The following is a 57671-nucleotide window of genomic DNA, read 5'->3' on the forward strand; positions in this document are numbered from 1 at the left end:
CGCCCAGAAGCGGCGGCATGGCCGGCGGGTCAAGCGGCGCGCGCACGGAATCGGCGACATGGGGCAGGGGCACCCGCCTTGGGCAGTGTTCCAACTCGGGCTCCCATTTGCGGCAGCGCGGGTCGAGCAGCCGTTGCCGCCTGGGCAGGCCCGGATCAAGGTCGCACACGACCATGTCCTCGGCAAACTGCCGCCCCCGGGCCACCAGAGACCCGTCCGGGCCGAAAATGACGCTGTGGCCGTCGAAAACCAGCTCGTCCTGGCCGCCCACCATGTTGGCATAGGCCACATAGGCGCTGTTGTCCGAGGCCCGGGTGGAAAGCATCCGCTCCCGGCCGGCCCCCTTGCCCCGATGGTACGGCGAAGCGGAAATATTGACCAAAAGCTTTGCCCCGCCGCCATGGGCCTGCTCGGCCGGCGGCCCGCCGGGGTACCAGATGTCTTCGCAGACGCTGACCCCGAAAATGAACCCGTCCCGGTCGTAGACCGCGCTGCCCCGGCCCGTGGCGAAATAGCGGTTCTCGTCGAACACGCCGTAATTGGGCAGATAGCGCTTGGCCGTGATGCCGGCGACCGCCCCGTCATGGGCGACGATGGCGGCGTTTATGAGGTCGTCCTCGAACCACGGACAGCCGAAAACCGCCGTCAGTCCCCGGGCCTTGCCGGCGATGCGCCGCGCGCCCGCCATGCAGGCATCCAGAAAATCGGATTTGAGCAACAAATCCTCCGGCGGATAGCCGGAGACGACCATTTCAGGAAAAACCACGAGATCGGCCCCGATCCGGCGGGCCTGGTCAAGCCCGGCCAAAACCTTGGCCACATTGCCCCCGACGTCCCCGACCGTGGGGTTGATCTGGCACAACGCCAGGCGAAACGCGGCCATGCGGACCTCCTGCGACAAGTTGCGGCCATACGTAGCCCTTCTCGCCCCGGCCGGCAACCCGAGGCCGTAGCGGACCCGATACGACGCGACGCCTTGGCGCCCTCAAACGTCGCGGACTATAATTGACTTTGAAATTCATTATCGATACAGACTACTTCCAATACGCCGGCCTGGGGCCGGTCGCCCCCAAAAAAGGAGGAAATCCATGCAGTCCCAAGCATCCATCTCGTCGCGTCGCCAGGCCGGCACCTGGGCCAAACGCTTCTTCGGCCCGTCCCGGCTGCACCCCGACACCCCGGACGGCCGCGAAACTTCCGATTTTGCGGCCCCCAAAACCACTGCGGAAAGACGGTCTGGGGAAATCAAATGAATCGCATCCCGCCGGTCGCCGTGCGGCGACAACGGACAGCCGGACAGTGTGACGGAAAGGAGGACAGCCCATGACCGGCATGGGGTTTTCATGCGACGAAGGAGCCCGCCTCATAAACGCCCTGCTCGCCGAGTACCGTTTCGAGGCCAGAGTCAACCACCGGGGGCAGTACTTCTATCAGGCCCGCGCCTGGTGGCGCGGCCGGCCGGTCTTGTGCCGGCTCGCCGTACCGGACCTGTCGCGCCTGCCGGACAGTCTGTTTACGGAAATCTGGTGCGGCTACTACGACGCCAACGAACCCGAGAGCATGCTCGACGACGCGGTGTATCCCCATCTTTTCGCCTGCCTGGACGAGGCCGGATTCGAGCCAGGGGACAGGTCCCGGGAACAAGCCACGGGAGGCGGAATCAGGATCAGGCCCCGAGCGGCAGTTCCACGGTAAAGGTCGTGCCCGTGGCGGCGGTCGTGAACCCGATCTCGCCGTGATGGTCCTCGATGATGCGCTGACACACGGCCAGTCCCAGGCCCGTGCCCGATTCCTTGGTGGTGCAGAAGGGGTCGAACACCCGCTGCCGCACATCGTCGGGGATGCCGGTGCCGGTGTCGGTCACGGTGAGCCGGGCCTTGCGGCCGACGGCCATGGTGGCGACCGTGAGCGTGCCGCCCGCTTCCATGGCCTCGGCGGCATTTTTAAAAAGATTGATGCAGACCTGCTTGAGCCGGGCCGCGTCATGGGGCACGGGGGGCAGGTCCCCGTCAAGGTGGGCCGTGACCGTGATGGAGCGCGAGGACAGGGCCTCGGCCATGATGGCCAGGGACTCCTTGACCGTGGCGTTGAAATCCCGGGGCTCGATCTGGGGCGGAGCGGGCCGGGTGAAATCGCGCACTTCCGTCAGGAGCGATTCCAGGCGCTTGGCCTCCTCCTCGATGATGCCGAGCTTTTCGGCGTCGGACGTCTTTTCGGGCAGGTGCCGGCGCACCTGGTTGGCGAAGCCCCCCATGAGCATGAGCGGATTTTTGATCTCATGGGTCAGCCGCGCCGCCGCCTCGCCGATAGCCGCGAACCGCTCGGCCCGGATGAGCTTTTCCTGGGCCCCGAGCAGTTCCCGCGAGGTCTTGTCCACCTCGCGTTCCAGGGTCTTGGACCAGCGCAGGGCCAGGTGCATGGTCATGGCGAATCCGGCGAAGACCACCAGCTCGAACAGCCCGACGATGAGCCATTGACGCACCACCAGCCGGCCGATGATACCCTGCACTTCCTGCTCGGGCGCGGCCAGGGCCACGGCCCAGCGGTTGGCCGGGTGTTCGCCGGCGTCCAGGCGCACCGGGCAGTAGGCCACGAATTTGCGGATCACGCCGGTGCGGCCCCGGTGCCAGCCCGAGATGTACCAGTCCGTGCCCTGCTCGCCTTTGAGGACACGGGTGTTGATGAGCCAGGTCAGGCGCGACCAGTCGATGCCCGGATCGCGCTGCCGGCGCACCAGCAGGGAATCGTGGCCGATGAAGGCCTTGTCATAGTGGTCGAGAAAAACGCCCTTGTCGTCGATGACCCAGGCGTAGCCGGTCTCGCCGGAGCGTACGTCGTGGGCGTAGCGGGCGGCCACGGCGGCGGCGTCGACCACGAGGACCAACCCGCCCACGCCGCCAGACTCATCCGCCAGGGGCATGGTCATGTTCACCAGCATACGCCCGGCAAGGGGGCCCTTGGCCGGGGAATACACGCGACTGAGCCCAATGCGGCCGATGTTGGGGGAACCGGTGAAAAGGTCGTGGCACCAGCCGGGGCAAAGTCCCGGAGCGGACAGGGGCGTTCCCGAGGCGTCGTAGAACACGGGCGCGTCGTGGCCCGGGCGCAGCACCCCGAGCGCCGTCACGTTCCACTGGGCGAAGATGTCGTAAAACGCCGGCATGGCCAGCCACGGTTTGGCGTCGGCCGCGGTTTCCTCGCGCCACATAAGCGACAGCCCCTGCAGGCAGGTGTGCAGGAAGGCGAAATGATCGGTGATGTCGCCGGCAATCTTCTGGGCCAGAAGAAGCTGCTGGTTATTAAACTGGTCGGTGACCACGGCCTCGATGTCGTTTTTGGCCCGATACCCCATGCCGGCCACGGCGAGGGTCAGGAAAAGGCACACCAGGCTGGCGATGAGGATATGCTTGCGTGTCATCGACCTCCTCCGGCTTTTCACCACCTAGCTGAAATTTCCCGCCGAGGCAATTGGTTAGACCGATGGTCGAAAATGCGGCAGCGTCCGTGCCGGCAAGGCTGCCCTTGCGTCCGGGGCCGGGCTCGCGCATAAGGCCGGGCATGGACATGCGAGAAGACACGGAACTGACGCTGGTCGTGGACCGACTGGCGTTTGGCGGCAAGGGTGTGGCCCGGGTGGACGGGCTGGTGGTTTTCGTGGACGGCGGACTGCCCGGCGCGACGGTGCGGGCCAAGGTCACAAAGGTCAAAAAAGGGTTTGTCGAGGCCCTGGTGGTGGAGACGCTGACTCCCGCGCCCCAGGCGGTGGCCGCGCCCTGCCCCCATTTCGGCGTTTGCGGCGGCTGCCTGCACCAGGACCTGGACTATGCGGCCCAGCTTTTCTGGAAACGCCAGCAAGTGGCGGAAACCCTCTCCCGCCTGGGCGGGCTTCGGGACGTGGATGTCGCCCCGGTCGTGGCCTCGCCGGACATTTACGGCTACCGCAACAAAATGGAATTCGCCTTTGCCGGCCGGCTGCATCTGGGACTGCACGAACGCCAGCGCCCGGGCCGGGTGCTCGACATCGAGAAATGCCTGCTCATGGACGACCGGGTCGGCGACATCCTGGCCTTTGTCCGCGAGACCTGCGCGGACACGGGACTTGCCGCCTACGATCCGCGCACGGGCAAGGGTGTGTGGCGGCATCTGGTGCTGCGCCGTTCCCTGGCCACCGGCGGCCGGCTCGTCCACCTGATCACCGCCCCCTCGCGCCGGGCCGGAGACGCCTCCCAACATCTCGGCCAAAGCCTGCTGGAACGATTTCCCGATGTCTCGGGTTTCGTCCATTCCGTGCGCCGCAACCCCACGGCCGTGGCCATCGGCGAGCGGCAGATCTCCGCCCTCGGGGCCGACCACCTGGAGGAACGCATCGGGGACGTGCGGCTTCGCATCTCGGCCGACGCCTTCGCCCAGACCAACACCAAGGCGGCGGAAAAACTCTATGCCGTGGTTGCCCGGGCGGCCGGCTCGGCCCCGGACCGGGCGCTCTGGGACGTGTATTGCGGCTGCGGCGGCATCGCCCTGGCCCTGGCCCCGGGCTTCGAAACCGTCTACGGCGTGGAGGCGGACAAGCGGGCCGTGGCCGACGCCCAAAAATCGGCCAAGCTTTCCGAACGCAAAAACTGCGTGTTCAAGGCCGGGGACGCGGCAACGGTGCTGGCCGATCTGGCCGCGACCAAGCCGGCGGTCGTGACCATCGACCCGCCGCGCGCCGGCGTGGACGGGCAAACCCTGGCCGCCGTCATGGACGCCGCGCCGGACAAGCTCGTCTACGTCTCCTGCAACCCGGCCACCCTGGCCCGGGACCTCAAAATCCTAAGCGACCTCTACACACTCAACCAGGTCACACCCGTGGACCTCTTCCCCCACACCGCCCACATCGAAGTGGTGGCGGAGCTGCGGCTACGGTAAGAGCGTGCAGAACGTGCGAGAGGGGAACCCTTCTTGAAAAAAGGGTTCCCCTCTCGCGCTCTCCCCTCCCCAAAACTTTTAACGGTTATGGGTGGAACAATGGCAACATGCCGTAACCGGTAAAAGTTTTTTGAAAGGGGGTCCGGGGGGAAACTTTTTTGCAAAAAAGTTTCCCCCCGGCTCGTTTTTCAAGGAATCTTCAGCAACGAAACCAGCCACGCCAGGCGTCCCATGCCCCGACGCGCGTGGCCATGGCCGCGTAGCCGGCGGCTTCGGGGTGGTAGCCGTCGCCGCCCGCAATCAGGCTGTTGCGGTAGGTCGCATCGTGGCCGAGCGCCCGGTACATTTCCAGATAGGCTACGCCCATATCGTCACAGGCCCTGGCAAAGGCGTCGGAAATCTCCTCCACCCGTGCGCAGTGAGCGGCATCGAGCACCGGCGGCGGCCCGACCACCAGCAGCGGACACAGATTGGACACGTAGGTGGCGCAGGCAAAAAGGTTGTCCACCGACTCGGCCAGCTCCACCTTGCGCCGCCCGTCCTCCACCTTGGCGTCGTTGACGCCGAAGGACAGCACCACTCTGGCCTCGTCGCGGGGAAGAAGACGCGACGGCAGCTCGCGCCCGACCCGATTCTTGACGTGCCGGCTCGTTTCGGAGCGCACGCCGAGGTTGTACATGGTGAGTTCCAGGCCGGCCACGGGTGCGGCCGCGCAAAGCCTCCCCACCCAGCCGAGATAGCAGGGATCACCCACGCCGACGGTCAGCGAGTCTCCCACAAAAGCCACTCGCATGGTTCCCTCCTTCCCTATCGCACACGCTGTTTCACGCGGTTCCGTCCTAAAATGCCCGACGTCCCGCAGGGGAGTAACCGGCCCACCGTGACGTCGAGACCCAAACCCGATACGGTCTTTCTTTTCATATTACTGGAGACGCCCCCGGACGCCAAGGGCTTTTGACGGGCACACCGCCCGGTCGCCGTCCGCCCCCCGGACGGTTGCCTTCCGAGGAACGCGCCCCCCGCCCGATCCGTCTCCTCGGCGAAGACACCTCGTCAGGCCCATGCCGCTGTTACGCGCACCGGATTTCCTGGCACACAGAAATGCGTATATGGCGGAAGCGATATTGTAGTCTCCCCTTCCCGGGATCGATCCCCGCACGCATGTTTGTCCCCGTGTCCACTGCACGAATTATTTTTAGTAAAAGCGTGTCACTTGACGATATCCAACCACTCCCTCATATTAAGATAGAATGTTTACCCGTCAAACCAGGCGAAAATAAACGACTGGTGCATGGCCTTTTTTGCGCCGTACGCAACGCCGCGCCAATACCGCATCACACATTTTCCAGGGAGAAACCTATGAACGGATTGACGCCGCATGCCGGTATGCTGGGCATGTTGTCCAACGCCACGCCGACGGTCCTTTTTGTCCTGAGCGTCCTGGCGGCCATGTCCGTCGGCTGCTGGAGTATCATCCTGGTCAAAATCTTCACCCTGACCAGGGCCAAGCGGGAGGCGGCCCGGGATTACATCCGCTTCCAGAAGGCCGATAGCCTGCGCACGGCCATGCAGGAACTCGGCGAGTCCCGCGCGTCACCATCCTTTCACGTGGGCCGCCTCGCCTTCGCCGAACTCGTGCGCATGGAAGAAGCCCCCATGCCCCCGGTCGAAAAAAGCCGCGTGACCATGGACAACATCCGCCGCGTGCTGCGTCAGGGCGTGACCGAGGAACTCGGCAACCTGTCGAAAACCCTGCCCTTCCTGGCCACCTGCGCCAACGCCACGCCCTTTATCGGCCTTTTCGGCACGGTCTGGGGCATCATGAACTCGTTTCATTCCATAGGCCTCATGCAGTCCGCCGCCCTGGCCGCCGTGGCCCCGGGCATCTCCGAGGCGCTGATCGCCACGGCCATCGGCCTGGCCGTCGCCATCCCGGCCGTCATCGCCTACAATTTCTTTCTCGGCTACATGCAGACCATCGAACGCGAACTGGTCAATTTCGCCGGCGCATTCCTCAATCGCATCCAGCGCGAGGTGCGCTGGGCGCCTATCCCCGCGTCGCAAGAGGAAGTCGCGCAAAACGCCGTCGGAGGGGCCTAGCCATGATGGCGGGCGGCTCGGGAAAATTCCTCGGCGACGTCAACGTCACGCCCTTCGTGGACGTGATGCTGGTGCTGCTCATCATCTTCATGGTCACCGCGCCCATGATGACCCAGGGACTACAGGTCGACCTGCCGCAAACCCGCGCGGTTTCCGTGCTACCCAAGGAAAACGAAAGCGTGGTCCTGACCATCAAGGCCGACGGAAGCCTCTACCTCGACAAATACCAGGTGGAACTCGGCGACCTGGAAGGTCAGGTGCGACAGCTCGTGACCGCCCAGCAAAAGCAACTCTTTCTCCGGGCCGACAAGACCGTGCCCTACGGCACCGTGGTTGCGGTCATGGGCGTGGTCAAAGCCGCCGGCGTGGACAAGCTCGGCGTGGTCGCCGAGGAAGAAAAGAAGAGTTAGGATGGGGAGGGAAAGAACGAGGAAAAGTGCGAGAGAGGAAACCCTTTAAAAAGGGTTCTCCCCTCTCGCGCTCTCCCCTTCCTAAATTTTATAGCTGAATCAGTTTGATATACTTAGCTTTATCTTGTTAAAAGTCTTTGGGAGGGGGGTCCGGGGGGAACCCTTTCTACAGAAAGGGTTCCCCCCGGCTCTTTCACTCTTCCGTCCCTACTTACCGAAGCTGAGCCAGTGGCCGGTGTCGTCGGGCTCGATGACGTAGTCGTCGATGCCGGCGGCGCGCAGCATCCGGGCGTGGGTGTCCGGGTCGGTGCCGGGCCTCTTGGGTGGCACGCCGTTGGCCCAGGCCGGATGGCGTCCGGCCATTTGCTTGCAGATGGCCTCGCGCATGGCCGGGGAACCGAGCCCGCCGCCGAGATAGGCCCGCCCTTTCGGCGTGAGCACCCGCCGCACCTCCCGGAACGCCCGGGGCAGGTCGTCCCAAAACATGACCGAGCCCCGGCTGACGACCAGGTCCACGCACCCATCGGCCAGCGGCAGCGCGGCCACATCGCCGAGCAGCACCCGCACCCGATCAGCCATGCCGCGCCCGGCCGCGTTGTCCCGGGCCGCGACCAACATGGCCGGCAACTTGTCGTACAAAATTACCTCGAACGCCCCCATTCCGAGCACGGCCAGTCCCAGGTCTCCGCCGCCACAGCCGAGGTCGAGGCACCCCCCCCCGGTCAGGCCTGATTCCCGCACGAAGCGCTCGGCATAATAGGGATAGACCGGCGCGAACACCTCCCGGCTAATGGCCAGAAACCCCGCTACATCGTCATCACGCATGCGAAATCCTTATGAAGGGGAAAGAGGATGCGAGAGGGGAAACCCTTTAAAAAGGGTTCTCCCCTCTCGCGCTCTCCCCTTCCTAAAGTTTATAATGGGTGAATTTATAACTGGATAAATGTTAAGCAGTTAACTTTTAGTAAAAGTCTTTTGGGAAGGGGGTCCGGGGGGAACCCTTTTCTTCAGAAAAGGGTTCCCCCCGGCACGTTTCCAATAGTCTTATTCCATCTTATCCTGACGATGGATAACAGCCATGAGGCCTTGGTTGTAGAGGTTTCGGGCGAAGCATTCGCAGGTCACGTCGCAGCCGGTGCACACGTGCATGAACATGCTGCGGTTACCCACGGCGATACTGCGGCCGCTGTAGGCCTCACCGATGGTGTCGGGAGGGAGTTCTGTGAAGTAGCCGGAAAACGGGTAGGGTTTGTGTTCATCGTCGTCGAGGTAATAGCGGTAGCCGCCGTTGTGCTGGAAGATGGGGTGTTGGCCGGTGGAGATGGCCAGGAACTGGGCGTCGCCGGGTTCGTAGCGAAACCAGTCCAGGCCGTTGGCGCAGCTCGTCGCCGGCACGCCGAATTCCGCGCAACCCACGCCCTCGACAAGGGCCAGGGCCATGCGTTCCCCGGCGGCGAGCCTGGAGAGGATCTGCGCCCGGATGTCGGTGAGGGAGGCGACGGGGCCGAGGTTGGCCGAGACCGGAATCACGGTGCTCGGCTCCGGGATCATGAGCAGGCGGCGCAGCGACGTGCCCTTAAAATAGCCGCCGGTCGCGGCCACGGCCATGTACTCGGGCAATCTGGCCCCGTCGGCCGGGCCGCCGCCGAAGAGGTCGAGGATATCCTGTTTCGAGACGATGCGCGAAAGGCTCGGATGATGGCGGAGCGCGTCGTAGTCGCGGGCCGACAGGTCGTAGAGCCCGGCATAGTGGGCGCACCAGTTGCTGGTCACGGCCAGGCCGTCCAGGTTTTCCAGGTCGATGGGCGTCTTGGCCGGCACAAGTTCGCCCGTGCCGACCAGCACGGTGGTCATGCCGGACGCCGCGGCGAAGCGGGCCGCCTCGGCGAACGCGCCAGCCACGTGTTCCCGGCGTTCCTCCGGGGAAAGCGGGCTGTAGCGGCAGGAATAGTACTGCTGGGAATAGGACAGGAAGGCGAACCCCGGGGCGTAGCGGTCGATCAGGTCCAGGGCCGTGTCCGTGACCCAGGCGTTGCTGCCCCGGTCGCGGTCGCCGGGAAAGGGATGGCGGTCGAGGAGCCCTTTGACCATTTCGGTCGCGGGCGCGTCCGACTCGGTCGGCCGGCCGCTTTGCAGGTCCACCACCTGCTGCCATTGCCGCGCGTCGAGAATGGCCAGACTCATGCCGTCGCCTCCTTGATGTTCCAGGCCATATGGGAGCCGCACAGGGCGATGCGCGCGCCGCAGGACGGACAGAGGTCGCCATGGCAGTGGAAGGTGTCGAGCTTGTCCCCGCCGCAGCCCAGGCTATGACGTTCGATGACCACCGTGCCGCAGGAGGGGCAATGGGTGTTGACCCAGCGCGAACCGATGAAATTGTGGAAGTAGACGTAGTCGAGCCGGCGGCCGCAGTCCTCGATCCTGGCGCTTATGGCCTCGATGCTGGGGTAGTCCTCGCGTTGCATCTTGTATTCCGGCAGCAGGCGGAACACGTGCCAGGGGATGTCGCGGCGGATATCGGCCAGAAAGGCGGCCATGGCGTCGAGTTCGTGATCGTTTGTGCCCTCGATGACGGGCGTGGTCACCTCCACGTGGACCTTTCGCGCCAGGGCCGCGATGTTGCGCAGGATCGGCCCGGCGTCGGGCACGCCCAGGAATTCCTGACAGAACTCCGGCGACAGCCCTTTGAGGCTCACGTTGACGAAGGAAAAGACCTTGGCCAGCCGCTCGGTGGCCTCCACGGTGGCATAGCCGTTGGTCAGGCAGCCCATGGGCATACCCACGGCCCTGGCCTCCCGGGCCACCTGTTCGAGGCTTGGCAGCGAAACCGTGGGCTCGTTGACGGAAAAGACGATGGCGTGGCAGCCGTGCTTGCGGGCCTTGTCCACCAACGCCTTGGGGGACAGTTCGAGCATGATGTCGGTCAGGCCGGCCGGATCGACCTTGACCACTTCGGCGTTGGAGCAATAGCGGCACTCGAAGTTGCAGCCGGCCGTGCCGATAATGAGGCAGCGCGCCCCGGGCCAGGCATGGTAAAAGGGCACGGTTTCCACCCGGGAGACGGCCGTGGCGCACCACCTGTCCGGGAACCGCTCCTCCACGCCCGTTTCCCCGGCCCGGTACATTCGGCAGTAGCCGTACCCTTCCGGTCCGAGCCGGCAGCGTCGCTCGCAAAAGCCGCATTCCATGACGTCACTCCTTGCCGCGCCTGCTGCGCGGCCGGGTTATTATCGCAGCACCAAGGGCAGGTGGCGTCAAGCCCAGCCACGGCCCAGAAACCAGATAAGAATCGCCGCAACGCCCAACAACGCGTCGCCGGGCGTGAGCCGGACCCTGGCCCCGCGCGCCAGGGCATCGCCGGAAATGCCCCGCATCTCGAGGGACAGGGCCAGGTCCGTGGAACGCTTCACCTGGGCCAGGAAGACCGGCACGAAAAGCGGCAGAAAGTTTTTGGGGTTGACCAGACGCTTCGGCGTAAAGCCCCGGCAGCGCTGCACGGTGATGACGTGCATGGCCAGGGAAAAGACGTTCGGGACCATGGTGGCCAGGGTGGAGACGAAAAGCACGGCCTTGCCCGGCAGACGCAGGCCGCGCAGGGACAGGAGCAGGTCGGAAAAGGTCGTCCATTTGACCACCAGGATGTCCGCCAAAACGAGCAGAAAAAGGCGCAGGGAAAAAACGGACAGCCAGGACAGGCCGAGGAGCACGCCCTCGCGCCAGGTGGGGGCCTTTTCCACGCCGCCGAGAAGGAAAATGAACAGCAGCGTGGGCAGCGAGGCGGCAAAGACCACGAACATCACCCACACGCTTTTGTCCCAGTCCCCCGAGACGGCAAGGGCCCCGGCCAGAAGGACGATCAGGCCGAGCAGCACCCGCCAGTCCTGGCAATAAAAGGCATAGGCGGAAAGGGACAGGGCGAAGAAGCACTTGCCCAGGGCCGAGGAGCGTTTGAGCGTGGCGATCATGGCGTTGCGAGATGGGGGTTTGGGCCGTCGGAGACGACGTGACCGTTTTCGAGGCGCACCCAGCGCGTGGCGGCCATGGCCGCGAAGGCGTCCTCGTGGGTGGCGAACAGGATGGCCCTGCCCTCCCCGGCCAGACGCCGGACGATCCCGGCCATATGGGCCATGTTGGCGTCGTCGAGGCCTGTGGTGGGCTCGTCCAGGCACAACACGGCCGGCCCGGCCACGAGGATGGCGGCCAGACACAGCCGGCGCTTCTCGCCGAAGCTCAGGGAAAACGGCGCCCGCTCGGCCATGCCGGCAAGGCCGAGATTCGCCAGGATATCCCCGCAGCGCCGGGACAGCTCCTCGCGGGGCACCCCCAGGTTGGCCAGCCAGTAGCCGCACTCGGCCTCCACGGTGTGGGCGAAAATCTGGTCCTCGGGATTCTGGAACATGAGCCCCACGTCGCGCGCCGGGGTGAGCCCGGGTCCGAGACGGACCGCGCCGGAGCCTGGCCTGGCAAGCCCCTTGGCCAGATGCAGCAGAGTCGATTTGCCGACGCCGTTGGCGCCGAGCAGGGCCACGGATTCGCCCGGCCGCACGACCAGATCGACGTCCCGCAGCACCGGCTCCTCTTTGGCGTAGCCGAAGGAAAGATTGGAAAAGACCACGGCCGGCTCCCTGGCGGCATCGATCGGCGCAAAGGGCGGCAGGACAACTGCCTCGGCCGGATTGTCCCGGGCGGCGCGGGCCATGAACGGACCGTCGTCGACGAGCCTGCCGTCGGCCACGGACAGCACGCGCTCGGCAAAGCCGGACAGCCGGGCCAGGTCGTGCTCGATGACAAGGACGATCCAGCCGTGGCAGCGGCACAAACGGCCCAGATGGGCGAAGAGCCGGTCCGCGGCGGCGGCGTCCAGGTAGCTCGTGGGTTCGTCGAGAAGCAGCACCTTGGGCTCCATGGCCAGCATGGACATGACGGCGGTCAGCTGCTTTTGGCCAAGGGACAGCCGGGACACGGGCGCATCGCGGCGCGCGCCGAAGGCGTAGCGGTCAAGGAGCGCATCGGCCACGGCGGCGCAAGACGCCTCGTCCCGGCCGCGCACCCGAAGGGCCAGGGCCAGCTCCTCGTAGACCGTGCGGCAAAAAAGCTGGGCCTCGGGGTTCTGGCCGACCAATCCGGCAAAGCCGCACGGCGCGCCGTCCGCGCCATCCGCGCCGTCGAAACGCAGCATCCCCGTGGTCTCGCCGGCCAGGGCCAGCCGGTGCGCCCCGCACAGATGATAGCCCAGGGTGGATTTGCCCGCGCCGGAGGGTCCCACGATGCCCACCCGCTCGCCCGGCGCGATGCGCAGGCTCACGTCGGCAAGGATGGGCCTGTCCGCGCCGGCCGGCACGAAAGAGACGCCCCCCAGTTCGATCATGGCGCCAATCGCAGCATGGCCACGGCCTGAAGGCCGCCGACCCGTTTCCAGACCGTAAGCGCCAGCCACACGCCAAGGGCGTTGATGCCAAGCGAGGTGACCAGGGAGATGCCGAAAAGGACTTGCGAGGCCGTGGCCCAGGGCATGCCCATGGCCACGCGCGCGACCATGGCGGCGCTCGGGCCGATGAGCCCGCCGACGAGCATGGCCACGTAGGTCCGCCCCCGCGGCATGACGCTCCGAAGCCAGGTGAAAAGCGCGTCGTACACCACGCCCTGGACGAGCGCGGGCACGAGCTTCATGAAACCGGGGTCGCCCCCGGCCGCCGGCATGAAGGCGGCGGCCAGGAGTCCCCAGGCCAGCTCATAGGCGATAAGCGTGCCGAAGCGGTCGAGCATCAGCCGCGTTATCACCATGAGCATGACCGAGACGACCATTTCCAGCCGCGCCACGGCGTGGATGGTCGTCAGTTGCAGCGCGGTCTTGAACACCATGCCCCAGCCGAAATCCAGCGCCACCATGGAGGCGAAGAAAACGACCTGGGCCGTGGTCAGACCGCGCTTTTTCAGAACTTGCATGACAGTTCCATGAAGAGCATCCGTCCGGGATTGAGCGTGTTGGGGTTGTGCGCGTCGACATACTGGTGATTCAGCAGGTTCTCGCCGGAAAGCGACACGGTGAAGTTCTTGCCGTAGCCGCCCAGAAAATCCAGGTTACGCCAGAGCTTGGCGTTGACCAGGGCGTGGGGCGGAATGATGTTGGCGTCGGAGTTGAGGTCGTCGCCGTACATGAGCCCCACGTACTGCACGGCAAACTTGGCGTTGACGTACTTGTTGAGCCAATTGAAACCGCCATTGAACGAATTCTGCGGCACATAGGGCAACAGCTTGCCCACGAGATCGGGACGACCCGGGAAGTCGGCCACCCGGGAATCGTTGAAGGTGTAGTTGGCGAAGAGCGTGAACCGCTTGAGCACGTCGATCCCCTGGAACTTGAACGGATCCCATTCGCCGTTGAGTTCCATGCCCCAGATCTGCACCTCGCCGATGTTCTGCTTCTGGAAGATGCCGGGGAGGACCGTCACATAGGACTGGAAATCACGCCCCACGGAAAAGTAGCCCGATCCCGACAGGCGCACGTTCTCCAGCGGTTGCCAGTCCGAACCGACCTCGTAGGTGTCGAGTTTTTCCGGCCCGAGCGACGGATTGGAGATCTTGGAGCCGCCCTTCATCTTGCCCGTACGGTACATGTCGTCGAGCAGGGGGGCGCGGAAGGCGTGGCCGTAGGATAGGTAGGCGCTGAGGTTGTCCAGGAAGAAGTATTTGACCGAAGCGCGGGGGCTCCAGTCGTCCCAGGTATGATCGGGATAATACTCGGTGTACTTGCTCAGCTTGGCGATGTTCGTGTCGTAGTGGCCGTCGAAGGTGGTGGCGTTGTCGTAGCGCAGGCCGGCCAGGAAAATGAGTTTGTCGTCCAGGAACTTGAGCTGGTCCTGGGCAAAGAGGCCGTAACTGCGAATCTTGCCGTAGTCCGTGGCGAAGAGGGGATCGGTGCGGTAATAATCCGTGCCGTCCATGATGCCGAGGCTGTAGTCGAAGCCCACGGTGAAGGTGTTGAAACCCACGACCTTGGACAGGTTGGTGAGCAGGCCGTAGTTCTTGCGATCAACCTTGGAATCGGTGCGGCTGTAGCTGTCGAGGTTCGTGTAGTCCGACCAGGATTCATTGGTGCGGTCGTAATGCACATCCTGGAAATAGGCGTTTATCACCGTGGACCAGCCGCCCCAGGAGCCGGTGAATTTGCCCTGCCAGGCGTCGGTGTCGTAGCCGCGGTGCTTGCCGTCGTAGGCGAAGTATTCCGTACCCTCGCCGGCCTTCTGGTTATCCTTGGTATATTGGAACTCGAGGTTGTTGCTTTCGTTGATGTCCCAGCCGGCCTTGATGTTGAGCGTCTTTTCCCGAATGAAGGAATTGACCGAAAAGGGCGTCTGCTCGTCGCTCGGCGTGGCCATGTAGCCGGGCGAGTTGTGGTACCGGGCGGAGGCCCGCAGATAGAGGGCCTTGGGCTCCTCGGAGGTGCGCAAGGCGGCCACGCCCCGCACCTGCCAGTCGTCGTAGGTGCCGTAGGTGGTGGAGGCCGAGGCCGAGGCGACCTTGGTCGGCTTCTCGGTGATGATGTTGATGACGCCACCCATGGCGTTGTTGCCGTAGATCGCGGCGGCCGGGCCCTTGAGGATCTCGATGCGCTTGATGTCCTCGAGGTTGATGCGGTTCCAGTTCACGTCGCCCATGTCGGAACTGTTCTGGGGCACGCCGTCGATGAGCACCAATGTGCGGCCCTGCTCGTTGCCGAGCCCGCGCAGCGACACCACCGATTTAAAGCTGAACACCCCGCTCGGCCGGTACACGTTGGCCCCCGAGATGTAGGAAAGGGCCTCGTCCACGGTCTGGACCGGCATTTCCTTGAGCTCCCGCCTAGTAATGACGGTGACGCTGCCGGGCACGTCCTTCATCGGCTGCTCGGTGCGCGTGGCCGTGACCACCATGTCGTTCATCCGGGTGTCCGCCTCCCCCGACTGCTGCCCGGCGGACAACGACGGTGCCAAGCACACGCCCGCAAACAGTACCATGACCATGAAACGCTTCATGTTCCCCCCGTGATCGGCCCGCATCCGCAAGCCCGTTGAATCCCTGCCATCACCGAACGACGCGACGCGCCATCCGGCCCCTCGCTCCTCCGCGCGGCCCCGCCCGACCGGCCCTGTATGCCGGCGGCCGACCGCTTTTGTTTGCCGCCGATTAAGACCCACGCCGCGGGATGCACCGCACCCGCCGCGCTCCATCCACGGCTACGAAACCCTGAAAACAAACGCCTGACGCACTGACGACTGCTGTGCCTACTATCACGATTATTCTTATATGCATGACAGTAAGGTATGTCCAAAAAAGCAGACGTTATAATTCAAATACCCTCTCGGCAAAAAGAGGAACAAAACAGCACTACAGGAGCATATCTTGACATCGGCAGTCCATTAGGGGAAGGTTTCAAAAATAGCAATAGTACACGATTTTTAAATAATCGTGATACTTCAACGTGTTTTCCATTCAACTGGACGGATCATCGTCTTTCCCCGCGCAGTACGCTATGGAACACTATACCGAGCACATCCTCCAAGACATGGAACAAGACGCGGCCTTCCTGGATGCGGGGCCGGTCATCTGCGAGCAGTGCAGCCTGGAGGAACTGGAAATCATAAGGTGCACGCTGTTCGATGCGGCCACGGACAAACCGCGCCGCAACGAAGCGCCCTGGCTATGGCTCGCCCTGTCGCTTGGACTGCATGCCGTGCTGCTGGTGTCCCTGGCCGCCGCCGGGGTGTTCACCCTCACCCACGAAGAGCGGCCGCTTGAAACCGTGGTCGAGCTCACCCTCGGCGACCTGGCCGGCCCGGGCGGGAGCGGCGGAGACGGGAAACTGCCCGGCGGCGGCGATGGCCGACCGGCCGGAGCGGTCACTTCCCCCCCGGACGCCGCCAAACCGCAGGCCATGGCGCAGGAGGAGAAAACGAGCCCCCCGCCGCAGCAGGCCACGCCCGTGCCCTCTCCGGAAAAAGCGCCGACTCCTCCCACGCCACAACCGGCACCGGCAGTCGCGCCCAAACCCAGGCCGGAACCGACGCCCAAGGCGCGGCCTGAAACCAAGCCGGCCGCCAGACGCCCCCCCCGCCACAGCGCGCGCCAGGTGCGGCCGGAACCAGCGCCGGCGGCCGCGCCGGTCGTGGCCGCTTCAGGCGGGCATGGTCAGGGAACGGGTCTGGGAAGCGGAGAAGGCGCGCCGGGCATCGGCGGCCAGGAAGGGGGCAAGGGACCGGGACATGGTCCGGGAACGGGAGGCTCCGGCGGCGCGGGCCCCGGCGGCGGGGGCGGCGGCGAATATGTGGGCGCGTTCGGCACGGGCGACGGCCCGATGTTTCGGCATCGCACCCTGCCCCGTTATCCCGGCAACGCCAGGATCGACGGCGAGGAAGGCTCGGTGGTGCTGCGGCTTTTCATCAACGCGGCCGGGGAACTGCAAAATGCCGAGGTGGTCCGGCAGACCAGCCTGGATTTCGCCCGTTCGGCGCTCGTGGCGGTCAGGGCCTCGACCTTTTTCCCGGCCAAACGAGGCGGCCACCCCGTGCCCTGCCGCGCCTTGCTGACCATCCGGTTCAAGCTGGACTGACCCGCCCCCGGCAATGTCGCCCTGCGGGCAAGGCCACACGCGCCCGCGCGCCAGACCGACACGTCCCCACCGGTCACGGCGACACGAAGGGGGGCATGGGCCTGCGCAGCGCGGCGCACCCGGCCCCCGAACCGCCGCTGCGGCGGCGACCATGTTCAGGATTTTATACCCGCCCCCTGGCAGGCCGCGAGCGCCCCGAGGCCCGGTCCGGCCGGAAAGCCGGTCGCGTCAAACGCGGCGCTCCCCCCCGGGAAGGCCCGGAAACGCACGTTCGGCGGCGGCAGGCCCACGACCAAAATGAAAAAGGCTTTTCGGGAGCCACCCGAAAAGCCTTTTTCCAAAAAGTGTTGTTGAGAGGAAGGATATTTTCTCTCTAGCAGGCTCCGTGCCAGGATGCCGCATCCGGCATTTTAAACATTTTTACGTCTCTTTTACGGCAGGTTAGAATCGGAACTAGACAATAGGCCAGCGAAGGCGGCCCCCAGGCGCGTACAGAATTCTGTACCTCGCCCAAAATGTCTCTGAAACCGGGCCAAGGATTTGTACCCGGCGCGATCGCCGCCGCCAGACGCCTCCCGCATCACGCACGCGCCGTGCCGCATCGCCCCGCCGCAACGCCCGCCCCGGCAAGGAAGACCCACGTTGCCCCTTGCCCCCGAAGCCCTGGCCGCCTATATCTCTGCGTCACGAAATCGTCATAACGTCGCGATGGTTTCGCCACACAAGGATCACGTATGGCCAACCGTTCCATCCGCTTGCACTTTCTCCTCTGGACCTGGGGATTTTTCCTGCTGGTCCTGTGCGGGGTCTTCATCTTCGTCACGAACCGGGCCGAAAGGGCCCTGGTGGAGGAGGCGGAGCAACGGGCCAAGGCCTCCCTGGACATGGTCACCTTCCTGCTGGCCCGGGAACCGGCCCTGGAGACCGAGTCCGGACTGGCCCAGTTCGCCGATACCCTCGGCGCGCATCTGGGGCTTCGCTTCACCTACATCGTCTCCGGCCGGGTCGTGGCCGATTCGGCCGTGCACGCCGCGGGCGTTCCCGCCATGGAGGACCACGCCGGACGGCCCGAGGTGCTCCAGGCCGCAGCCGGCGGCGTCGGCCAGGACGTGCGCAAAAGCAAAACGCTCGGCCGCGACATGGTCTACGTGGCCAAGGCCTATGCCGGCGGCAACGGCGTGCCGGCGGGCATTTTGCGACTGGCTTTGCCAGTGTCGGCCCTTGGCGGGGAGCTGTCGCGGTTTCGCGACGGGCTGCTGGCCGTGCTGGCCCTGGTGTTCCTGGCCGGGGGCGTGGCCGCTTTCGGCCTGGCCCGGAGCATGTCCCGCTCCATCGGCGAAATCGCCAACGTGGTCGCGGCCGTGGGCCGGGGCCACTACGACCGGCGCATCCACATCGTCCCGGCCCGGGATTTCGCGCCCCTGGCCGGAGCCATCAACGTGCTGGCCGAGCGCATCGGCGACCATGTCCGGGAAATCGAGGAACACCGCCAGCGCCAGGAAGCGGTGTTCGAGAGCATGGCCGAAGGGGTGACCATCCTGGATGCCGACGAGCGCATCGTGGCCGCCAACCGCGCCCTGCGGGAGATGTTTCCCAAGAAGGCCGACCTCGTCGGCCGCTCGCCCCTCGAGGCCGGCATGCCGCTGTGCGTGGAGCGCGCCCTGGCCGCCTTCGACCCGGAGGGCGGCACGGCGCAGCGCGTGGGCCGCTTCGAGCTGCAAAACGGCAGGGTGACCGAGGTGACCGTGGCGGCCCTGCCCGGCGAAGCGCATACGTCCGGACGCGTGGTCACCTTTCACGACGTGACCGAAGCCGCGACCATGGACCGCATTTTCCGCGACTTCGTCATCGACGCCTCCCACAACCTGCGCACCCCCCTGACCAAGGTGCGCGGCTTCGCCGAGACGGCGCTCACCATGCTCACCGACCAGACGCCCGGCCAGTCACCCGACGCGCCGGACGGGGCGCAGGGAACGGACGCGGCGACGCAAGCGGCTCCGGCCAAGGCGCTCGACGCGGTGGTTCGCGCCGCCGACGACATGAAGACCATCATCGACGATCTCCTGGCCGCCGCCCGCGACCGCTATGCCGCCGCCAGGGCCGCCGCGGCCAGCGACGTGCTGTCCGCCCTCAAGCAGGCCATGGCGACCCATGCGCCGCTGTTTCGGGCCAAGAAGGTGACGGCGTGGCTGGAAAACGCGCCGACCGGGGCCTTCCCCGTGCTGGCCGGACACGAGGCCATGGTGCGGGCTTTCGGCTCGCTGCTGTCCCAGACGCCGGACGCGGTGGAAGTGGCCGTCAGCGTGACGCGGGAGCAGGACTGTGTGGAAGTGCGTTTCAGGGGTCCGGCCAATCTCGACATTGTCCTGCCCGTGGCGGAGCTGTCTCCGTACGGCGGGGAAGCGCTGCTCGACGGGGCCACCCGGGTGGTGCGCCTGCCCCTGGCCGGCGCGAAGCAGCGCGATTTCGGGAAACCGGCCTGACGCACGGTTTCCCCCTACAAGCAGCCAAAAAAGCGGAGACGCCATGGGGTTCAGCCTGTTTCCCAGGTCCGTGAAATTCTACGACCTGTTTACCGAGCAACACCGTAAACTCGTCAAGGCGGCGATCATCCTCGACGAACTGTTCACCACTTTCGACGACGTGGAAGATCGCTGCCGGCGCATCACCATCATCGAATCCGAAGGCAACGCCATCAGCCGGCGCATCGCCAAGGAACTCTCGCTTACCTTCATCACGCCCATCGACCGCGAGGACATCCACGAGATCAACCTCACCCAGGAAGACATCCTGAACCTCATCAAGGCCATCGCCTCGCGGGTGGGGCTTTTCGGTTTCGACCGCATCCGGTATCCCGCCCGGCGCATCATCAGCAACCTGCGGGCCATGATCGAGGAAATCGGGGCCGTGCTCGTGCACATGCGCCAAAACAAGCAGGCCGAACAACAGTTCCTCAAGATCGAAGGCCTCAAGCACGAGTGCGAAACCCTGATCATGGTCGGCATCGGCGAACTGTACGACGGCGGGGAGGAGAGCGCCGGCTATCAGGCCATTCTCGAAATCGTCAAATGGAAGCACCTGTTCGACCGCATCGAGGCGGCCGTCGAGCGCACCGAATCCCTTTCCGACGTGCTCGAAGGCGTGGTGCTCAAGAATGCCTGATATTCCCGTACTGCTCGTGGCGGTGGTCGCCATCGCGTTGCTCTTCGATTTCACCAACGGCGCCCACGACAGCGCCAACGCCATCGCCACGGTTGTTTCCACCAAGGTGCTTTCGCCGCTGACCGCCGTGTGCATGGCCGGCGTCCTGAACCTGCTGGGCGCGTTTCTGGGCACGGCCGTGGCCCACACCATGGGCAGCGGCATCGTGCGGCCCGAGGTGGTGTCCGGCAGCCAGGGCGTGGTCCTGGCCGCGCTCATGGGAGCCATCCTCTGGAATATTCTCACCTGGTACTGGGGGCTGCCCTCGTCGTCCTCCCACGCCCTGGTCGGCGGACTCATCGGCGCGGCCGTGGCCTACGGCGGCTGGGATACGCCAAGCTACGGCTCCATCGCCCACAAGGTCCTGCTGCCGCTGGTGCTCTCGCCCCTGGCCGGCTTCGGGGCCGGCTACCTGCTCATGGTGCTTTTGTCGTGGCTGGTGCGCCGCAGCACGCCGCACAGGGTCAACGGGGTCTTCAAGAAGCTGCAGATCCTGTCCTCGGCCTTCATGGCCACAAGCCACGGCTTAAACGACGCCCAGAAGACCATGGGCATCATCACCCTGGCCCTGTTCCTGGGCGGAACGATTCCGGAAATGACGGTGCCCTTCTGGGTCAAGCTCGCCTGCGCCGCGTCCATGGGCCTCGGCACGGCCTCCGGCGGCTGGAAGATCGTCAAGACCATGGGGCACAAGATCTTCAAGCTCGAACCCATTCACGGCTTTGCCGCGGAAACGGCGGCGGCGATGGTCATCAGCGGGGCCTCGGTCCTCGGCGCGCCCATCTCCACAACACACACCATCTCCACCACGGTCATCGGCGTGGGCGCGTCCAAACGCCTGTCCGCCGTGCGCTGGGGCGTGGCCGGCCGGCTGGTCGTGGCCTGGGTCATGACCATCCCGGCGGCGGCCCTGGCCTCGGCGGCCTGCTACTGGCTGCTGTCCATCACCGGCATCGCCCGGTAATGGGGAAGAGAAGCGGAGAAAAGGAACCGGGGGGAAACCTTTCTTGCAGAAAGGTTCTCCCCCCCGGGCCCCCCTTCCAAAGACTCTCAACGATAACAGCTGGTCACCGTTAAAAGTTTTGGGGAAGGGAGAGCGCGAGAGGGGAACCCTTTTTTCAAAAAGGGTTCCCCTCTCGCACTGTTTCCCTCCTCCTCCCCTAACGCGCCAGCATGGCGCGCAGGATATCGGCGCAGCTTTCGGCGTTATGGCTGGCCCGGAAGACGTATTCCACGAAGCGGATGATCCGGTAGACGGCCCCGAAATCCATGTCCGAGGCGTAGGCGGCGGCGATCAGGCCGCGCTTGGCCTTGACCACCTTCAGATGCTGTTGGCGCACGGCCTGGATATTGGCCTTGATGGTGCCGCGATCGCCACGGCCATGGAGAATGCCGTCCATGGTCGCGGAGAGCGCCGCATGCAGCAGGACCACGGTCTCGGCCGCTTCGGCGACGCTGATCGTCAGGGCCTCGGCCAGGGCCGCGGGGACTTCGAGGGGGGACAAGGCGAGCCAGGTCGTGGCTTCCTGGACAGCGTCGAGGATATTGTCCTGGCGGCGCGTGTAGTCCAGGAAGAGCGTCTTGTCGACGACCATGAGCCAGGCGACGGGCAAGTGGTTACGGATGCGGCGTTTGACCTTGTCGGCCTCGGCCTCGAGGGTGTCGATCTCGCCGGTCAGGACGCGAAACCCCTTGTCCGGACGCTTGGTGATGGCGTGCTTGAGGGCTTCGCTTAAAAGGGACATCCCCCAGGCCACGGGCCGGTAATGGTCGAGCAGGCCTGTCAGGTATTCTTGGCGGCGTGGAGAAAGAAAATGGAGCGGAGCGGGCAGCATGGGAAACTCCTTGCACGGGGCGACATGCCTCCGCCCTGAAAATGCCAGAAAAAGGCCATGTTGCAAAGCCGTCCCGGGCCCGCTTCCGGGAAAACGGCCCCTTTGGGCCAGGGACGGCGGCGCGGCGCAGCATTGGGAAGTTTCCGGAGCTGGACAGGAGGCGGCCCGCATGAACTTCCATTGCCGCCATGAGCCCCCTCCCCTCGCGCCCTTCCGGCGACGCGGATCGGACCAGGCCCTAGCTCAACTGCACGAAATTGGCCGCCGCCGGACTCAACTCCCCACGACGCCAGCACAAGTGCATACGCACGTCCTCCATGTCGCTGTCCACGAGCTTTTTGTAGACCACGTCGGCCGGGCGGCAGGTCGGAATATTGTAGACCATGGCCACCCCCAGCTTCGCCTCCACCAGAGCCACCGCACAGGGCACGCTGTCGGCGCATTCCCGTATGGCCGGAGTAAAGTCGGCCTTCTGGCACGCCTGGATCATTTTCCGCTGCAGATTGTGCGCCGGATGGTCGGTAGCCACGACAAAGGGTTGCTCCATGGTCTGGGCAAGGGTCAGCGCGCGGCAGGATGACAATGGATTCGAACGATGCACCGCCAGGACCCACGATGGGGACGCGATCGGATGCGATTCAAAAGCGTCATCCAGCACTTCCCCGTCGCTGCAGATCAAATCCAGCGAATCCGAATGCAACTTGTCCAGAAGCTCACCGATGAGCATCTCCCGCAGCACCAGCTCGACGTGCGGAAACCGCTCGTGAAACAGGCGGATCATGCGCTTGAGGTCACACAGGATCGCTGTCGTCACAAAGCCGATGGTCAAACGGCCCTGCTCGCCCTGCGCGGCCCGCCTGGCGGCCTGGCAGGCCAATTCCATCTGCTCCTGCATGTGAAGGGCCTCTTTATAAAAAGCGCGTCCCGCCGCCGTGAGTCTTACCGTGCGTGTCGTTCGCTCGAACAAGACAACGCCAAGAATCTCCTCAAGTTGTTTTATCGTGTGCGTTAATGATGGCTGCGTAATATGGAGTTCATTTGCCGCGCGATTAAAATGCAAATGACGGGCGACAGCAATGAAGCAGCGCAGTTGACGAAAGTCAAACATCGCAACCTCCGTGATTCTCTATTTTATGTGCATTTTTTCACAATCAAATAGACAAAAATTCCCCTCGTAAAACGGTTTCCTTCCCCGCAGCCCCCGAAAAAGTACCTCCGGTCAACCGCGGATTGCTCAATACCCAAGGGTTTCAGCGATACGCCCGGGGGCAAAAACACACAAGGCCGCCGCGCCGCCCGCTGGCGTGGCCCGGTTGCCGCGTGCCGGGGCGGACACGGGAGGATGCACGCCCGCCTCGAGGCGCGCCCGGCACCGGGAAGAGGCCGGGAAGAATCCACCATCACAGTGCGGCGCGGCAAGGCTGCGCCTCGATTGCGGCTGACGCCAACATCGGCCCGGCCGCAACGCGCCTCTTTGAACGTCCATACTCCTGCCCCCCCGAAAGACGGCTGCACCGTGGCGAAGGTGCAGCCGTCGGCAATTCATAAATTGAATCTATCAATGACAATAAAACAATTAATAATGCTCGTGAATAAATCACTATCACACAAAGTATAGGACTGCAACGAACAATTCATGCTAGCACTTTTACACCAATGGCTAAGGACAAACCTGGACAGTGTACGTTTTTATAGAAGCATCCGTCCGTACAAAACGTCACTTTCATCACGAAATCACGAGAGCAACCTGCATATTGGCTTTCGCCATGGAGGCATCAGCAAGGATGAAAACAGTCATTGTTTACAAGTGGGCCAGGGATGCCAAGGACGCGGCCGTCAGAAACGACGGCTCCGTGGATTGGCGCAACGCGAAGATGAGCCCCGGCGAGGACGATTTCGCCGCGCTCGAGGCCGCCAAGGCCATTGCGGACGGTGGAGAGGTCATCGGCCTGACCATCGGCGACGGCGACGCCAGCTGGGTCCTGGCGCGCGGCGTGAAGCAGGCCGTCTCGATCACCGACGCGCCCAACCTCGTGGACAATGCCGCCACGGCGGCGATCATCGCCGCCGCCGTCAGGAAGATCGGCGATGTGGACATCGTCGCGATCGGGGACTCCGAGGAATACGCCGGCGTCCCCGTGGCCCTGGCCGGACTGCTGGGCTGGCCGGCCGTCGCCCACGTCGACAGCGCCGAAGCCGCCGACGGGCGCGTGCGCATCACCCGCAAGCTGGGCAAGGACGTGCAGACCCTAAGCCTTGCCGCCCCGGCCGTCGTCGCGGTCAGCGCCGCATCCCCCGAAAAAAAGGCTCCCGGCATGAAAGAGCAGCTGATGGCCCGCAAGCGCCCCATCGGCAAGCTGACTCTCGCCGACATCAGCGCCGGCAACGCCGAGACGGTTGCGAGCCGGGCCACCAGGCTGCCCGAAACCACTGCTGCCCGCCTCTTCGAGGGCGAGCCCCCCGCAGCTGCCGCGCAGCTCGTCGACGCCCTGCGGGGCGAGGGGGTCTTGTAGCATGCCGGAGACTTACGCGGACAACGAGAAAGGAGAGGCCCAATGAACGAGGCATGGATCATCGTGACAGAGGAAAAGCCCACGCCCGCCCTGGTGGCCGCGGCCAAGGGACTGGGGGGGAAGGTCATCGCGGCCGTGGTCGGACCGCGCGCCCTGGCCGAGGCCGTCGCGGTCGCCGGCCCCGACGCGGTGAAGTGGATCGAGACGGAACAGGGGCGTCCGGCCGAGGCCTACGCCGGCCCGGTCGCCCGACTTATCGCGGCCGATGCGCCCAGAGCGGTCGTCGCCAACGCCTCCGCCGCGGGCCGCGTCCTTGCCGGCGCGACCGCGGCGAACCTCGGCGCAGCCATGATTCCGCGCGGCCTGAAGCTGTCGGCCGACGGCGAGGACACCCTTGTGGAACGCGCGGACCTGGACGGCAGGGTCATCGAGACGATCGCCTCCGCCGGGCCCGTGGTCACCTTCTATGCCGGAGACGACGTCGCGCAGGCACCCTGCCCCCCCGCTCCCATCGAGACGGTCGCCGCGACTGGCGTCGCCGACATCACGCTCGAGAAGATCGAACCGGCCGCCGGGGCCGATGCGGGCATCACCAAGGCCAGCGTGGTCGTCTCGGTCGGACGCGGCCTGAAGAAAAAGGACGACCTGACGCTCATCCAGGGCCTGGCCACGGCCCTCGGCGCCGAAATCGGCTGCAGCATGCCCGTGGCCGACGACCTGGGCTGGGTCGAAAAGGAGCGCTATGTGGGCCGGTCCGGCCAGCATATCACGCCCCGGCTCTACATCGCCGTCGGCATCCAGGGAGCCCCGCAGCACCTGGAAGGCATCCGGGGGACCAAGGTCGTCGTCGGCATCAACAACGACCCCGACGCGCCGATTTTCAAGGCCGCCGACTTCGGCATCGTGGGCGATCTCTACGAGGTCGTCCCCGCCCTGCAGGCGGCCCTTGGCAAATAACGTCCAGTCAAACCAAGCCAGGAGGAGATGTGACATGGCTGAAGAGTTCGATTCCCACTACGACGTCATCGTGATCGGCGGCGGCGGCTCGGGCCTGTCGACCGCTGTGCAGGCCGCCAAGAACGGTCTGACCTGCGCCGTGCTCGAAAAAGAAGAGCAGCTCGGCGGCAGCTCGGCCTTTGCCGAGGGCCACGCGGCCTTCGAGTCCGACGAGCAGAAAAAGCGCGGCATCACCGTCACCAAGCAGGAAGCCTACACCGCCTACATCGACTACTCGCACTGGCGCTGCGATTCGGCGCTGGTGAACCGTTTCGTCGAGAACGCCGCCACCACCATCACGAAGATGCGCGACGAGGTGGGAGCCGTCTACGAGGACGTCACCATCACCGCGCCCGAGCAGCCCGGCGAACTCGTCACCTGGCACCTGCCCGAAGGCGAGGTCGCGCATGTGCTCGAGCTGCTCGAAGCGGACGCCCGCCGCCGCGGCGTCGACATCTTCCTGTCCACCCCCGCAACCAGGATCCTGCGGGGCGAGGACGGCAAGATCAAGGGCGTGGTCGCCAAGGACGCCGATGGCGAGACCGTCAGGCTCGGGGCCAAGGCCGTCGTGGTCGGCTCCGGCGGCTATGCCGCCAATCCCGCGCTGATCAACAAGTACGGCAAGTTCAAGATCGGCGAGCATGTCATCAACGCCGGCGGGAAAGGGAACACCGGCGACGGCCTCAAGATGATGCAGGAGGTCGGCGCCGTCGAGAACTCCAATATCGGCACCATGCTGTTCTTTCCCCTGATGCGCGACAAGACCGTCACCAGCCACGTCAACAACGCCGGCATGCAGCCCTCGTTATGGGTCGACAAGTACGGCCGGCGCTTCACCAACGAAACCGTGGGGCTCAACTTCGGCAATGCCGGCGACCTCATGGTGGGCCTGCCGGACGCGATGTTCTGGTGCATCCTCGACCAGGACTACATCGACAGGCTGGTCAACAAGGGCAACTTTGTCGGCCTTGGCATCTACGTCCGCAACTACGAAAAGCTGATCCATCTGCCGGGGGAACTCGAGGCCGACGCCGCAAATAGCAGCTGCACCAACGTCCACAAGGGAGAGACCCTCGAAGCGCTGGCCGGCAAGATCGGTGTCGCTCCCGAAGTGCTGCGCTCGGAAGTCGAGGAGTACAACGGCTACGTCAGTGCCGGTGATGACAAGAAGTACCGCAAGGACCCGAAGTACCTCTTTGCCTGCAATCGGGCGCCCTTTTACGCCATCAAGATGGAACCCGGCATCATGGTCAGCGTCGGCGCCATCAAGATCAATGAATACATGCAGGTGCTCGATGCCAATGGTGGGGTCATTCCAGGCCTCTACAGCGTCGGTTGCGACGCGGGCGGCCTGTTCGGCGAAAGCTACCAACTGACGATTCCGGGTTCGGCCAACGGCTTCGCCCTGACGTCGGGGTGGCTGTCGGCCGACGACATCGCCGAGAAAGTCAAGGCCGGCGCGCTCTGATCCCGTAAGCGTTCGAAAGCCGGGCCGCGCGAAACCGGGCGGCCCGGCCCACCCGTTCCAATGACGGTTTTTGGGGAGAGAAACCTGATGCCTGAAGAAGCACTCGAGGTCGATGCCGACGTCATCGTGATCGGCGGCGGCGTGGCCGGCACCGTCTGCGCCCACCAACTGGCGCAAGCGGGCAAGCAAGTCATTTTGATCGAACGCGGCGGGCAGCCCGGCGCAAAGAACCTCTCGGGAGGGATCTTCTACTGCCGCGTGATGGAACAGGTTTTCCCGGATTTTGTCGGAGAGGCCCCGGTGGAGCGCCGCATCACGCGCAATGTGCTCTCCTTCCTCAATCCGACGTCACACTTCAATGTCGACTACTGGGACCAGCGCCTGGCCGATCCCGTCAACGCGGTGACCGTGCTGCGGGCCAAGCTGGACGCATGGTTGGCCGAGCAATGCGAGGATGCCGGCGTCATGGTGATGCCGGGCATCCGGGTCGACAGCCTGCTGTTCGAAAACGGGCAGGTGGTCGGCGTCAAGGCCGGCGAGGACGAACTCCACGCCCATGTGGTGGTCGCCGCCGACGGCGTGAACTCCTTTATCGCCCAGCAGGCCGGCATCCGCGCCAAGGAACCGGCCCAGAACCTGGCCGTCGGCGTCAAGAGCGTGATCGGTCTGCCGGAGAAGGTCATCGAGGACCGCTTCAACGTCACCGGCAACGACGGGGTCGCCTATGCGCTCGTCGGCGACTGCACCAAGACGGCGGCTGGCGGCGGCTTTCTGTACACCAACAAGGAGTCGATCAGCGTCGGCGTGGTGCTGCGCCTCGACGACCTGGAGGCCAAGGGGCTCACGTCGAGCGAGGTGCACGACCACTTCCTGGGCCACCCGGCCATCGCGCCGCTTTTGCGCGACGGCGAGCTGCTGGAATACGGCTGCCACCTGACGATCGAAAACGGCCCGGCTATGGCTGCCCACGACCTCGCCCGGCCGGGGCTCCTCATCATCGGCGACGCCGCCGGCTTCACGCTCAACACCGGCCTGACCATCCGCGGCATGGACCTGGCCGCCGGCTCCGGCATCGCCGCCGCCAAGACCATCATCAAGGCGTTTGAGCGCGGCAGCTACGGCCAGCAGGACATGGACGACTACAAGAAGCAGCTGGGCGCCACGTTCGTCGGCGCCGACATGAAGACCTACGCCAAGGCGCCAAACTTCCTGGAAGTACCGCGCATGTACCAGGACTACGGCCTGCTGCTCACCGACATCTTCCACGACATCTACAGCTGCGACACCACGCCCCGCAAACACATCGCGGCAACGGCGGCCGGTGCGTTCAAGCGCTCGAAAGTCAAGCTGCTTACGGCCCTCGGGGACATGCTCAAGGCCGCCAGGGCGCTTTAGGGAGGAAGGACATGACGATCTTTGGAGATGTCACGCAACGTCTGGCGGGCAACACGTACGTCGTCGACGAGCAGTCGCACATAGAAGTCAACCAGGAGATCGCCCGAAAGACCGGCACGGGGAAATTGCTGGTCCGGGTGTGCCCTGCCCACGTCTATTCCGAAAACGAGGACGGCACCATCGGCGTTTTGTTCGCGGCCTGTCTGGAATGCGGCACCTGCCGCGCCCTGGCCAGCCCCGACGCGCTCACATGGCATTACCCGAACGGCGGATTCGGCATCGCCTTCCGCGAAGGCTGAGCCGACATGCCGGCATGGGGGCGGACGGCAAAGCTTGCACGCACATGGAGCCTTGGGTCTCGCTTCGAAGTCGGAGCGCTGCCGGATCAAGAGACCATTGCGGCAACAAGCCTGTCGTGAGGGAAGCGGAAGACGGTTTGTTCCTATTGCATAAAAACACTGGAGGGGTATTTATGAAACGGGCATGTTCTCTTTTTCTTGTGGTATATGCTCTATCCTGCGGTTTGGCGTCTGCCAGTAGCGGGCACTACGTCAATGGCGTCGAGGGGATAAAAGCGGCCACATTGCCGCCTGAAGGTTTTTACGTCAGAGAATATTCCGTATATTACAATGCTCCAGAGTACCGGGACAAGAACAATAAAATTGTCAACAACGACTTCAAGCTCAATGTATTCTGCCAAGTCACGCGTCTCATATACTCATCGAACATCTCGGTGCTTGGCGGCAATCTCCTCTTCGATGCCGTGGTACCTTTTCAGTATACCGACAATTCCTTCAAGACAGGGCAATCCTCCCCGCGCTCCAGTGAGGACATGTTCGGCCTTGGCGACATCCTGATTGAACCCCTGCTTCTCAGTTGGCATGGGGACAGGTATGACGCCGCCATTGGAGCAGGCCTGTACATTCCGACCGGTTATTTCAGCAAGAATCATCCGGCAAGTCCCGGCAAAGGCTTTTATACGGTGATGTTCACCGCAGGCGGGACCGTTTATTTCGACCAGGAAAGGACCTGGAGCGCATCCATTCTGTCCCGGTACGAAGTGAACACAGAGCAAAACGAAACAAACATTACCCCTGGCAATGACTTTCATTTTGAGTGGGGTATCGGAAAAACCTTCAACAAGACCATGACGGTCGGCGCCGCGGGCTACTGTTCATGGCAAACGACCGACGACAGCGGAAGCGGTGCAACGGATGATCGCACGACGATCTATGGCATCGGGCCGGAAGTCGCCTTTGACATCCCGGCGTACACCACTTCTGTTTCCCTGCGCTTCATAAAGGAATTCTCCGGACAAAACAGTTCGCAAGGCAGCATTGGCACGCTGACGCTGACGAAACGATTCTAGGGATTTTGCCCAGCCGGTGTTTCCCGGCCCGATCCCTTGGAGAAAACCGGCCGAGGATACGGCGTCGCTGGCCCCCAGCCGCGCCGCGCACGCCTCAAATGCGGCGCGGACGTGACTCCGAGGCGAGCCCGTCCGCCCTCGAACGCCGCATCGCGCATGCCGCACCGCAGCCTTGGAGCATACGGCAGAAAATTGGAGCATCGAACACAAAATGGGCTGTCGCAAAAGCGACAGCCCATTGCAATGGCTGCTGCCCGAGGCCGGCCATACTTCAAACGCAAGGCCGCATGAGCACGTGCCGGATGAGGCGCAAAGCAGTGCCGAATCGCGCGCCGCCTTACGCCTTCCCCCCACCGGAACGGCGTCCGGCCTTTTTGGCGCTGGCCGTATCGGCAAAGCCATAGCCGCATACGCCGCCGCACCGGGCCACGTCGTTGATGTCCTTCTGGTCGAGGGGAAAAAGCCGGCAGGCTTTGGGCCGGCATTTGCCGTACACGCGGCACAAACGGTCCTTTGTCAGCATCGGGCAGGCGATGGTAAAATGGCAGCACGTCCCGCACTGGTGGCATTCCCCTTGGCGGGCGCGCAGTTGGCGGGCCACATAGCCCTTGCGGAAATGCACAGCAAAAAGACGCCTGACCTTGCCGATGAAAATACGTGTTCCGTGTCTGCTCATTACCATTGTCAATCCTTGGTGCCCCAATATCACAAACCTTGCCCTCCAGCGCTGACGGCACCATCATCAATCCCTTCCACCGGGGCATGGCCAACGGGAAACAGGGAGACCGGGATGCCGCCCCATCTTCCCCGCTTTCAAATTAGAGGATGGCAACGGATATCATTTCCGGTCGGGTGGGAAAACTGGTGTGCGGGACTTGGCTGGGATGGCCGGTTTTCGTTTGCGCGGGAAAATTCTTGTTCCCAACGTAATCTTGCGTCGCCCAAAAGGCGATACAAAATACCCCAAGATGAATAAAAGGTCACGTCCGGCCATCACCGACCGCCGCAACCGCTCTCTTTGCGGGCGCCAAGGCCGGCGTCGAACCGGTATGTCCCGAAGAACACGGGACAGGACCGCATGGGCCGGTGGACCGAGGATGCAAAACAGGACCAGGGCTGAGAAAGTCAGCATTCAGGCGTAAAACGGCATCGACGGGAAACGCCGGCGGTTAGCCGACGTTTCCCGTACCGCCGCTCCCAAAGGAGCCGTTGGCGACACGTCGTTATTGCTGGACGGCGACATAGGGCTGCAACACGGCGGGCATGCTCTTCTTCATTTGCTCGGTCGGTACGCTTACAGGAACAAGCGGCGGCTGGCCCATGGATTGAAGCACTTCCAGGCCGCCCTTGGGATCGAACAGGTATTGCAAAAACGCCTCGGCGGCCTCCTTATTCGGAGCTTTGTCCAGCATGGTGATGCCATAGGTAATGGACGAACCGACACGCTCGATGGTTTCTCCCGGCTTTTGCCCGGAAACCGTCACCTTGGCCTGCTTGTAGAAGGAATTCAGGGTATAATCGCTGAGATTGATGTGCTTGTCCAAGGTGAGATACTTAAGCTTATGCTGTACGGCTACGGACAGGTACTCCCAGGCGTAGTCCATATTGCCGGACTCAAGCAGAGAAATGAGTTCCGGGGACTTGGGCCGCACGTTTTCATTGGGACGGTTGGCCAGGAGTTTGTCGTACAGACCGGGCTTTTTATAAAAAATTTGAGCCAGCTGCAGCACCATGAGGCTGCGATAGCCACAGGGATCCAGATTGGGGTCGGAATGCCCCCAGACCACGCCCTTGCGCTGCAGGATCTCATACCAGTTATCCTGATTGATTTCCTTGGCGAACTTGGACTTGTCCGTGTAGCAAAGCACCATCTGGTTGGAGGCGAACCGGGCGTTCCAGGAGGCGAACTTCGGAATGAGATTCTTGTTGATGACCACGTAGTCGGCCGAGGCCATGATATCCGCCGGTTTTCCCTCTTCGGAGATGAGCCGGGCCATTTTGGTGGAGCCGCCGGCTTCCCGCTGGATATCCACCTTGGGATATTTGGCTTCAAAGGCCTTTTCCATGGCCGCAAAGGGAACGGAAAGCGAGCCGGCATGAAAGATGATGAGTTTCCCGGATGGTTCGGCCAAGCAAATCCCCCCCAGCGCCTGCAGCACAAGAGCACCTGTGGCAAGCAGTGTCATCAGTACGCGAAACATGACGGGCTCCTTTGTTGCGTCTCCGCATTTTTCAGTGTTCAGTGTTTGCAAGGCCCTCCTTTATGCCTGCATCAAGGGGACATGGCAACATCAGGGCAGCGGTTGCCGGCCCATAGCGTCTTTTTGGCGCGTCATGAGGGCTGCTGGGCTGGAAAAGTGTCGAGGACCGCGCTTTCATCGCTTCTGCGGGCGAAAAGCCCCGATGGGGCGGAAGGAGGCAAGGAGTACTCGGCAGGATGAGAAAGGCTTCCCCTGCCGTGGAACTCCGGGCCTCGGCATTCTTCACGGGGATTGACGCCATAGAATCCAAATTTGGTGGACAGATGGGGAACAACACTATCTCCCCAAAAATAAGGTCGCGTCCGGTCATCACCAACCGTCGCAACCTCTTCCTTTTTCCTGGTGCCCGAGGCCGGAATCGAACCGGCACGTCCCGAAGAACAAGGGATTTTAAGTCTCGAAAATCATTCAATTTTTACCATACGTTACCATAAATAATCAAATAAAATCAAAGGGATGAGTAATCATGAATTTTCTTGAAAATGCACGTTTTTCCAGACCGAGTGGAGCAAAATTGGAGCAAAAATTTCCCCCTCAACGCTTCCGCCAGCCGTAAACAAATCTCTGGCCGTGTCAAAGTCCTCTGCCGCAATCATCCTGTGACTCCATCCTCTTTGGGAAGCATTTGCGGCATTGCCCGGCGTTGCGAAAAATATTGTGCCGGCGTGCTCCCAAGAGCATTCTTAAACATGGTGATAAAGGCGTTGACCGACTCGTAGCCCAACTCGGCCGCCACATTCTGCACCGACGCACCGCTGGCCAGTTCCCGAAGCGCGACGACAAGGCGCAACTGCTGCCGCCAGCGCCCGAACGTCAAGCCCGTCTCCCGGACCATCAAGCGGGCGAGCGACCTTTCGCTCATGGCGACACGCTTCGCCCAATCTCCCAATGTCCCCCTCTCGGACGGTTTGGCCGCCAGGGCGTCGGCTATCGCTCGGATTTTCGGATCGTTCGAGATGGGGAGGTTGAATCTTTCACGCGGCATCTCAACCAACTCGTCGAGGACCACCCTTGCCAATCGGGCGGCGTGGCTGTCCGGCGGGTAGTCCGCCCCTTCCCGGGCCAATCGGTCGATGATTTCTTGAACCATCGGGGAGACGGACAGCGTGCAACACTCCTCAGGCAGGGTTGCCGCCCCTGGCTCCACGAAAAGATAGTTGAGCCGAGCGTTTTCGGTCGCCCGGGCGCTATGCGGCACTCCGCCCGGTATCCAGACTCCACAATTGGGCGGAACGATCCAGATTTCGTTGTCAGCGGTGCAGGTGACCGCTCCATGTAGTGCGAGGATCAACTGCCCCTTGCGATGCGCGTGCCTCGGCACCTCCGCCTCGTGATCCGCAAAATCGAGTTGTCGGGCGACCGCCGGCCGATCCGTCAGATCGGGGTCGAAGGCAGAGACAGCCGAGAGTGAGACGGACATCGAGGACCTCGTTTGGCATTTTTCAGGTATTTATTGGCAAAATATCGAGTTTCTTTGAAGATGAAAAGCGGAAATGATGCCTCGCGTGAACATCATACTTCCTGCCAAGAGAGCGTTGACGAGAACCTGGGCCACCCTCGCGCACACGGGGACTCGCCTCTTCCAGAGCCCTGCCTTGCAAGCGGACGCGGACGCGTTGTTCTTCTCGGTGAAAAGTTTCGCCGCAGCGATGCTGGCCTACTACCTTTCGCTACGCATCGGGCTTCCCAAGCCTTATTGGGCCATCCTCACCGTCTATCTCGTCTCGCAGCCCTCAGCCGGCGCGTCGCTCGGTCGCGGCGTCTATCGTCTCGCCGGGACGCTGGCTGGTGCCGTGGCAACGGTGGCGATCGTCCCGAATTTTGTGAACAACCCGATCATATGCAGTGTGGCCATCGCGGGCTGGATCGGTCTGTGCCTCTACTTCGCGCTGCTCGACCGCACACCGCGAGCCTATGCCTTCGTTCTCGCCGGCTACACCGCGAGCCTGATCGGCTTTCCCAGCGTATTCAACCCTGGTGCGGTCTTTGAGACGGCGTCGGTGCGGGTCCAGGAAATCTCGCTCGGAATCCTTTGCACCATCCTCATGCATCGTTTCGTCCTGCCAAAGCGCATGACGGGCCAGTTCCTCGGTAAACTCTCGGCGACGTTGCGGGATGCGCGACGGCTGGCAGGCGAAGCGCTTCTCGGAGGATCGAGACAACAGGTCCATCACGCATGCAAGAAGCTCGCAGTGGACCTGCTTGGCCTTCAGGGGCTCGCGACACACCTGCCGTATGATCCGGCATCTGCGAAACCCCGCGCCAAGGACCGGCGGTTGCTCCATGCCCGGCTTGCGCGACTGCTTCTGCTCGCTCCGGGGATCGAGGACCGGGTCAGGGCCCTCCAAAGTGGAGACCACGCCGCGCCCGACGAACTGGCCGCATTGCTGCGTGAGATTGAGCGGTGGATCGGGGACGGCGATAAGATCGAAAAAGACGGTCTTGCCATACAACTGATCGACCGCGCACGATCGCTCCGGACACGTATCGCCGCGAACGCCACAACGCCTGACGAGAGGCTCGCCGCCAACCTTGTTCGCCACCTCGCCGAGATGCTCGGACTGCTTCACGACTGCGATCGGCTCGAACGAAACATCACGCGTGGCGGTCGATCGCGCGGTGCTGCCGCGTACCAATGGCCGGGCCGCGTGAGCGGTTATGTCTATCACCGTGACCACTGGAAGGCCGCCCGGGCCGCGCTGGGTGCCACTGTCGGCATCGTGGTCGGCTGTCTCGTCTGGATATGGTCGGCCTGGCCGGACGGCGCAATGGCCGTCTCGGTCCTCGGCGTGTGCTGCTCCTTGTACGGAACTGTCGACGAACCGGCACCACACGTCGTCCAATATACGGTCGGCACCGTCTACGGCGTGGCGATGAGCCTTGCCTACAGTTTCCTTATTCTGCCCCGCGTGACGGACTTCCCCGTGTTGGTCGCGGTGCTCGCGCCGGCATTCCTGTTCGCGGGTTCCCTCCAGGCGCGTTTCCCGACGATGAACATGGGGTTCGGCATCACGCTCACGATTCCGATCCTTGCGGGGCTGGGCACCACCTACACCGGCAACTTCGCCGGGTCTCTCAACACCATCATCGCACTGTTCGCCTCACTTGCATTCGGCTTGGTGAGCATGACCCTGCTGCAAACCGTGCCGGTCGACGCGGCGATCAATCGATTGCTTCGGCCAAGCCGGAAGGATGTCAGTCGGCACGCCCTCGGCAAGGGAAATACTGCAGCGCACTGGACAAACCTTATGGTCGATCGGATGGCGCTGCTGCTCCCAAGGATGCGGTTGTCCAAGAATTCTTATTCGGACGCGCTCGATGATCCGTTGCACCATCTCCGCGTCGGCTACGCTGTTGGTCAACTCCGTCGTGCGGTCCGTCACGTCGGCGGCGACATCGGCGAGACGGCGCGCGAGCTTTTTTCGGCGATCGCCGCACACTTCGACACCAAGGGCCGGACGAAACCTGTCGAGCCCATTGAACTGGCCCGGCGCATCGAAATGCTGCTGGCGCTCATTGTCGACAGTTCCATCCAGGACCGCTCGCAGTTGCTCGACCTGCTCATCGATCTTCAGTTCGCCATTGCTCCGAGTGGCATCTCAAAGGAGGCAGACAGTTTATGATTGTCGATCTCAACATCGGAGGGGTCTTCATCCCCGGTCTGCTGGTGCTCGCGATCATCGCGCTTGTCGCCACTGTCGTGGTGATTCGCCTCCTCAACTTCGCAGGCATCTGCCGCGTATTCGCATACCGGCCGATCGTCGAACTCGCCACATTAGCCATCATCTATGCTCTTCTCTTGCAGCATCTACCATACACTGGAGGATCATTCTAATGAAGTATGCGTTATCACTGCTCGGCCGCTACACCCTGACGCTTTGCCTTGTCGTAATCACCTCTCTCGTTGCTCTGCAAGCATGGGAGCGATACGATACGAAGCCCTGGACCCGCGACGGTCGAGTGAGCGCACACGTCGTACAGGTCGGGCCGGAAGTCTCCGGTACAGTCAGCACCGTGCCCGTTATCGACAATCAGTATGTCCATCGGGGCGACATTCTCTATGTGATCGACCCTGAACGGTTCCGGCTCGCCGTGGCGTCCGCAAAGGCCGATGTCGACGCCAAGCGTCAAGATATGATTGTCCTAGAAGCGGCCGCGCGGCGTCGCAGTCAGATCCCGGGGGTCATAACCCCGGAACAGATCCAGCAAGCGACTGGAGCGGCAGCTGTGGCCGCCGCCACCTATCAGGGTGCGTTGGCGGCTCTCGATCTCGCCAAGCTCAATCTCACCCGGGCCACCATCCGCTCTCCGGTCGATGGCTATGTCACCAATCTGAATCTGCGTCCCGGCGACTACGCGACAGCCGGCGTGACGAAAATCGCTGTTCTCGACGCGGCCAGCTTTTGGATCACCGGGTACTTCGAAGAGACGAAGGTCCGGCAAATCCACAGTGGCAGCGCGGTGCAGATCATGCTGATGGGTTTTGATCAACCTGTAACAGGTCATGTCGAAAGCATTGGACGCGGCATCGAAAATAGCAATGAGACGCCCGGCCATCTTGGCCTACCAAACGTGGAAGCAACATTTAGTTGGGTGCGACTTGCCCAGCGTATCCCGGTCCATATCCATATCGACCAGGTGCCGCCAGGAATCGAACTGGCGGCAGGCATGACGGCGACCGTCGAAATCAATCACGCCAGTGCAGCGTCCGAGCAAAAGACGGAAACGATGGTGGCCCGATTAACCAGTCTCTGGACTGATTTCATTCGTTCGCCCATGGGGCAACCTCATTAATCCGCTCCGGCGTTGCTCCATATAGGCGTCCGCCACCAAAACGGATGAGGTCTTCGTCCGCCGGGCACTCTGGAGGCCCAGGGCACCAAAAGATTCAGCAGGAAGGGCGGTCCTGATTTTCCCGAAGGATGGTTAACGCGTCAGGCAAGGCGTCAAGCACCTTCAAAAGATTGGTCACGGCCCGACTGGTCAGGGCGTCCCCCTTCTCGTACTTGGTAAAAGCTTTCGGTCCGCCGCCGATGAGGTCCCCTGCCGCCGCCTGCGTCAGCCCGAGTTTCTTCCGGATGCGCTTTATCTGCGGGCCATCCAACAGGCCTTCACACTTCGCCTTCATGGCGTTTAATGCCCGATCGGACACCTTCATGTCCGCACGAGTATAGAGACCTTCTCCGCATTTCGGGCAATACCATCCGGGCATGGCAACAGTCATGGTCTGCCCTTTGTAGGAGAATTCCACTGACCTCACGTCACGAACCATTTCGGTTCCGTCCTCGTGACACACTGGATTGACTTCCATTCTATTTCTCCTTGAAAGAGAGAAGATCAAAGGCCGAAATCCGTCCAGCCATAAATTTTACATATAAAATCCCAGCGACTGAAGGCACATGATATACGTCCTGCCACGCCGTGCTGTCCGCATAGGCGGTCATGGACTTGTAAAAGTGCCTGCGTTCCATGCTCTCAACAACCGACATCATGCCGTCGTAATCGAAGCCGAGGTGGTGGGCAGCCTGGGCGGCGGTTTTCGTCACGGCGATGTCGCCTCTTCTCGCCGCATCCTGGAAAGAGCCCAGGTCGTATGTCGGTTTTCTCTTTTCCATGAAGAAAAATTACCATAAAGGTACTTTCTGTCAAGACCACGCGCTCAGGCCCCAGGCAGAGCTTTCCGCCCTCGACCGCCCGACCGTACCCAAATGACTCCCCGACCTTGGCGCGTAAGCCGTTCCAGCCACCTCGCCAAACTGGAGCCTTCAAAGGCGCACGCCAGCCATTCGCGCGGTGACTCCCCTTACAGCTTCAAAACCTCCCTCCCCCTTCAGGCTGACAAGCACCCTGCTTGATGGTGCCCTTCCTCAATGCCATACAGTGACACTTAATGACACAAATACACCGTACACTGACATAACTAGCATAAGAAGTATAAGGCTACGCAAATCTTGCGCGTGTTGACACCATTCATCTACTCATGCTTATACACAGTCATTCACAGCTTCCACAGCTGACAAGGAGCACTCATGGTCGAAAAACTGTTTCACTACATCGAAGACATGTCCATCATTCTTGGGAAAACCCCAGCATCAATCTACGGGCACCTCGCGCGCAAGCAGTTTGACGCTGTTCCGCAACCTATAAAGTTGGGTCGCCGCCTGGCTTGGCCGGTGAAGTTCGTTGACGAATGGATCAATGAGAAGGCCACCCGAGCCAACGAAAAAGCAAGGGCTCAACGCAACCACACAACGCTTCCCATCAAGCGGCGCGGACGGCCGCGAAAATCAGAACGTAAAAATGGGGATGCGCAATGAACGGCGCAATCCGGGGGCTGCCACGGACTCAGCCAAAGATCATCAGTGCATCAATCGATGATCCAGACGACCTTACCCTCAAGGAATGGCCCCAATTCTCGTTTGACGCTTGTCCGGGCATCCTGGGCGAATTTGTGCGGTTGGCGACACGCGACAGCGAAGCCGACCCGGCGGCGGTCTGCATCACCGCGTTGGTGCGCTTCGGAGCGGAGGTCTACGGCTACGCTCCCAACCGAGGACCGCACATCTATGTGGGCGAAACCGTCCACCCGCCGCGAATCTTTGCCGTCATCTGCGGCAATTCCAGCAAGGCCCGCAAAGGGACCTCCCGACATCCCGTGACGAAGCTTTTTGGACGGGAACACTGCCTGCCCGCCGACCTGAAGGCATGGGGCGTCCCTTTGCCTGCCCGGGAAAGCGGCGGCCCGCTCTCCACGGGAGAAGGGCTGGCCCATCAGGTACGCGACGAAAGCGATGAGGAGCGGGAGCGGAAGCAACGCCAGAATCCCGCCGAGCCACTCCGCGAAAAGGGAGACAAAAGGCTTGTGATCATCGACGAGGAGTTTGCCAGCGCCCTTACCTGCACCAAGTGCGAAGGCAATACGGTCTCCATGGGCATGCGTTGCTTCTGGGACTCAGGCGATTACGCCCCGCTGACCAAGAACAACCCCGTGCTGGTCAGTGGCGCGCACATCAGCATCATCACCCACATCACCATGCAGGAGCTCGCCGTGTGCCTGGGCGAGGTCCAGACCGTGAATGGTTTCGGCAACCGGTTCCTCTGGATATGCGCCCGGCGCTCGAAACTGGTTGCCCTGCCTTCACGGATGCCGGACGCAGAGCTTGCGCCCTTGCAGCGTGAGCTCTGGCGGCGCGTGGGGCAGGCGCAGCAACGCGGGGTCATGACCATGACGGCGAATGCCTTGGAGCTCTGGAAGCACATCTACCCGGAGCTCTCCCAGGAGCACACAGGCTTGGCCGGGAGCATTATCAACCGGGCCGAAGCCCAGACCCTCCGTCTGGCACTCCTCTATGCCCTTTTGGACGCCCGGGGGGAAATCGAGGAACCCCACTTGCAAGCGGCCCTTGCCATGTGGCGCTATGCCCAGGACTCGGCGTTGTACATCTTCGGAGATCGGGCGACAGACCCGCTGGAGGATAAAATCCTGGAGGCGCTCAAGGCCGGCCCGCTCTCGGCGACCGAGCTGAGCAACGCCCTCAGCAGACATGTCCCCCGCGACCGCCTCAAACCCCTTCTGCAGCAGCTTGAAGCGCAACAGCGCATCACCATTACCAAACTGAAGAACGTAGGCCGTCCCAAGATCATCCTGTCCCTGCGCGAATTAAGCGAAAAAAGCGAATTATGCGAATTAAGCGAAAATAGGCGGACTCTCGCATGAACCTTATTTCGCTATTTTCGCTTATTTCGCTTTTTTCGCCAGAGGTATGTTGCTCAGAAGAATCCGCGCCCACTGGCGGCATGTCGCAGAGCCAGCCTACCCGTTGTGGGCACGCGCTGACGCGGTGCCCCCAGCCGGGGCTGGCGAGGGCGTGCCGCCCTTCGAACCCTGCCAGAGACAAAAGGCCGAAAGGCGGTTGACTCCATGGGGAATAATACTGAGAGCCGCACGGCCTGGATCAAGCTTCGCGTCACCCCGACGGAGAAGGAAACGATCACGGCCAAGGCGAAGGCTCAAGGTCAGACCGTGACGGATTTCATCCGCCAACGCGCTCTGGACTATCGCCTGCGCAAAACGCCCTTGGAGAAGGAGCACGTCCGCCAGGTCGCCCGGGTTGGAGCGAACCTGAATCAGCTGGCCAGGTGGGCCAACACGTACAAAAGCCGAGCGGAGGCCATACGCGTGTTGGCAGCCCTTTTAAGCTTCGAGAGGACACTCAAGCGAGACGCTGACCCTGGAGAGGGTGACCGGCAAGAACCATTTTCCTCTATGGAGTCAAAAAGCTCCAGGGAGACGCCATGTACATGAAGGTCTTCCCGCACGGCCAGGGGCCCGGGGATGGGCCGACGCGCTATCTGGTGCGGCCGGACTACCCGGGCCGGGACAAACATCCGCCCGAGGTGCTGCGCGGCGATCATGAGCTGACCCGAGACCTGATCGACTCCCTGGACACCAAATGGAAGTTCACGGCCGGGGTTCTTTCCTGGCATCCGGACGAAGTCGTGACGCCCAAGCAGGAAACGCGCGTCATGGACGACTTCGAGGCCGTGGCCTTTGCCGGTCTGGAGCCGGACCAGCGCAATATCCTCTGGGTGAGGCATCACCATGCCGGGCATCATGAGCTCCATTTCGTCATCCCCCGCGTGGAGCTTTCAAGCGGCAAGGCCTTCAATCCCTGCCCGCCGGGCTGGCAAAAGCACTTCGACGTATTCCGGGACCTGCACAACCACCGCGAGGGCTGGGCCAGACCGGACGATCCAGCCAGGACCCGCCTGCGCACGCCGGAACACGCGGACTTGCACAGAGCCCGCCTGATCCGCTGGGGCAAAACACCCGGCAAGGACGAACGCGCGGAGGCCAAGGACGCCGTACACGCCTACCTGCTCATGAAGATCGAAGAGGGACAGGTCACCAACCGTTCAGAGCTCCTTGCGGCGCTTCGGGAGGCAGACCTGGAGATCAACCGGGCGGGCAAGGACTACATCACCGTCAAAGACCCTGCCAGCGGCGAAAAGCTTCGCCTCAAGGGAGGAATATATGCCGAACACTGGCAACTCTCTGGCATCCCTGGCCGAGCGAATGCGGGCCAAGACCGAACAGGACCGGCAGGAACTCGAAGCCCTGACCCGGCAACAATTCACCGCCTTGGGCGAGAGCTTGCGGCAGTCATCGACCGCCGCGCTACGTACAACCGAGGCCGCTATCCAGGAAAAGCTTGGGACGTTGGAAGAAAACATCGCCTCACGCTGCCAAACCCTGAGCTGGGCCTTTGGCAGGAAATGGCTGCAAGTCCTGCTCCTCAGCATGGCCCTGTTGATGGGAACCGCCTTGGGCGGCTGGGGCGTGATGACCCTGCTCACACACAAGGTCATGGCCTTGCAGGACGAGATTCAGAGCCTCAATGCGAACAAAGCCGAGCTGGAGAACATCGCCGGCCAACTGGAAAAGCGGACCTGGGGATTGCGGCTCCTGGAGAATCAGGAGGGACGGTTCATCATCCTGCCACCGAAGACATCGGCCCACACAGGCTGGACGGTGGGCAAACAGCAAGCCGTGAAACTGGAGTAGACTATGACCGAAATCGAACATCTCCTTACAGATACCCTGACGGTTTTGGAGCGGGAGCTACGACAAGCACAGGGAGAACAGGCAAAAACTATATCCAGACAGGAGCAGGAACTGATTTCTCACACGCAGGCCTTGCATCAAATCCAAAACCAGACTTCGAATTTAAGAGCAAAGCAGCGAGAATTAACGAAGCAATTGCAGCGCTTGAGCGAGCTGTACACGGAGCTGGAGCCGCTATTAATTCACTTGAACGTAATGCTGGGCGAAAAATAAACAATCTTCACATATACTTGAAGAGTGAAAAAAATTTTGATCTTTAACACACAACAATACATAGAGTATTATCATTTTTATATAAAAATAGTATTGTGTTTGATGGCAACATATTATCATGCAAGACGCCTCTCCGATATGGAGTCGGCTGCGTTGTTGGTTGGTGAAACAACTATCTTTGCCTTAGGTCGCAGCCAATTTTCAAAATCTCGCACATAACTAAACATTACAGGCACGAAGACAAGACTCAGCACCGTGGATGATATCAAACCGCCAATCACCACAATAGCCATCGGCGTGCGGAAAGCCGTGTCCAGACCTAGTTGTAGCGCTATCGGCAGCATTCCGGCGCACATTGCAAACGAGGTCATGAGTATTGGCCGGACACGCATCATGCAGGCTTCAACGATTGCATCTCGTCTGGGATGATCTTTTTTCATCAATTCGAGCATACAATCCACCAACAGGATGGAATTTTTGTCGGCAATACCCATCAGCATGAGCATGCCAATCAGGACAGGCATCGAAAAATCCGTGCCGGTTATGAACAAAAGAACAAACGCGCCGCTAATGGAAAGCGGCAATGCGGCCATGCGCGTAAATGGCTGTATCCAATCTTTGTAAAGAAGCACCTGGATCGCATAGACCATAAGAAGGCCTGTGCCAATCGCCAGTCCAAAACTAGCGAATAATTCTTCCATCATTTCGGCATCACCTGACTGCTGTATTGTAACGTTCGCAGGCATTTCTTTCATGGCCGCAAGCGCATGAATCTTGTCCAACGCCGCACCCAGTGCAATACCTTTCAAGTTTGCCTCCAGCGCAATCCGGCGCTGGCGGTCATAGCGCTGGATAGTCGTTGGGCCACGGCCGAAGGTGATGCTTGCAACTGCAGAGAGCGGCACATTGCCACCTTGAGCAGTCGGTAATTTTAAGTTCTTGAGCATATCTATGGATTGATGGGAGTCTTTGGGCAGGCTTACGCGGATGGGAATTTGCCGGTTGCCATAATTGAACATGGCAAGATTCGCCTCGATATCACCGATGGTGCCGATATTAATGGCCTCACTGATGGCCTGCACGGAGATGCCAAGTTGTGCGGCCTTGGCAAAATTGGGCGTAATTATGATTTCCGGCTGCGTCAGGCTTGCGGTTGTGCTGATGCTGTGCATCTCGGGAATTGTTCGCATTTCACGCTCCAAAGCCTCGGCAGTCTTGGTAAGGGCCTCGCCGTTGTCACTTACCAGTGTAATAGATATATCCTTTTCTCCTGACGACTTCTCAAAATTAATCCGCATGTCGGGTAGGGCTTGCAACTCTGGCAGAAGACGCGCCTCAAGTGCGCGTTGATCGAGGGTGCGCTTGTCAGGCGGCACAAGCTTCACGTCGAGCGTTGCCACATTAATGCCGCTACCGCTCGTGGCATTCGGGCCGTCAACCCCACCCATCTTGGTAGAATTACTCCCGATGTTGGTTAAAACATATTCGATCTCGGGCTGTTTCTTCAGTATTGCCACCGCACGCTGCGCGGCGGAATCGACTTGTCCAAGCGTAGCGCCATGGGGCAATTCCAGCGTCAGACGGGATTGGGAGAAATCCTCATAGGGAATAAAATCCCGCGACAGAAATGGAATCATCCCGAAAGCGAATACCATGCTCAGAAAAGCGAGTCCCATCGTTTGAAGTCGGTGGTCCAGCGTCCAGTTGACAAGGCGATGATACCGCAGCAGCCACTGACTGGGCGGTGCGTCACGGTGCACAGGCGTCTCAAGAAGATGGGCGGCAAGCATCGGCGTGAGCAGCCGTGCGACCAGCAAGGAAAAAAACGAGGCGATCGCCACGGTAAGGCCAAACTGGATAAAAAACTGCCCGGATATTCCGGGCATGAAACTCACCGGTACGAACACGGCGCATATCACGAGAGTGGTGGCGATCACGGCAAGGCCGATTTCATCGGCGGCTATGATGGCCGCGTCGTAGGGACTGTGGCCTTTGCGCATGTGCCGATGGATGTTCTCAATCTCCACGATGGCATCATCCACGAGGACTCCGGTGACCAGTGAGATTGCCAGCAGGCTCACGGTGTTCAGCGAAAATCCCAGCCAATACATGACCAGGAAAGTGGGGAGAATGGACAGCGGGATGGCTGTTGCCGCAATCAGCGTGGCCCGTTTGTCGCGCAAGAAAAGAAAGACAATCAGGATCGTCAGCGCGGCGCCCTCCGCGAAATTCGAAAGCGTGGCCTGAAAGCTGTTTTCGGTGAAGGTCACAAGCGAGAAAATCGGGCGAAAGTGCACGTCGCTACGCTTAGCCGAGATTTCGGCGAGCTTCGCTTCCACCTTGCGGGCCACATCGACCTCGCTGGCGCCCTTGCTTCGGAAAATCTGGAAGGTGACGACAGGTTTTCCGTCCAACTTGGTGACCGTACGCGCTTGCGCCCCCCCGTCAGTCACTGTGCCGACATCGCCCAGTCGCAGAGCATGCCCGTTCGTCAGCGCCAAGCGCGTTTCTCTCAGGAGTTCAACGGTTTTGACATTTCCCTGAGTCCGCAAGGCGTATTCCGTGCCGGAGAGGGTGATGCGCCCGCCCGGTAAATCCACATTGGTTTGCGCCAAGGCCCGACTGATATCCGCCGCGGAAACGCCCAGCGCCATGAGTTTGGCAGGGTCAAGGGTGAGGGTTATCTCGTGATTCATGCCTCCCTGCCGCTGCACGCTGGCCACGCCGCCAACGCCCATCAGCTCGCGGCTCAGGAAATCGTCAATAAACCAACTTGCTTCTTCGGGGCGCATTTCGGGAGCTTCAAGCGTATACACCAGGATTGCCCCACCATCCATGTCCATCCGCTGCACTTGCGGCTCCAAAATCGATTTCGGGAGCCGGTCGCGAATATTGGCAATCGCATCGCGGGTATCATTGACCGCACGGTCAACTCCCGTCCCCAGAAGGAATTCAACGGAACTAAGCGACACTCCTTCAGAAATAGTGGAGGTTATATGCTTAACTCCTTGTAATGCGGCAAGCGCACTTTCCACTTTCCTGGTAATTTGCATTTCCATTTCCGTGGCTGTGGCTCCTGGCTGGAGGATATGGACGTTCACCATCGGAACAACCAACGCAGGCATGTTATTGACCGGCATCTTCACGTAGGCGACCAGCCCCGCTACAGTCAGGATGAGAAAAAGCACAATCGACGGAATGGGATTTCGAATGGCCCAGGTGGAAAAGCTCTTGCTGCGATATTCGGACATCATTAATTCTCCACGACCAGCACCTGGTCACCTTCCTTTACAAATGCACCGGCGCGAGCGATCACGCGGGAATCTGGCGGAAGAGTGTCGACCAGCACCTGTGCGTCTCCAAACAAGATCACGTTGACAGGCAATCGTTCTCCTTTGTTTTCGGCGTCAAGAATCCACACAAAATCACCAACGCTATCCTGTTGAAGAGCTGTTTTGGGCAACAGCATACCTTCGTGCCCAGGTTGTTGAATACGTGCTGTGGCGAACAGGCCCACTGGGATCGGATGCGTGCTTTGCAACCGGATGCGTATAGTTGCCATGCGCTTCGCGTTATCAACTCGTGGTGCTATGAGACGAATTGTTCCCAGGATGGAAGAGTCCTCACCCGTAAGGAAGACAGAAACGGGCTGATTGACCCGAAGCGCAGTTAAATGAGATTCAGGAACCATTGCTTCCATCTCGATTTCATCGTGCCGGGCAATACGAAACAATGGCTCGCTGCCATTGACCAGTCCGCCAATGACCGCGTTGCGTTCAAAAATCACGCCAGCTTCCGGGGCAGAGAGCGTACAGTGCTTCAGGTTGAGTTCAGCGTCATCGAGTTTTGCTTGGGCAACCTGCATATCGGTGCGTTTTTCCCTCACAAGCTGTTTACTGACTGCCCCGGTATCCTTAATTTCATCCACACGGAGAAAAGCATCGCGCGCGCATTCATAAGTGCTTTTGAGCTGCGCAACTTGGTTTTTAGGGAATCGCTATCCAGAACCGCCAATTTTTGGTTTTTTTTGACGCGACTCCCCACTTCAGCCAAAATTTCGAGAACCTTGACGCCGGAAAGCATGGACGTGACCTGTAGCTCTTCGCGGGGAACGGTTACGCCTGTCGCCGAAATTGTTTCGGCAATACTGCCTTGCCGTGGTCTGACAACAGTGACGCTCAGTGTGGCTGCGGCTCTCCGCGAAGGATGGCTTTCTTCTTTAAGCAATGGGACAGCACCCAAAAGCAGTACTGCACCAAGGACTAACAGGAGGACGCATTTTTTCATTTGATTTCTCGATCTTGTGGGGACAGATGCGCCGGTGAGAGCCCGTGTCCGTTCAGCCAACAAGCGATGGAGGCATCTGCTTTCAGCGCATCCTTCGCTATAGTTTTCGCAGCAATACTATCCTTGATCTACTACTTAAGCAGTGACCTTGCATGTTCCGATGCGCTGTTGGCGACGTGTCTATTCTCTGAATAGGTTTCTTCAGTACCCCGGCAGTGCTGTGGGACGGCTACAATTTCTCCGTCCCATGCATTGCACCGACACCGGACATAGGATTCGTACAGGTCTCTTCGAGAACACCTCACCTTTCTACGTGGTTTGTCACGCTGTGCATCGGTCTTGAGGATGACAGGAGATTACTTTTTTACGATACCTTCCCGCCACGCATACACGGCGGCCTGGGTGCGGTCGGTCAAATACAGTTTGCTTAAAAGATTGCTGACATGCGATTTTACGGTTTTTTCCGAGATATTGAGACGTGTAGCAATATTTATATTCGACAATCCTTCCGCGATGCATTGCAGTACTTCCATCTCGCGATCGGTCAAATCCTCGTGGGATTGCCCTCCTGGCGTTTTTGCCGCACGCGCCCGCGTGACGACCGTTACAAGTGCCTTGGCAATGCGTGGACTTAACGTACTTTCTCCTACCGCCGCTTTCCGCACCGCCCGGATAAGATCTTCCGGGGTAGTGTCTTTCAGAATGTAGGAAAGTGCCCCAGCCTGTGTCATCGGCACGACATAGTCATCACCCTCATGCGATGTAACCATAATAATCTGGCTGCGTGGACTGACCTTTTTAATCTGGCGCACGGTATCAACCGCCGGTTGATCAGGCATAAACAAGTCAAGCAACACCACGTCTGGCGCATGCTTCTTGGCCGCTGCCACCACTTCAGCGCCGCATTCCGCAACATCCAGCACATCTATATCCTGGGCGGTCGCCAGGAAAGCAGTGAGGCCCTTGCGAACCATGGCGTGATCGTCAGCCAAAATAAGTGTAATCTTTTCGTTCATGATTCGATTTTCCATGAAAGTATTATTTCGGTTCCAACACCAATGGAGCTTCTGATTTCAAATGTTCCGTGCGGCAGACTACGGACTCGATCGCGCATGGAGGTCAGGCCGAATCCATCCGTTTTCTTGCTTCTGTCAAAACCAATTCCATTATCGCTAATTCGTAACGTGACGACTTCGCGGTCTATATTGCTTGCAATCTCGATTTGCGACGCCTTTCCGTGACGTATAGCGTTCATTAACGATTCCTGCACGATCCGAAGCACGTGATGCTCGGTGTAGGCGTTGAATTGAGCGGAATCATAAATACTAATTTCGATATTCACGCCGAAGCGTCGCATAAAATCAGCGCTGATCCTCATGATACGATCGTAAAGCGAAACATCGTTGGTTCCAGCAGGACGTAGTTGTGTGATGATTTCCATCAAATCGTGCTGAGCTTCCCGGGTAAGGACTTCCGCCTCAAGAATATGCTCGCGGGCAGCTTCCATAACGGCTGGTTTGGACTTTGCTGTTGCCAACTGCAGTCCAAGCGCAAACAGATTCTGTTTTACTGTATCGTGTAATTCTCTAGCCACACGGTTGCGTTCATCACTCACGGCAAGGTGCTGCTTCAAACTGAAATACATTTCTAAATCCTGGGCCATGACATTGAGATACTGGCTGTGCCGGATGAATACATCGTCATTAGGAAGTGCTATTCGCGGATCGAAATTGCCTTGCCGCCAACTTTCCGTTACCGTATTTATCTTTTGCAATTGACGTGTTACATAACGGGAAGCCACCAAGCCGCAGATGATACCGATTGGCACAGAGCACAAAAATAGAGGTCCCCAGGTAAAACGCAAAAAAGCAAGGATGCTTTGAAGTTGCACCCAGAGATTGAACCTGGCGATATACAAGACGCGCAAACGAGCAACGACGTTGCCATGGCTGTCCATTATAGGAATATCCACCCAGATTGGTCCATTTTTCACCAACCATTTGACGCTGCTCGTCGAGGTTGTCAGTTTTTTTTGTGCGGCGAAGTAAACTGCCACTTCACTTGGAAGATCGACGGGGTCAGACAGCACAAGGCGATCATGCATATCAACAATCTGGATATACACCTCCGGAAGACTGGAACTTGTGACGCGATAGATTGCATTATCGCTACCATGTTCGATGTTGATCAATTTATCACGAATATTGTCCCGCGCCTTGTCCAGCCATTCCGTGTTAACGCCACCACGCATACCCTGTGCGACAGTCAGTTTTTCGCTTGCAACCACTTTCGCAACATTTTCCGGGGTGATGGTAGCACGGAAGTCATGGTAATCATCGAGACCATAGAACATCACAATAAGTACCGTCATTGCGCAATAAGCGAGCAGCGTGTAGCTTAGAGCAAGTTGAAACCATAAACGTTTCATAAAAGCAGGACAGAAATTGAGCAACTTCTTCATCATTTTATTCCGGAAATGAATTGCAAGCTGGAGTGAGCGGGATGGTCGAAGCACTATGGATCACCTTCATGATGGAGTCGTAAGAGAGCATTTCGAATTGTCGATCCGACTCTAAATCATTGCCGAGTGACTGCTTTCAGCTCTTCGTCTCCCTGAGGAAAGCGTCATACCGCTTGCGCACCTCGACCACCACCGCAACATAAACGTTGGTCTCCGGTTTTTTTTAACGCCGCCAGGTCCACACCTTACGCGTGGCCCTGGCTTTAACCGAACCCAAGCAAAGAAAGAAATGCCGCAGTCATATCCAAATCACACAACTCCATACCTTTAAAAGTTTCGCATCCATCTCAGGGCATAGTTTGACGTCAATACCCAAACTCATAAGAAAGCCGCAAACCGCCCATGAATTGGTTCGGGTCACCACGCTTTTTTATAAGAGGCGAGTCTGCCACCCCGTTGGCCAACCGGTCATAACCACCAAAAACGCCAACTGATAGAGCATCGGACAGCGGCACCACAACGAAGCCTCCGATGCCATATGAAACCACCCCGGCAGTCGCATCATACCTGGAAAGTCCGGAATTGATCGATTGGCTTCTTGTTATACCAAAATATGCATTATTATAGTTTGAATCTGCAAAAGTTAAATGAGGTCCAACAGAATACATAATTGGCTTCCCAGGCTTATCTATGAAACCTCTGAAATCGAAGCCTGTTTCTATGATAAACCCTTGGTGACCACCAACACCCTGGCGCATTTCAAGCTGATAGGTGAACGGTCCAATATTATATTCGACAAATCCACCAAGCTCTACTGTCGCATCCACATTGCCGAGACCTCTCAGCGCATGCGTCTTTTCACCTGCAATGCGAAAAGGATTATCGTCGTTCTCTGTGCGGCCAAAATCAAGCTTGACAATCGGCCCTATGCTCCACACATCATTACAGATGACTTTGTAGCCAACGCCAAAGAGCGAGGCAAAGAATCGATCCTTATATTCAATCTTGATGTCCGGAAAAGCCATCATCTGATAATCTTTGGAGCCAAGGAACGCTGGTTTGTACATAGTACCAACGCCCAGGGTAATTTTCCAGTCGTCTTGCTGTCCTGACGGCTTTTGCATAGAATTTTCGGCTGGAGAGACCTGCTGCTCAGGAAAGACCTGCTGCTCAGGATAACGGAGTTCTTCTGCCCTCGCACTCTTGGCCGCAAAGAATGGGAATGGGGACGCGAGCGCGATGAAACATGCCCACAAAATCACTATAACTATTTTAGATTGTTTGCGATTTATCACAATAGCTCCCTGGTTTGGGGTTGAGAAGTGCCCCCATCCTATGAGCATTCATTATTTGCGCATCAGCCTTAAGTCGGAGATACAGCGGTGGGCCTCAAAAATCGGACTGCCGGCGAACGCTGGTTTCAAAGATCTTTACCGGAATTTGCCTTGCCTCCTGAAAGTGTGCCCAGGCGCACAAGCAGAGGCAACCGACACTTCTTGTTACCACCGACACATGCGCTAGCCCGAAGCAGGCTGCGATCCGGCTCCACGAATTCATCCCAAGCGTGGCAAATGTTAGCGTCAGCCACACAATTGAAACGTTATTCAAGCATTTGATCCAGTATATCAGGCAGCATGACAAAGACAGGGCACGTCCATTCCAGCGGGAATATGCTATAAAATTGCTCCATGCATAATAGATATGTTTCAAGATCGCATGCTTCTATGGCATAATTATATTCATATTGCTGTTTTTGATGTTGGTTCACCTCCTCAGTTGCGGAGTAATTTTTTTGTTCAGCATAGACATACTGCCCAGGATAGTAAATTTCCCCCACATCCTCATTATTGACTGCAAGAAATGCGAGAATGACGATAAGCGAAATCGAAAATATTGATGAAAGTGTATTATACTTTTTGAATGATTCTGCTTTTTTCATAAAAACTCCAGAGCTTATGGTTGATGAATACCCTCGTTCTATAAACTCATTTTTATTCGTGCATCAGCCTTAAGTCGGAGATATAGCGGTGAATCGCAGATAGCGGGCAACGCGGAGGAGCGATGGCATGGCCCTGACACACACCGTCGAGGCGAGGGCGTTACTGCGCTCGCAACAGGACTCTCCATGGCCATTATCGGACCATATTTCTTGCTGCTGCGATATCCACAGAGTCATCGGATCAAAGGCATTAACCATCACCGACAACGTTTTTTACCAACCTGAGACTGGGGGATCGCTTGAATATCGTTCAAAATGGCGGGTCAAGGAGTGGAGGAGGACCTGGAGAGAATGGACGATCTGCCCCTTATCACTCTGGTGCGAGGTGTTCTTTCGATTGAGCCATAAGGCGAAAAGCCCGAGATTGCGGGGAGCCTGATAGTCGTGTTGTAGCGATTCACCAACCATGAGGAGCTCGTCAGGGGCGCAGCCAAGGCCCTCCCAGGCATACCGGTAGATGGGCACTTCTGGCTTCCGTGCGTCGACCTCGTAAGAAAAGGCCCGAACATTAGGCTCAAGGGGAAGGAGCTTGAGAAGTGGCACGCCATAGGGCTGGGCGAGATTGGAGACCTCCGCGATCTTAACACCATACTCCCGGAGCGTCCGGAAGGCACACATTCAGATCGCTAGTCCCAAATAGAGTTAAAAGCGTTTGACCTCTCCGCGCTTCGCGCCATCCAGTCTCGCCGCAAGGTTCGCCGTGCGCAAATGCGTGTACCTCGCCAGCATTTGCAGGGATTTATGTCCGGTAATAGCCTTGATTTCCATCACATCCAAGTCCGTAAGCTCAAAAAAACGGCTAGTGGCTTCGTGCCGCAGATCATGGAAGCGTAGGTCTTCAAGCTTTGCCTTCTTGCACGCATACTTCATTGACGCCGTTATTTGATCCGCCGAGAGGCCAAACACAGGCCCCTGGTCCAAGCTCCGGGGCAGCTCGCGCAGGACAGCCAAGGCCCCTTCTGCAAGGGGGACTGTCCGGGCCTCGCTGTTCTTGGTTTCGGGCAAGAGGACGTATCGCCCTCGAATATTGACGTTCTTCCAGTGTAGGCTGGCGATTTCCTCCCGGCGCATGGCGGTTTCCAGGGCAAAAAGGATGACCGGCCTGAACCTGGGCGCAGCCGCAGCCAAGAGGCGCTCTTCCTCGCCCTCCTCCAGGCGTCGTTCGCGGCCTTTGGCTGGCCTAGGCTTGGCGGCCAGCTCCACGGGGTTTTGCAGGCTTTCCATACCCCAATCCGAGCGGGCGTAGTTGAAGAGCTTGGAGAGCAGAGCGAAATCCAGGCGTATGGTGTTGCCGCTCACGCCTTCGGCTTCGCGTTCTCGCCGGAAGTCGGCAATGTCCCGGGCGCGGATGGTGGCCATGATCCGATGGGCGATGGTCCGCTTCTGGAGGAACCTGGCCCGGTCGGTTTCCCGTTTGGCGTGCTTCAGGCGCGGGATATACTCCTCAATGTAGCGCTCAAGGCACTCGCTAAGTGTATATTGCTCGGCCTCCTTGGCGGACACGAAGAGGCTCTTGTTCATGGTCGTTTCGATGTCCTTGGCCCAGGCTTCGGCTTCCACTTTGGTGTCAAAGGTTTTGCACGTCGTGGGATAGCCCCGCTTGCGAATCCGGGCCTCCCACTGCGCTGCACCGCGTTTGCGTATGGTTGCCATGCTGCCTCCTTGGAAAAGTCGAATTTCAACCGATACCCAGGTAGCCAAGAATGCCCTGAAGGGTATGGACAACATGCCCGTTTTCGCCCTCAAGCGAGTCGGCCTTTCGATTGAGCCATAAAGCGTGAAGCCCAAGATCGCGGGGAGCCTGATAGTCGTTTTGCAGCGAATCGCCGACCATGAGGAGTTCGCCGGGGGCACAGCCAAGCCCCTCCCAGGCATACCGGTAGATCGGCGCCTCGGGCTTGCGTGCGCCAACCGCATAGGAAAAAGCGCAAACATCCGGCTCAAAGGACAGGAGCTCAAGACACGGCGCGCCGTAGGGCTTGGCGAGGTTGGAGACCACCGCGATCTTGACGCCAAGCCTACGGAGCGTCTGGAGAGTTTGCGGCACCTCGGGAAAAAGACGCATGGAGTCCGTTTCCTCGGCCACATGCGCTTCAAGGAGAGCGGTTTCCTCCCGGGACAACCCGGCTTCCCTGGCGAGCTCCGCCAAGGAAGCATCGCGCGTCATGATGGCTTGGTAGCAATCGGCCGCCCCGTTCCCCCATCGCTTCATGATCGAGCGGTAAGGGAGCCGGGGGGATTCGATGCGGCACAAGGTGCCGAAGGCGTCGAAAAGTACGCCTTTGATTTGCTGTGGCTCCATGCACGTCTCCCGGGCATGACCATGAACCAAAAGGGTTTTCCGGACGGGAATCCATGGGTCATTTTCCGAAGCGAGTGGAGCAAAATTGGAGCAAAAAATCAAGACAACGAAAAATGGGCTACCGACTGAATCAGTAACCCATTAAAATTATTGGTGCCCGAGGCCGGAATCGAACCGGCACGTCCCGAAGAACAAGGGATTTTAAGTCCCTGGCGTCTACCAATTCCGCCACTCGGGCACGCAAACGACTTATTTGCCTCATGAGCCCACGTCGCGTCAATTCATACCATAGCCTTCCCACCGCGTTTCTGCTACCACTCCCCCCATGCCGCACGACCGCAAACGCCTCGTCGTCCTCGGACTCGACGGCCTGCCCCTCGATCTGGCCACAGCCCTGGCCGCAACCGGCAGGCTCCCCAACCTCGAACGTGTCCTGGCACTCCATCCAGCCACCATCGAGGCCGAGTTGCCCGAACTCTCGCCCGTCAATTGGACCTCGTTCACAACCGCCGCCAACCCCGGCCGCCACGGCGTCTTCGGCTTCGTCGGCATCGACCCGGCCGCCTACACGCTGGGGCCGCTCGACGCCACGGCCATCCGCGTCCCCACCCTTCCCGACCGCCTAAGCGCCGTGGGGCTCACGGCCAAGATCATCAATTTCCCCTGCGCGGCGCCGGTCAAACCGCTCAATGGCGCGATCATCGCCGGTTTTCCCGAAACCGATCTTTCCCGGGCCGTCTATCCGCCCGAACTGGCCAACAACCTGCGCCTGGCCGGCTACCGCATCGAGGCCGACACGTCCAAAGGCTCGGCCGACTTCGACGGTCTGGCCCGGGGGCTGCGGCAGACCCTGGCCTCGCGCCGGGCCGCTCTGGACATGCTCTGGGCCGGCGGCGACTTCGATTTCTGCATGTTTGTCCTGACCGAGACCGACCGGCTCTTCCACTTCTTCTTCCCGGCCGTGGCCCATCCCGAACACACACTGCATGGCCCCGCCCTCGACCTGCTCGTCGAATGGGACAAGGCCATTGGCCATCTGCTCGACCGCTACGACAGCCTGCCCGGCGAAAAACGGCTGATCGTCCTGGCCGACCACGGCTTCACCGAACTTGTGACCGAGGTGGACCTCAACGTCTGGCTGGCCGGGAGGGGACTGCTCAAGACACATCCCGGAGCCGCCAACGAATGGGATGCCCGCATCGCCCCGCACCAGACCGCCGCCTTCGCCCTTGACCCGGGCCGCATCTACATCAACATCAAGGAGCGCTTCGCCCGGGGCGTCTTCCATGAGCATGTGGCCGAAAAGCTGGCCCGGGAGCTGCGCGACGAGCTTGTTGCCCTCACCTACAAGGGCAAGCCCGTCATGGAGGCGGTGCATCTGGCCGAGGAAATCTACGACGGCCCGCAACTGCGCCGCGCGCCCAATCTCGTCTGCGTGGGCCGGCCGGGCATGAGCCTGACCGGCAAGTTCGACCGATCGGAAATCTTCGGCCGCTTCGGCCGCACCGGCTGTCACAGCGCGCACGGGGCCATCTGGTGCGATACGGCGGGCGCGCGCCCGGCCACCACCACCGAGGCCGGACGCCTCGTGGCCGATTTCTTCAATCTTCCCGAGCAAAACGAGCCGGCATGGATTTCGAACACGATTTGAACCCGGCCCAGCGCCAGGCGGTTCTGACCACCGAAGGCCCGATGCTGGTCATCGCCGGTGCCGGGTCCGGCAAGACCCGCACCATCGTCTACAGGCTGGCCCATCTGGTCTCCGGCGGCGTGGACCCGGCGTCCATCCTCCTTTTGACCTTCACCCGCAAGGCCGCCCAGGAGATGCTGACCCGGGCCGGGATGCTTTTAGCCATGGGCCCAAGCGGCGTGGCCAGCGTGTCCGGCGGCACGTTTCACGCCTTCGCCTTTGCCACGCTGCGGCGCTTTCATGCCGCGGCCGGCTTTCCCGACGGCTTCACCGTGCTCGATCAGGCCGACTCCGAGGACATCCTGGGCCAGGCCAAGGACGCCCTCGGCATCGGCAAGGGCGACCGGTCCTTTCCCCGCAAAAGCGCGGTGCTCGGGCTTTTGTCCAAGGCCCGCAACAAGGAGCTCGAGGTCGGCGACGTGCTCTCGCGCGAGGCCTTCCACCTGCTTTCTTATGCCGGGGACATCGCCAAAATCGGCGAGCGCTACACGGCGTTTAAGGCCGAAAACCGCCTGCTCGACTACGACGACCTGCTTTTCACCCTGGAGCGCACCCTGCGCGAGCATCCGGACCTGCTCGAGTTCCTGCGGGAGCGCCACCGCTACGTCATGGTGGACGAGTACCAGGACACCAACCGGGTCCAGGCTCGGCTGACGCGCCTGCTCGCCCCCACCTCAGGCAACGTCATGGCCGTTGGCGACGATGCCCAGTCCATCTACGCCTTTCGCGGGGCGACCGTGGACAACATCCTCGATTTCCCGGAGCTTTTTCCGGGGACGGTCGTGGTCAAGCTGGAGCAGAACTACCGTTCCACCCAGCCGATCCTTTCGCTGACCAACGCCATTTTGCAAAACGCCACCCGCAAGTACGACAAAAAGCTCTTCACCACCTGCGAGGACGGCCCCGAGCCCGAACTCCTGCGGCCCTTTTCCGACCTGACCCAGGCGGCCATGGCCGCGGCCAAGATACGGGAACTTTCAGCCCGCTATCCCCTGCACGAGATCGCGGTGCTTTTTCGCGCCGGCTACCAGTCCTACGCGTTGGAAGTGGAGCTCGGCAAAACCGGCATCCCCTTCCAGAAGTTCGGCGGACTGAAATTTTCCGACGCCGCCCACGTCAAGGACGTGCTGTCCTACCTGCGCCTGGTGCGCAACACCGCCGACTTCCCGGCCTGGTCGCGGGTTCTGGCCTTCGTGCCCGGCATCGGCCCCAAGACCGCGACCAGGATCTTCAACGCCATCCAGGCCGGCGACCGGGCCGTGCTCGGCAAGATGGCGGCCAAGTCGGCGGAATTTCGCAGCCTGATCGAATTCCTCGACACCCTGCGCGCCCTGCCCCCCTCCCCGGCCCAGCTCCTGGAACGCGTCATCGAGGCCTACGCGCCGCTTCTGGCCGAAAAGTTCCCCGAGGACTATCCCCGCCGGCAGGCCGGCCTGGAGCAGCTCCAACAGATCGCCACCGCCTACGGCGACCTCGACGCCATGCTGGCCGACCTTGTGCTCGAAAACCCGGACGAGGACCGCAAAAAGACCCGCGAGGGCCACGTGGTCCTGTCCACCGTACATTCGGCCAAGGGACTTGAATGGTCGGCCGTGCTGGTCATCGATCTGGTCGACGAGCGCTTTCCCTCGCGCCATGCCCTGTCCCGGCCCGAGGACCTGGAAGAGGAACGCCGGCTGTTATACGTGGCCTGCACAAGGGCCCGGGAGCACCTGACCCTTTTTGCGCCGGAGACCACCTATCAGCGCCAGACCGGGGGGTGTTCCCCGGCCCTGCCGAGCATTTTCCTGCGCGAGCTGCCCCCGGGGACCCTGCCGGAACGCCGGGAACGGCTCGGCGGCGCCGCCACCTCCGCTTTCGCCGCCTGCCCGTCGCCCGCGGCCATGGCCTCGGCCGTCCGTTCCCACCCGTCCCGCCTTTCTCAACCGGCCCGGCCGGCCAATGCGAACGACGCGCCCATGCCGCGCCCGGCCGCGCCCGGCAAGATGGGCTACTGCCACCACAAGATTTTCGGCCGGGGCAAGATCATCGCCCTGCTCGACGGCGGCAAGTACCGCGTCAATTTCCCGGATTTCGGCCCCAAGGTCATCCTTGCCGATTACCTGGAAATGGAGGATGCTTCCTAGGCTCGCCACCCTTGACCGCCAAGCCCGAGGACGCCCGTGCGCATCCGCTGGAAACTGTTCTGGCTTTTGGCCGCCATTTCGCTTGCGCCGATCGTGCTGTTGCGCACCAACAGCCAGTTCGCGTTGCAGCACCTTGCCGACAAATTGGCCGAACGCGTGGCCGCCCAGCTCGTGACCGAGGCCGAAACACGGCTGCAACGGCTGGTGGAAGACCACGCCCGGCTGCTCGATAGCCGACGCAAGACCCTGTCCGTGGCCGTGGCCATGCAGGGACTTGCCGCCGAAAATGCCCTGGCCACGCCCGAGCCCCCGGCGCCCGACCCGGACGACGTGGTCACGGTCGAGGCCCCCCCACCAAGCATGGGCATGGGTATGAGCATGGGCATGGGGCGAAGCCACGACGCGCAAACGCCCTCGGACATCCCGGCCGGATTCGAAAACCTGCCTGACTACTTCCGCCTGTCCCCGGCCGGCACGCAAACGCCCCTTCCCGTGGACCCGGACCGCATCACGCTCCGGCTGCCTGCAGGCATGACCGCCGGGGATTCGAAGGACGCGCCCGAGACGCGACGGCTGGCCGGCCTGCTCGTCCCGGGCCGCCGCATCGCCGCCCTGGCCGGCCGTCTGGCCCATTTCCAGATAACGGCCCTCTCCTCGGGGCTCATGGCCATCTATCCGGCTCTGGCCGGCGCGCCCAGGCGTTTCGATCCCACCCGCGCCCCCTGGTATCAGGCCGCCATGGAGCTGCCCGGGCCGGTCTGGACCGCGCCCCAGACGGAACCGGGCACGGGCCGCATCGCTGTCGCCGTATCCTGCCGCATCGCCGGCCCGGACGGCGAGACCGTCGGCGTCGCGGCCATTCTCACCCCTCTCGACGCCCTGCTCGCCTCGGTCAGCATGCCGAGCCATTTTTCCGGCAGCGT

Annotated in this window: 51 protein-coding genes, 1 tRNA gene and 2 pseudogenes (2 of these 54 running past the window's edge); 26 read left to right on the forward strand and 28 right to left on the reverse strand. The window is 61.1% G+C overall.

What is annotated here, in order from left to right; translation table 11 throughout:
* A protein-coding gene (locus K9F62_00440; GenBank protein ID UJX41207.1) for an NAD+ synthase crosses the window boundary here: on the reverse strand, positions 1–883 show its 5' portion. It extends 860 nt beyond the left edge of the window; only the first 883 of its 1743 coding nucleotides appear in the window; it begins with the start codon at positions 881–883; its stop codon lies off the left edge, out of view.
* A gap of 205 nt (positions 884–1088) precedes the next feature.
* Here K9F62_00440 and K9F62_00445 point away from each other — a divergent pair, with 205 nt between their 5' ends.
* Together K9F62_00445 and K9F62_00450 are read left to right on the forward strand one after the other, a co-directional pair.
* Complete coding sequence (locus K9F62_00445) at positions 1089–1253, forward strand: hypothetical protein (protein ID UJX41208.1); 165 nt, start codon at positions 1089–1091, stop codon at positions 1251–1253.
* Between the two features lie 70 nt (positions 1254–1323).
* A complete protein-coding gene (locus tag K9F62_00450; protein ID UJX41209.1) occupies positions 1324–1695 on the forward strand; it encodes a hypothetical protein in 372 nt (123 codons plus the stop codon).
* On the opposite strand, the gene K9F62_00455 is transcribed toward K9F62_00450, so the two are convergent.
* Complete coding sequence (locus K9F62_00455) at positions 1667–3418, reverse strand: sensor histidine kinase (protein ID UJX41210.1); 1752 nt, start codon at positions 3416–3418, stop codon at positions 1667–1669. The genes K9F62_00450 and K9F62_00455 overlap by 29 nt on opposite strands.
* Before the next feature lie 140 nt (positions 3419–3558).
* On the opposite strand from K9F62_00455, the gene rlmD reads away from it, so the two are divergent.
* Complete coding sequence (gene rlmD / locus K9F62_00460) at positions 3559–4908, forward strand: 23S rRNA (uracil(1939)-C(5))-methyltransferase RlmD (protein ID UJX41211.1); 1350 nt, start codon at positions 3559–3561, stop codon at positions 4906–4908.
* A 199-nt stretch (positions 4909–5107) separates the two neighbouring features.
* On the opposite strand, the gene K9F62_00465 is transcribed toward rlmD, so the two are convergent.
* Positions 5108–5701, reverse strand: coding sequence for a lysophospholipase (locus K9F62_00465; GenBank protein ID UJX41212.1), 594 nt, complete (start codon positions 5699–5701; stop codon positions 5108–5110).
* A gap of 566 nt (positions 5702–6267) precedes the next feature.
* Between K9F62_00465 and K9F62_00470 the strand changes: the two genes are divergently transcribed.
* The gene (locus tag K9F62_00470) at positions 6268–7008 is read left to right on the forward strand and encodes a MotA/TolQ/ExbB proton channel family protein (GenBank protein UJX41213.1); all 741 of its coding nucleotides are present in this window, start codon (positions 6268–6270) and stop codon (positions 7006–7008) included.
* A 2-nt stretch (positions 7009–7010) separates the two neighbouring features.
* On the forward strand, positions 7011–7418 hold the full coding sequence (tolR, locus tag K9F62_00475) for a protein TolR (GenBank protein ID UJX41214.1): 408 nt from the start codon (positions 7011–7013) through the stop codon (positions 7416–7418).
* Between the two features lie 207 nt (positions 7419–7625).
* Here the strand turns inward: tolR and K9F62_00480 are convergent, their stop codons facing one another.
* From K9F62_00480 to K9F62_00510, 7 genes are all read right to left on the reverse strand, one after another.
* Complete coding sequence (locus tag K9F62_00480) at positions 7626–8243, reverse strand: class I SAM-dependent methyltransferase (GenBank protein ID UJX41215.1); 618 nt, start codon at positions 8241–8243, stop codon at positions 7626–7628.
* 219 nt (positions 8244–8462) lie between these two features.
* Positions 8463–9602: a hypothetical protein gene (locus K9F62_00485; protein ID UJX41216.1), complete on the reverse strand. Its 1140-nt coding sequence runs from the start codon at positions 9600–9602 to the stop codon at positions 8463–8465.
* The gene (locus tag K9F62_00490) at positions 9599–10606 is read right to left on the reverse strand and encodes a radical SAM protein (protein UJX41217.1); all 1008 of its coding nucleotides are present in this window, start codon (positions 10604–10606) and stop codon (positions 9599–9601) included. The genes K9F62_00485 and K9F62_00490 overlap by 4 nt, the downstream gene beginning before the upstream one ends.
* Positions 10607–10672: 66 nt before the next feature.
* A complete protein-coding gene (locus K9F62_00495) occupies positions 10673–11383 on the reverse strand; it encodes an energy-coupling factor transporter transmembrane protein EcfT (protein UJX41218.1) in 711 nt (236 codons plus the stop codon).
* Positions 11380–12786 carry an energy-coupling factor ABC transporter ATP-binding protein gene (locus K9F62_00500; GenBank protein ID UJX41219.1) on the reverse strand — a complete coding sequence of 469 codons (1407 nt, stop codon included), beginning with the start codon at positions 12784–12786 and terminating at the stop codon, positions 11380–11382. Before K9F62_00500 ends, K9F62_00495 begins: the two co-directional genes overlap by 4 nt.
* A complete protein-coding gene (locus tag K9F62_00505) occupies positions 12783–13364 on the reverse strand; it encodes a hypothetical protein (GenBank protein UJX41220.1) in 582 nt (193 codons plus the stop codon). The genes K9F62_00500 and K9F62_00505 overlap by 4 nt, the downstream gene beginning before the upstream one ends.
* Positions 13352–15433: a TonB-dependent receptor gene (locus K9F62_00510; protein ID UJX41221.1), complete on the reverse strand. Its 2082-nt coding sequence runs from the start codon at positions 15431–15433 to the stop codon at positions 13352–13354. The genes K9F62_00505 and K9F62_00510 overlap by 13 nt, the downstream gene beginning before the upstream one ends.
* A 497-nt stretch (positions 15434–15930) precedes the next feature.
* Between K9F62_00510 and K9F62_00515 the strand changes: the two genes are divergently transcribed.
* The 4 genes from K9F62_00515 to K9F62_00530 all read left to right on the forward strand — a co-directional run bounded on the left by K9F62_00515 (position 15931) and on the right by K9F62_00530 (position 21172).
* The gene (locus K9F62_00515; protein UJX41222.1) at positions 15931–17007 is read left to right on the forward strand and encodes a TonB family protein; all 1077 of its coding nucleotides are present in this window, start codon (positions 15931–15933) and stop codon (positions 17005–17007) included.
* A 734-nt stretch (positions 17008–17741) separates the two neighbouring features.
* On the forward strand, positions 17742–19490 hold the full coding sequence (locus K9F62_00520) for a PAS-domain containing protein (protein UJX41223.1): 1749 nt from the start codon (positions 17742–17744) through the stop codon (positions 19488–19490).
* A 43-nt stretch (positions 19491–19533) separates the two neighbouring features.
* Positions 19534–20169, forward strand: a complete 636-nt coding sequence (locus tag K9F62_00525) for a DUF47 family protein (GenBank protein UJX41224.1) — start codon at positions 19534–19536, stop codon at positions 20167–20169.
* On the forward strand, positions 20162–21172 hold the full coding sequence (locus K9F62_00530) for an inorganic phosphate transporter (GenBank protein UJX41225.1): 1011 nt from the start codon (positions 20162–20164) through the stop codon (positions 21170–21172). The genes K9F62_00525 and K9F62_00530 overlap by 8 nt, the downstream gene beginning before the upstream one ends.
* Before the next feature lie 196 nt (positions 21173–21368).
* On the opposite strand, the gene K9F62_00535 is transcribed toward K9F62_00530, so the two are convergent.
* Together K9F62_00535 and K9F62_00540 are read right to left on the reverse strand one after the other, a co-directional pair.
* Positions 21369–22043, reverse strand: a complete 675-nt coding sequence (locus K9F62_00535; protein ID UJX41226.1) for a DUF47 family protein — start codon at positions 22041–22043, stop codon at positions 21369–21371.
* A gap of 238 nt (positions 22044–22281) precedes the next feature.
* Complete coding sequence (locus K9F62_00540) at positions 22282–23151, reverse strand: LysR family transcriptional regulator (GenBank protein UJX41227.1); 870 nt, start codon at positions 23149–23151, stop codon at positions 22282–22284.
* Between the two features lie 676 nt (positions 23152–23827).
* Between K9F62_00540 and K9F62_00545 the strand changes: the two genes are divergently transcribed.
* The 6 genes from K9F62_00545 to K9F62_00570 all read left to right on the forward strand — a co-directional run bounded on the left by K9F62_00545 (position 23828) and on the right by K9F62_00570 (position 29784).
* On the forward strand, positions 23828–24556 hold the full coding sequence (locus tag K9F62_00545) for an electron transfer flavoprotein subunit alpha (GenBank protein ID UJX41228.1): 729 nt from the start codon (positions 23828–23830) through the stop codon (positions 24554–24556).
* Between the two features lie 42 nt (positions 24557–24598).
* Positions 24599–25513: an electron transfer flavoprotein subunit alpha/FixB family protein gene (locus K9F62_00550; protein ID UJX41229.1), complete on the forward strand. Its 915-nt coding sequence runs from the start codon at positions 24599–24601 to the stop codon at positions 25511–25513.
* A gap of 34 nt (positions 25514–25547) precedes the next feature.
* The gene (locus K9F62_00555) at positions 25548–27020 is read left to right on the forward strand and encodes an FAD-dependent oxidoreductase (GenBank protein UJX41230.1); all 1473 of its coding nucleotides are present in this window, start codon (positions 25548–25550) and stop codon (positions 27018–27020) included.
* An 87-nt stretch (positions 27021–27107) separates the two neighbouring features.
* A complete protein-coding gene (locus K9F62_00560) occupies positions 27108–28415 on the forward strand; it encodes an FAD-dependent oxidoreductase (protein ID UJX41231.1) in 1308 nt (435 codons plus the stop codon).
* Between the two features lie 11 nt (positions 28416–28426).
* Complete coding sequence (locus K9F62_00565) at positions 28427–28714, forward strand: 4Fe-4S dicluster domain-containing protein (GenBank protein UJX41232.1); 288 nt, start codon at positions 28427–28429, stop codon at positions 28712–28714.
* Between the two features lie 173 nt (positions 28715–28887).
* Positions 28888–29784 (forward strand): transporter, encoded by an 897-nt coding sequence (locus tag K9F62_00570; protein ID UJX41233.1) that lies wholly within the window; start codon positions 28888–28890, stop codon positions 29782–29784.
* A gap of 337 nt (positions 29785–30121) precedes the next feature.
* Here K9F62_00570 and K9F62_00575 read toward each other — a convergent pair whose 3' ends face one another.
* The 3 genes from K9F62_00575 to K9F62_00585 form a co-directional block, all read right to left on the reverse strand.
* Positions 30122–30466, reverse strand: a complete 345-nt coding sequence (locus K9F62_00575) for a hypothetical protein (protein UJX41234.1) — start codon at positions 30464–30466, stop codon at positions 30122–30124.
* Positions 30467–31007: 541 nt separating this feature from the next.
* The gene (gene wtpA, locus K9F62_00580) at positions 31008–31970 is read right to left on the reverse strand and encodes a tungstate ABC transporter substrate-binding protein WtpA (GenBank protein ID UJX43089.1); all 963 of its coding nucleotides are present in this window, start codon (positions 31968–31970) and stop codon (positions 31008–31010) included.
* Between the two features lie 667 nt (positions 31971–32637).
* The gene (locus K9F62_00585) at positions 32638–33465 is read right to left on the reverse strand and encodes a helix-turn-helix transcriptional regulator (GenBank protein UJX41235.1); all 828 of its coding nucleotides are present in this window, start codon (positions 33463–33465) and stop codon (positions 32638–32640) included.
* A 175-nt stretch (positions 33466–33640) separates the two neighbouring features.
* On the opposite strand from K9F62_00585, the gene K9F62_00590 reads away from it, so the two are divergent.
* From K9F62_00590 to K9F62_00600, 3 genes are read left to right on the forward strand one after another with little or no spacing between them, the layout of a single operon-like run.
* Positions 33641–35668: an FUSC family protein gene (locus tag K9F62_00590; protein UJX41236.1), complete on the forward strand. Its 2028-nt coding sequence runs from the start codon at positions 33641–33643 to the stop codon at positions 35666–35668.
* The gene (locus K9F62_00595; protein ID UJX41237.1) at positions 35665–35880 is read left to right on the forward strand and encodes a DUF1656 domain-containing protein; all 216 of its coding nucleotides are present in this window, start codon (positions 35665–35667) and stop codon (positions 35878–35880) included. Before K9F62_00590 ends, K9F62_00595 begins: the two co-directional genes overlap by 4 nt.
* Entirely contained in the window at positions 35880–36839 is a 960-nt protein-coding gene (locus tag K9F62_00600; GenBank protein ID UJX41238.1) for an HlyD family secretion protein, read from the forward strand. Before K9F62_00595 ends, K9F62_00600 begins: the two co-directional genes overlap by 1 nt.
* A 94-nt stretch (positions 36840–36933) precedes the next feature.
* Here K9F62_00600 and K9F62_00605 read toward each other — a convergent pair whose 3' ends face one another.
* A complete protein-coding gene (locus K9F62_00605) occupies positions 36934–37356 on the reverse strand; it encodes a type II toxin-antitoxin system MqsA family antitoxin (protein UJX41239.1) in 423 nt (140 codons plus the stop codon).
* A gap of 1 nt (position 37357) precedes the next feature.
* Positions 37358–37660: a type II toxin-antitoxin system MqsR family toxin gene (locus K9F62_00610; GenBank protein ID UJX41240.1), complete on the reverse strand. Its 303-nt coding sequence runs from the start codon at positions 37658–37660 to the stop codon at positions 37358–37360.
* A 414-nt stretch (positions 37661–38074) separates the two neighbouring features.
* Between K9F62_00610 and K9F62_00615 the strand changes: the two genes are divergently transcribed.
* The 5 genes and pseudogenes from K9F62_00615 (at position 38075) to K9F62_00635 (ending at position 41883) form a co-directional block, all read left to right on the forward strand.
* Positions 38075–38362 (forward strand): transcriptional regulator, encoded by a 288-nt coding sequence (locus K9F62_00615; GenBank protein ID UJX41241.1) that lies wholly within the window; start codon positions 38075–38077, stop codon positions 38360–38362.
* On the forward strand, positions 38359–39762 hold the full coding sequence (locus tag K9F62_00620; protein ID UJX41242.1) for a DUF3987 domain-containing protein: 1404 nt from the start codon (positions 38359–38361) through the stop codon (positions 39760–39762). Before K9F62_00615 ends, K9F62_00620 begins: the two co-directional genes overlap by 4 nt.
* Before the next feature lie 204 nt (positions 39763–39966).
* Positions 39967–40350 carry a plasmid mobilization relaxosome protein MobC gene (gene mobC, locus K9F62_00625; protein ID UJX41243.1) on the forward strand — a complete coding sequence of 128 codons (384 nt, stop codon included), beginning with the start codon at positions 39967–39969 and terminating at the stop codon, positions 40348–40350.
* A pseudogene (locus K9F62_00630) lies at positions 40341–41255 on the forward strand (relaxase/mobilization nuclease domain-containing protein). The gene mobC and the pseudogene K9F62_00630 overlap by 10 nt, the downstream one beginning before the upstream one ends.
* Positions 41256–41613: 358 nt before the next feature.
* Entirely contained in the window at positions 41614–41883 is a 270-nt protein-coding gene (locus K9F62_00635; GenBank protein ID UJX43283.1) for a hypothetical protein, read from the forward strand.
* A 116-nt stretch (positions 41884–41999) separates the two neighbouring features.
* Here the strand turns inward: K9F62_00635 and K9F62_00640 are convergent, their stop codons facing one another.
* From K9F62_00640 to K9F62_00690, 11 genes and pseudogenes are all read right to left on the reverse strand, one after another.
* Positions 42000–45134, reverse strand: a complete 3135-nt coding sequence (locus tag K9F62_00640; protein UJX41244.1) for an efflux RND transporter permease subunit — start codon at positions 45132–45134, stop codon at positions 42000–42002.
* Positions 45135–45136: 2 nt separating this feature from the next.
* A pseudogene (locus K9F62_00645) lies at positions 45137–45871 on the reverse strand (efflux RND transporter periplasmic adaptor subunit).
* On the reverse strand, positions 45766–46170 hold the full coding sequence (locus K9F62_00650; GenBank protein ID UJX41245.1) for an efflux RND transporter periplasmic adaptor subunit: 405 nt from the start codon (positions 46168–46170) through the stop codon (positions 45766–45768). Before K9F62_00650 ends, K9F62_00645 begins: the two are co-directional and overlap by 106 nt.
* Positions 46171–46526: 356 nt before the next feature.
* On the reverse strand, positions 46527–47186 hold the full coding sequence (locus tag K9F62_00655; protein ID UJX41246.1) for a response regulator transcription factor: 660 nt from the start codon (positions 47184–47186) through the stop codon (positions 46527–46529).
* Positions 47183–48631, reverse strand: a complete 1449-nt coding sequence (locus tag K9F62_00660) for a sensor histidine kinase (protein UJX41247.1) — start codon at positions 48629–48631, stop codon at positions 47183–47185. The genes K9F62_00655 and K9F62_00660 overlap by 4 nt, the downstream gene beginning before the upstream one ends.
* 365 nt (positions 48632–48996) lie before the next feature.
* Positions 48997–49926 carry a MipA/OmpV family protein gene (locus K9F62_00665; GenBank protein ID UJX41248.1) on the reverse strand — a complete coding sequence of 310 codons (930 nt, stop codon included), beginning with the start codon at positions 49924–49926 and terminating at the stop codon, positions 48997–48999.
* A 305-nt stretch (positions 49927–50231) separates the two neighbouring features.
* Positions 50232–50570 carry a hypothetical protein gene (locus K9F62_00670; protein UJX41249.1) on the reverse strand — a complete coding sequence of 113 codons (339 nt, stop codon included), beginning with the start codon at positions 50568–50570 and terminating at the stop codon, positions 50232–50234.
* Between the two features lie 273 nt (positions 50571–50843).
* Positions 50844–51248: an HAD hydrolase-like protein gene (locus K9F62_00675; GenBank protein UJX41250.1), complete on the reverse strand. Its 405-nt coding sequence runs from the start codon at positions 51246–51248 to the stop codon at positions 50844–50846.
* Between the two features lie 24 nt (positions 51249–51272).
* Positions 51273–52283 (reverse strand): site-specific integrase, encoded by a 1011-nt coding sequence (locus K9F62_00680; GenBank protein UJX41251.1) that lies wholly within the window; start codon positions 52281–52283, stop codon positions 51273–51275.
* A gap of 25 nt (positions 52284–52308) precedes the next feature.
* Entirely contained in the window at positions 52309–52932 is a 624-nt protein-coding gene (locus tag K9F62_00685) for an HAD family hydrolase (GenBank protein UJX41252.1), read from the reverse strand.
* A gap of 151 nt (positions 52933–53083) precedes the next feature.
* Positions 53084–53170: transfer RNA gene (locus K9F62_00690), tRNA-Leu, on the reverse strand.
* A gap of 87 nt (positions 53171–53257) precedes the next feature.
* Here K9F62_00690 and K9F62_00695 point away from each other — a divergent pair.
* The 3 genes in view from K9F62_00695 to K9F62_00705 are tightly spaced (at most 36 nt apart) and all read left to right on the forward strand, a layout consistent with a single transcriptional unit that may run on beyond the window.
* Positions 53258–54583, forward strand: a complete 1326-nt coding sequence (locus K9F62_00695; GenBank protein UJX41253.1) for an alkaline phosphatase family protein — start codon at positions 53258–53260, stop codon at positions 54581–54583.
* Positions 54562–56748: an ATP-dependent helicase gene (locus tag K9F62_00700; GenBank protein UJX41254.1), complete on the forward strand. Its 2187-nt coding sequence runs from the start codon at positions 54562–54564 to the stop codon at positions 56746–56748. Before K9F62_00695 ends, K9F62_00700 begins: the two co-directional genes overlap by 22 nt.
* A 36-nt stretch (positions 56749–56784) precedes the next feature.
* Positions 56785–57671, forward strand: partial view of a SpoIIE family protein phosphatase gene (locus K9F62_00705; protein UJX41255.1) — the 5' portion only. It continues 1315 nt past the right edge of the window; the window shows 887 of its 2202 coding nt (coding positions 1–887); it begins with the start codon at positions 56785–56787; its stop codon lies off the right edge, out of view.

Origin of the sequence: Desulfovibrio sp. JY (genome assembly GCA_021730285.1) — a bacterium.
Lineage (GTDB): Bacteria > Desulfobacterota > Desulfovibrionia > Desulfovibrionales > Desulfovibrionaceae > Solidesulfovibrio.

Coding starts and splice junctions, on each gene's coding strand:
- K9F62_00700 (UJX41254.1), top strand. CDS start 54,562: ATGGATTTCGAACACGATTTGAACCCGGCCCAGCGCCAGGCGGTTCTG.
- K9F62_00505 (UJX41220.1), bottom strand. CDS start 13,364: ATGCAAGTTCTGAAAAAGCGCGGTCTGACCACGGCCCAGGTCGTTTTC.
- K9F62_00495 (UJX41218.1), bottom strand. CDS start 11,383: ATGATCGCCACGCTCAAACGCTCCTCGGCCCTGGGCAAGTGCTTCTTC.
- K9F62_00695 (UJX41253.1), top strand. CDS start 53,258: ATGCCGCACGACCGCAAACGCCTCGTCGTCCTCGGACTCGACGGCCTG.
- K9F62_00550 (UJX41229.1), top strand. CDS start 24,599: ATGAACGAGGCATGGATCATCGTGACAGAGGAAAAGCCCACGCCCGCC.
- K9F62_00470 (UJX41213.1), top strand. CDS start 6,268: ATGAACGGATTGACGCCGCATGCCGGTATGCTGGGCATGTTGTCCAAC.
- rlmD (UJX41211.1), top strand. CDS start 3,559: ATGGACATGCGAGAAGACACGGAACTGACGCTGGTCGTGGACCGACTG.
- K9F62_00680 (UJX41251.1), bottom strand. CDS start 52,283: ATGGCAACCATACGCAAACGCGGTGCAGCGCAGTGGGAGGCCCGGATT.
- K9F62_00490 (UJX41217.1), bottom strand. CDS start 10,606: ATGGAATGCGGCTTTTGCGAGCGACGCTGCCGGCTCGGACCGGAAGGG.
- K9F62_00540 (UJX41227.1), bottom strand. CDS start 23,151: ATGTTTGACTTTCGTCAACTGCGCTGCTTCATTGCTGTCGCCCGTCAT.
- K9F62_00655 (UJX41246.1), bottom strand. CDS start 47,186: ATGAACGAAAAGATTACACTTATTTTGGCTGACGATCACGCCATGGTT.
- K9F62_00675 (UJX41250.1), bottom strand. CDS start 51,248: ATGTGTGCCTTCCGGACGCTCCGGGAGTATGGTGTTAAGATCGCGGAG.
- K9F62_00660 (UJX41247.1), bottom strand. CDS start 48,631: ATGAAGAAGTTGCTCAATTTCTGTCCTGCTTTTATGAAACGTTTATGG.
- K9F62_00635 (UJX43283.1), top strand. CDS start 41,614: ATGACCGAAATCGAACATCTCCTTACAGATACCCTGACGGTTTTGGAG.
- mobC (UJX41243.1), top strand. CDS start 39,967: ATGGGGAATAATACTGAGAGCCGCACGGCCTGGATCAAGCTTCGCGTC.
- tolR (UJX41214.1), top strand. CDS start 7,011: ATGATGGCGGGCGGCTCGGGAAAATTCCTCGGCGACGTCAACGTCACG.
- K9F62_00545 (UJX41228.1), top strand. CDS start 23,828: ATGAAAACAGTCATTGTTTACAAGTGGGCCAGGGATGCCAAGGACGCG.
- K9F62_00620 (UJX41242.1), top strand. CDS start 38,359: ATGAACGGCGCAATCCGGGGGCTGCCACGGACTCAGCCAAAGATCATC.
- K9F62_00480 (UJX41215.1), bottom strand. CDS start 8,243: ATGCGTGATGACGATGTAGCGGGGTTTCTGGCCATTAGCCGGGAGGTG.
- K9F62_00605 (UJX41239.1), bottom strand. CDS start 37,356: ATGGAAGTCAATCCAGTGTGTCACGAGGACGGAACCGAAATGGTTCGT.
- K9F62_00445 (UJX41208.1), top strand. CDS start 1,089: ATGCAGTCCCAAGCATCCATCTCGTCGCGTCGCCAGGCCGGCACCTGG.
- K9F62_00640 (UJX41244.1), bottom strand. CDS start 45,134: ATGTCCGAATATCGCAGCAAGAGCTTTTCCACCTGGGCCATTCGAAAT.
- K9F62_00525 (UJX41224.1), top strand. CDS start 19,534: ATGGGGTTCAGCCTGTTTCCCAGGTCCGTGAAATTCTACGACCTGTTT.
- K9F62_00650 (UJX41245.1), bottom strand. CDS start 46,170: ATGAAAAAATGCGTCCTCCTGTTAGTCCTTGGTGCAGTACTGCTTTTG.
- K9F62_00565 (UJX41232.1), top strand. CDS start 28,427: ATGACGATCTTTGGAGATGTCACGCAACGTCTGGCGGGCAACACGTAC.
- K9F62_00515 (UJX41222.1), top strand. CDS start 15,931: ATGGAACACTATACCGAGCACATCCTCCAAGACATGGAACAAGACGCG.
- K9F62_00455 (UJX41210.1), bottom strand. CDS start 3,418: ATGACACGCAAGCATATCCTCATCGCCAGCCTGGTGTGCCTTTTCCTG.
- K9F62_00595 (UJX41237.1), top strand. CDS start 35,665: ATGATTGTCGATCTCAACATCGGAGGGGTCTTCATCCCCGGTCTGCTG.
- K9F62_00555 (UJX41230.1), top strand. CDS start 25,548: ATGGCTGAAGAGTTCGATTCCCACTACGACGTCATCGTGATCGGCGGC.
- K9F62_00585 (UJX41235.1), bottom strand. CDS start 33,465: ATGTCCGTCTCACTCTCGGCTGTCTCTGCCTTCGACCCCGATCTGACG.
- K9F62_00685 (UJX41252.1), bottom strand. CDS start 52,932: ATGGAGCCACAGCAAATCAAAGGCGTACTTTTCGACGCCTTCGGCACC.
- K9F62_00570 (UJX41233.1), top strand. CDS start 28,888: ATGAAACGGGCATGTTCTCTTTTTCTTGTGGTATATGCTCTATCCTGC.
- K9F62_00600 (UJX41238.1), top strand. CDS start 35,880: ATGAAGTATGCGTTATCACTGCTCGGCCGCTACACCCTGACGCTTTGC.
- wtpA (UJX43089.1), bottom strand. CDS start 31,970: ATGACACTGCTTGCCACAGGTGCTCTTGTGCTGCAGGCGCTGGGGGGG.
- K9F62_00575 (UJX41234.1), bottom strand. CDS start 30,466: ATGGTAATGAGCAGACACGGAACACGTATTTTCATCGGCAAGGTCAGG.
- K9F62_00530 (UJX41225.1), top strand. CDS start 20,162: ATGCCTGATATTCCCGTACTGCTCGTGGCGGTGGTCGCCATCGCGTTG.
- K9F62_00500 (UJX41219.1), bottom strand. CDS start 12,786: ATGATCGAACTGGGGGGCGTCTCTTTCGTGCCGGCCGGCGCGGACAGG.
- K9F62_00510 (UJX41221.1), bottom strand. CDS start 15,433: ATGAAGCGTTTCATGGTCATGGTACTGTTTGCGGGCGTGTGCTTGGCA.
- K9F62_00560 (UJX41231.1), top strand. CDS start 27,108: ATGCCTGAAGAAGCACTCGAGGTCGATGCCGACGTCATCGTGATCGGC.
- K9F62_00535 (UJX41226.1), bottom strand. CDS start 22,043: ATGCTGCCCGCTCCGCTCCATTTTCTTTCTCCACGCCGCCAAGAATAC.
- K9F62_00520 (UJX41223.1), top strand. CDS start 17,742: ATGGCCAACCGTTCCATCCGCTTGCACTTTCTCCTCTGGACCTGGGGA.
- K9F62_00610 (UJX41240.1), bottom strand. CDS start 37,660: ATGGAAAAGAGAAAACCGACATACGACCTGGGCTCTTTCCAGGATGCG.
- K9F62_00465 (UJX41212.1), bottom strand. CDS start 5,701: ATGCGAGTGGCTTTTGTGGGAGACTCGCTGACCGTCGGCGTGGGTGAT.
- K9F62_00615 (UJX41241.1), top strand. CDS start 38,075: ATGGTCGAAAAACTGTTTCACTACATCGAAGACATGTCCATCATTCTT.
- K9F62_00450 (UJX41209.1), top strand. CDS start 1,324: ATGACCGGCATGGGGTTTTCATGCGACGAAGGAGCCCGCCTCATAAAC.
- K9F62_00485 (UJX41216.1), bottom strand. CDS start 9,602: ATGAGTCTGGCCATTCTCGACGCGCGGCAATGGCAGCAGGTGGTGGAC.
- K9F62_00670 (UJX41249.1), bottom strand. CDS start 50,570: ATGAAAAAAGCAGAATCATTCAAAAAGTATAATACACTTTCATCAATA.